Below are 56,687 nucleotides of genomic sequence, written 5' to 3'. Positions count from 1 at the left end.
ATATCTGCCAGTTGAGCGCCGCTTACCTCATCAGCTGTAAACTCGACGAACTCAAAGCCTGACGCATAAACGCGTTCCGGCAGGTCCGGGATGCCGAAGTCGGTTCCCGGCTCGGTCCGGGATACCTCATCCAGGAGGTTCACCAGCGATCTGTAACAGTCACGCGCCAGCGTTTGACCACCGGGTTGCGGCGCTGCTTCGTTGACGCGCGCAATGGACCAAGGCCCCTTGTACCCAGCACGGGACAACACCCGCACAAAGCCCGCAAGGTTCAGCGACCCAAGCCCTGGCAAAAGCCCGAAGTGCCGTTTGAGCCTGCGAATATCCATCTCAAGCCGGGGGGCGTCGGACAGTTGTACATGGAACAGCCGCTCTCCGGGGATGTCCCGAAGGCGGGCTGGTTTGGACCCGTCGGCAAGCGAGAAGAAAGAATTCAAAGCCAACCCCAGATGAGGGCTGTCGACAGCATCAACGACGCCTAACGCCTGTTCATCCGAGTGAATAAGATCCGACCATGGCAAGCCCATATAGGCCAGACGCATCCCCATTTCTTTAGCGATTTGGGCCGCCTCGCCAAGATCTGCGATTACCTGTTCTCCGGTCGCAGCGGCATCGACCTCGAATGCGGACCCAATAAGCAGCAGATCCGTACCCAACTCGCTCATCAGATCGAGTTTGCGCTTAAGCCGATCAAAGGCGCGCTCCCGTCCGGCGCCGGCCTGACCTTCAAGGTTATGGAAGGGTTGTAACAGGCAAATCTTCAGGCCGAGATCTGATGCAATTTTCCGAATTTGCGATGGCGGCCCGTCAAAAGCGGTCAAATCCGGTTCGTGTAATTCGACACCCCCGAATCCCGCGTCAGCGATAGCACTCAGCTTTACAGCCAGATCACCGGGGATCGACGTTGTCGAAACCGACAGGCACATTATCCCTGATATCCAAACATACGCGGCAACCACAGGACCAGATCCGGCATCAGCATCATGATCACCAAGGCGAAGATGAGAACCGCAAGGAAGGCCCAAATCTCCGAGATGATTTCACGCAGCGGAATGTCCGTCACAGCGTTGATCACAAAGAGTAGAATGCCATAGGGCGGCGTGATCAGACCGATCATCGAGTTCACTACGACCAACACCCCGAAATGCACCAGATCAATCCCAAGCGCTTCGCAGGTTGGAATGAACAGGGGCACAATCACGAGGATGATCGTTGTTGCGTCTAACACGCATCCCAACGCAAGGATCAGCAGGTTGACGAGGATCAGGAACACAATCGGGCTGACATCCGAACCCTCCAGCAGTGCCGAGATCGACTGAGGGATTTGCTCCTGAATAACGATGAAGTTCAGGATAAACGCACCACCAATAACCACCCCGACCGCTGCGGAAGAACGCGCGCTGTCGACGAACACTTGATAAAGGCCACGGAAGGTCAGCGCACGGTAGAACAACGCTGCCAACAGCAGGGCGTAGAATGCAGCCACGGCGGCAGCTTCGGTCGGAGTGGTGACGCCGCCATATATACCGTACAGCAGGATTGCGGGCATCAGTAGTGCCGGAAACGCGTTTGCGGTTTTAGCTGGCAATTCGCGCAGCGGAACAGGTTCTTCCAGTGCAAAGTTCCGCTTGCCGGCAAGATAGTAGTTCATCGCCATGAGGACGACGCCCATGATCAGGCCCGGCAGAATCCCTGCCAGGAACAGCGACCCGATAGAGGCTTTCGACACCAGCGCATAAAGGACCATCGGGATCGAGGGCGGAATGATCGGGCCAATCGTCGCCGACGCTGCCGTGATTGCGGCTGCGTAACCTCGGCTGTAGCGGCCATCCTTGGTCATCATTTCGATGATGATTTTGCCGATCCCCGCAGCATCCGCGACAGCCGACCCGGACATACCCGAAAAGATCAGAGACGCTACCACGTTGACGTGCCCAAGGCCGCCCTTGAATCGCCCGACCGCAGCGACGCAGAAGTTCAGCAAGCGGTCCGTGATCGACCCCGCATTCATGATATTGGCGGCGACGATGAACAAAGGCACGGCAAGCAAGATCGTGCTTTTGTAGAAGCCTTGCAGGATCTTCTCGCCCGCAAGCGCGACGTCCAGTCCGGCCACGCCCAGATACATCAACGAGGCCAGTAGGATGGAATAGCCGATAGGTGTCCCGATGCCTGCCAGTACAAAGAGTGTGAGCAGGCAAGAAAGAAGTTCGAAACTCATTTGCTTGCGTCCTCGTCGTCTTCCACGTCAACGCGGGGATGATCGTCGACCACGTTAAATCCCACGACCATTTCAAGTTCAGTTTTAGGTGGGCCGTTGCGCATGATGTCAAAGAACAGCCATCCATAGCGCGCGGCTACGACCAGCATGAACACCGCGTAGATCGAAAACACCGTGCGCAGCGGTACCTTCTCGCCCGAGAAGGGGTTTCGCACGGTCGCAGTCTTGCGGATTTTCATCCAATCGATGTAATCCCACGTCGGCAGGAAACTGTAGAGCATCCCAATGACGATGGCGGCGGCTGCGAGCATCGCAAAGACCTGACGGACACGTCGGGGTACCGACAGGTAAATGATGTCAAACTTCACGTGATCCCGCTCGCGCACGATGAAGGCGCAGCTAAAAAAGATCACCCAGACCCACAAAATGCCGATCAGTTCAAGCGTCCATCCAGCGGGGGTAAAGAAGTACCGCAGAAGAATTTGTAGAAGGAAGATCAGGAAGATTGCCGCCAGCATCCCGCCGGCAATCGCCTCGGTCAGTCGGGAGAACCCTTTGATAAAGGCTTTCATTATGGTTCTCCCTCCCTTGTCTTACTGGGCTCAGTTGCCCAGAGCGTTGATCTGATCCAGAACGCCTTCGGGCCATGAACCTGCAAACTCGCTGTCCAGATACATGGACTGTACCTGATCACGGAACGCTGCGAGATCGGGTTCGTAGATCTCCATCCCCTGCTCTTTCAGGAAGCTGACAAGGTCCTCTTCTTTCTGAAGCTGCTTCTGGCGGCCGGATTCAGCTGCAGCATCCGCAGCTTCCTGGACCTTGGCCTGCTGTTCCGGTGTCAGCCCGTCCCAAACCTCTTTGCCGATTGCGATATAGTTCAAGTCGACCAAGTGCGATGTTAGGATGATCTGATTGGTCACTTCGTAGAACTTGGCATCCACCACGGTCGGCAGCGGGTTGTCCTGACCATCTACGGCGCCGGTCGACAGAGCTGTGTAAACCTCTGAGAATGCCATTGGTGTCGGGGCGGCACCCAGCGCTTTGCCAAGGAACTGCCACGCATCTGTGCCCGGCATCCGCAGATTCACACCCTCCAGATCAGCTGGAGTGCTGACGGTCAGTTCATCCTTGGGCTGGCGCAGGTTCACCTGACGACGGCCCAGGTACATGACCGACAGCAGTTTGACGCCCAGTTCTTCCTCGGCCTTTTGCTTGAAGGCATCCATCAAGGGATCGTTGAAGACAGCCACCTGATGCGCGGCGTCCTGGTGGACATAGCCTGCGGTAAATATCGAAAACTCGGGGAAGAACTGTGCCAGCTCCTGCGCCGAGGTGATCGACATTTCCAGGTTGCCCCGGCTGATGGCGTCCAATTCGGTGCCTTGGGCGAAGATGGTTCCGTTATAGCTGGGCTCGTAGCTTGCGAAATCAGCGACCATGGGTGCGAAAACCTCGGCCATGGCGACCGAACGTTGGTCGGTCTCCGACCCGGACGTTGCGAGGCGAAGTTGCACTTTGTCGTCTGCAAGCGCACCACTTGTTGCGCTGAACAGAACACCGGTTGCAACCAGGGCTGATACAGCAGCCCGGCGGGTAAGTTTGGTAATCACTTTGCTCCTCCCTGAGACATCATGATGCTTTTTTCCGATTCTGAGTTTTGACCTATTTTGGACATTTTGCAAGATTTTTTACAAAATATCAGATATTTTTCATTACCTGCAATCTCTGTTGCTGCGTTTCCTGAAGGTTTCTTATCCTGACAGTCTCGCCAGTTCTGCAAGAATTCTGAATAGCTTCAATAACTTGAAGCGTTCTGAACCCTTCCCATCCAGACACAATCGGCACTGCTTCGTGCCGAGCTACTTCAACAAAGTGCCTGAGCTGATTGACCAGAGGGTCAGACGCACCCTTCTTCAGCGCGGTTGATGAGATTGGCGTCCACCAGTCCCTTTGCTCACCCTGGTAACTCCACAATCGAAGATCGGGAACGGACAACGAACCATGAGAGCCACCTATCATGTAGCTACTCTCAGTGGTCGACGGATAGATTGGATATTCCTGAGACGTCATCTCCCAGCTCCATGGAGCAACGATGCTATCGGACACACTTATGGTCCCGATCGCCCCACTTTCAAACGTCAACAGCGCGCCGGCGACATCTTCGTTGTCGTAACCCCGCTGCGATGAAGCCGACTGAGCCTGAACGGTCACGACTTCTCCGGCCAGGTACCGCAGCAAATCCACATCGTGGACAAGATTGACTGAGATGGGCCCTGCACCGGGATTCTTTCTCCAGGGCGCAGCATCAAAATACTCGTCTGGCTTATAGAACCAGCAATTCGCATGGACAGCGCGCACATCTCCAATCTTCCCATCGACAATGGCTTCCTTAGCCGACCGGATCAGAGGATTGTGCCGACGATGATGTCCGACCATCAGTGGCACATTGGCCTTCTCCGCTGCTTGAACAAGCTCAAGTGCAGCGGTGGCTTCCACGGCGATCGGCTTTTCGACGAGAACGGGACAACCATGTCGAACACACGTGAGACCTTGCTCGACATGAAGCGTGGTCGGAGTCGCCAGAACAGCTCCGTCTGGCGTCTGATTTGCTAACATTTCCTCGACGGTTTCGTAACATGCGACCCCATGCTCAACGGCGTAAGCACGGCCTTCATCGCTGGGGTCGACCACCGCGACGAGATCAACATGGCGCAACGCTCGGATAGCGTCTGCGTGGCGGCGTCCAACAAGGCCAATGCCGACAATGGCAATGCGAAAGTTCTTAGACACTTTGCTTCCTTCCGGAGGGTCAGGAAAATCCCGAAACCGATGATTGCGATCGGGCTGCTTTGCCCAACTTGGCCACGACCGTATTGGGGTTTTCGCGATTCCGCAATAATGTATGATATTTTTATTTTTACCATACATCGGTTTGGATTGCTGATGTCTCTGAAAAATGCTAATTGAACGAGGAAACTGATAATATCGGGTGAAACGCATGGTGAAACAGCCGTCTACGATAGGTGCAAGCACCTATCAGCGCATCAAGCGGGACATCATCTTCGGGGAACTGCAGCCCGGCTCCAAACTGAAGCTGGACGCCTTGAAGGAACGCTACTCAGCAAGCCTTTCGACACTTCGTGAAACGCTGAACAGGCTCGCTAGTGACGGATTTGTCGAAGCTCCCGAGCAACGAGGTTTCCTGGTCACGCCGGTTTCACGAGATGACCTAACCGAGATATCAGAGCTGCGCGTTCTGTTGGAATGCCACGCGTTGGAGTTGTCCATTGCGAACGGCGACACGGACTGGGAAGGCAACCTTGTTGCCGCACACCACAAACTGCACCTGATGGAACAGCAGCTTCTCAAGGGCGATGAGTCCGAGAAAGAAACCTGGAAACGATATGATTGGGAGTTTCATCAAGCAATGATCGCGGCCTGCAACTCCAAAAACCTTCTGTCTCTGCACTCGATCATATACGACAAGTACCTGCGGTATCAGATGCTCGTGTTGACTTATCGAGGTGAAGAAGCGGTCAAGGAGCACAAGGGCATGTTCGATGCCGCGCTGGCCAGAGACGCCGACACGGCGAAGAGGCTGTTGGAAGATCACATTCGAAATGGCCTCCAGCATACCTTGGAGGCTATGTAAGACGTTCCCCTTGCCGCAATAGCGACAGCCTTCAACGCAGAGCACCCCGGTGAAGGCCAATTTCTTTTGATCGAATTCGCCAGTCAGGGCACCGCTACGACAATTGACCTTTCGGCTTACCCCTTGAAGGTCACGGCACCCATATTTTACAGAGTGTTAATGTGTGGGGTTTGTGTCCAAGACGGACCTCCGCTACCAGTTCCCCAACAGGGTCGATCGATGAAGTAAAGATCCCTACGCGGTTGCGCGATTATACTGCTATCTACGTACCTTGTGTACCTTCAAACCATCCAGATAAGCCCGTTTTTCGATCTGAACCTCTTCATCGCCTAAACCTGACCGGTTGAGCTCAAGGAAATACGCAGCAGCCCCAGAGGGTTGGACATTCGCATTCTTGACAGGAATCAGATCATCCGACCGCACATTTACTACGGACAGCACCTTTGTAAGTGCCAGGAATCGGTCGTCAGTGTCTGAGACATTGATCCGTAAGACATGCGCTTGCGCAGAAACCGTCTGTTCAACCCTGCTCACAACTGCATCCAGATCGGACGCAGGTTTGAGCTGTTGGGTATAGTCTGAAAGGTGCTCCAGAATTCTGTTGGATTGAATGTTTTGCCAATAAACACTTTTGATCCAGTCAGACGGGTTTCTGGTTGTGTAGAAAAAGGTCACGCGGGCTTTGCCGCCGGCGAACAGCTGCACTTCTTCCAAGAGAACCTGAGCAAGGACATGTGTTTTTGTGTATGACCAGACATTCTTCCGCCCCGGGATCATGCCTGCGAATTCTTCGCTACTGATCAGCAGGGGTTTGTCTTCCTGATCTACAAAGGGTTCAAGCGCCGCACGCAGCTTCGTGCGAAAGCCCTGGAGTACTCGGTCTTGCGATAGAACGGCGTATCTACGCGCCGAAAACCCGGCCTCTTTCAGATCGCGCGGCAGAAGGATGTTAACGCGTTTTTTCAGAAGCTCCCGGTTTCTGAAAAGCATCGATTGAAAGGTTCTGGTTCCCGTTTTGTGAAAACCCTGATGAATAACCACCTTCATGTCAGAACCCTAGTCTACACCGCGCGACGGTCTGAAAAGCCAAACTCTACCGGGCAAAAACTTATTTGTGAGCGACTGATAAAGACCCCAAGCGATAACCAATTGCGAACAATGGCCAGCATATATCCATTAATGTTTCTAAAGACCGGTCAAATCGATCAATGGAGTCGCGCGCGTTACCTCAAACTCATGCGAGCTATCGGGCAGGGCAATGCTGATCTCAAGGCTTTGAGCACGTTCAAAGCGGCTGAAATAGGCAAACTCGATGGTCGTCAGCGCTGCGATGTCCTGACATTGGATTACATAATCAGCTCGAAACTCAGAATGTTCGGCATCTTCATCCGGCTCATTGCTGGATTCAACAACCTGCGTTTGATCAACGATCCCCTCTGATGTCAGCGCCACATTGGCCGATGCGGTAAAACAGCCCGCATCTTCGGCAAGGACAAATAACTCCAATGGCTTAGATAAATCCGAAATCGCGACCGCAACCTTAGCGCGATCCTCATCTGTCTCTGCTTGGCTTTCAAACCCGACAATATCCGCGCTGGGCACGGTTAGTGACAGTGAGAATTCCGCCCCTGAGAACACCATGCTCAACTGCCCAGTGCCATGTTTGTGCTGGTAGTCTTGCTGTGTTGCATGGGCCATCACGCCCGTCGACAACAAAGACAAGAAAAGAAACAGGCGCATCATCAACCACGTACCACCAAAAATAGAATCACAACGCCGAGTTTAGCCCGAATCGCAAGGTGCGCAACGCAGGTCGCTACGGCAAGTATCGCCAGATATGGGGATGTGCGGCAGTTTGCCCATACGTGAGCGTATATCCGACAATAAAACTCAGGTTGACATTTCCGACTCATTCACTCAACTTTTTGGGTGTAAAAAACAGTGTGGCCACTCAGCCCGCACCGCCCTTTATTGACAGGAAAGATCAAACCACATGTCCAAGTCTATTGCCGCTGCCAGCGCCCTAGCCTTCTGCGCCGCAACCACCGCATCGGCCGCCGATGCGCCTGCAAAAGCAGATGTCCTGAACACCTACGCGAATATTGCTGAAGCCAAGTATGACGATAGCCTGATCGCTGCCAAGTCACTGCAAGCGGCCGTGAACGCTCTGATCGCAGAGCCATCGGATGCCACCCTGAATGCGGCCCGTGCCGCCTGGCTTGCCGCGCGCGTACCTTATCAGCAAAGCGAGGTTTACCGTTTCGGCAATGCCATCGTCGATGACTGGGAGGGCAAGGTGAACGCCTGGCCGTTGGATGAAGGTCTGATCGACTATGTTGACGCGTCCTACGGTGGCCCGAGTGATGAGAATGAGTTTGCCGCTCTGAACGTCATCGCCAACCCCAGCTTTGAGCTGTCTGGCAATGCGATTGACGCCTCTGAAATCACCCCTAAACTGCTGGCAGAAACCCTGCACGAAGCTGATGGCATCGAAGCCAATGTAGCAACCGGCTACCATGCGGTCGAATTCTTGCTGTGGGGTCAGGACCTGAACGGCCACGGCGGCGGCGCTGGCAACCGCCCTTGGACTGACTTTGCACAAGCGGACGAATGTACCAACGGAAACTGCGACCGTCGTGCCCAGTATCTGAGCGCCGCAACAGACTTGTTGGTTAGCGATCTGGAATGGATAACTGCACAATGGGCCGAAGATGGTGAAGCCCGTGCTGCACTGACCCAGAACGAAGACGCGGGTATCAGTGCGATCCTGACAGGCATGGGGTCGCTGTCTTATGGCGAAACCGCAGGTGAGCGGATGCGTCTTGGCGTAATGCTGAACGACCCGGAAGAAGAGCATTCCTGTTTTGCCGACAACACACATAACGACCACTACTACAACGGTGTTGGCATCCAGAACGTCTATCTGGGCAGCTACACCCGGATTGATGGCACCCCGGTCAATGGTGCGTCATTGTCCGATCTGGTCATCGCAACCGACCCTGCGCTGGATACCGAGATGAAAGCCAAACTGGCGAATACCATGCTTGCCCTGGGCGTGATGAAATCCACCGCCGAAGCCGGGTTCGCCTATGACCAGATGTTGGAACGCGGCAATGCCGGTGGCGAAGCATTGATCATGGGGGGTGTGAACGGCCTGATAGACCAGACTAAAACGATCGAACGTATCGTTACCGCGCTTGAGTTGGAGAATATCGAATTCGAAGGTTCGGACAGCCTGGATAACCCGGATGCAGTGTTCCAATGAGCTAACCCTGGGACCAGAGACGCAAGGAGGCGTCTCTGGTCAAGTTGGCACTGCTACGCGCCAAGTCGTTGATCTTGATCTCGAACCCTACGCTGCGACCAAATGAGATCACCACAAGAACCTTATAGACGGATATGCAATTGGCGGACGAACGCAATCGAACCCATCTGTAAGGTGCTGATCAAACAATTGATCGCTGATGAAGAAAGTCACATCGATGCTTTGGAAACGCCAGCTGATCTGCCTGAGCGGCACAGCACAGCCATCTATGCATAGCTCAATACCGCAGAATTGGGCAAAGGCGTACACCGTTATCGTGCTGACGTTCTGCACACTTGTCGCCACCCCCGCAGTGCCAAACCAGCTGCAAGATCTGCACCTGAACGTCATTCCTCGCACCGCCGAAGAACAGGATCGCATTTCCAAAGTTACTGCGCCACCGCTGGACTTTTTCGCTCCGCAACGCTTTGAAGACCTGCCCGGAGGGGCGGCGACCGTCCGTGTGCGCAATGATGCCGACGCATTTTCCCAGCCTTCGCGCAATCTGAGCTTTGAACAGGAGCTGGACTTCAAAGTCGGAAACGGGTTGTTCAGGAAAATCTGGGTTTCATCACCATCCTCGACGCTCGCCTCGGATGGTTTGGGGCCGCTCTACAACGCACGCTCTTGCCAGCGCTGTCATATCAAGGACGGGCGCGGGCATACACCGAACGGGCCGGATGACACCGCGATTTCGATGTTTCTGCGGGTTTCCATCCCCGGCGCGGCGGAAGACGGCTATGCCGAGATCGCGGACCACATCGCCACCTTGCCTGAGCCTACCTATGGCGGTCAGATGCAGGACTTCGCAATGGCGGGACATCCGGCAGAATACCGGCTGGATATCACATATGAAGAGGTTCCCATCACCCTCTCAGAGGGCGAAACTGCGTCACTGCGCAGCCCAACCTACCAAGCCGCCGATCTGGGCTATGGCCCTTTGCACCCGGATGCCATGCTTAGCCCTCGCGTGGCGCCGCAGATGATCGGCCTAGGATTGCTGGAGGCGATCCCGGTCGCCGACCTGCTGGCCAAGGCCGATCCGGACGACACGGATGGGGATGGGATATCAGGCCGCCCGAACATCGTTTGGTCTGCGGAATATGACGCGCCGATGATGGGACGGTTTGGCCATAAGGCCGGGATGCCAACCGTCATGGAACAATCTGCAGCGGCCTTTGCGGGCGATATTGGCATCGCCAGCCCTCTGTTCCCTACGCCTTTTGGGGATTGCACCGATACGCAGATCGATTGCGTGCAAGCCCCCCATGGCGATGATGACCACAGAGGTTTCGAGATTGATCAGGTTGGGATGGATCTAGTGGCTTTCTACAGCCGTAACCTAGGCGTACCCGGTCGTCGTGATGTAGATGACCCAGAGGTATTGCGCGGAAAAGAAGTGTTTCATAGCTCGGGATGCGTTTCGTGCCACACGCCGTCCCATGTGACCCACCGTCTGGAAGACCGCGAAGAACACAGCTTTCAGCTGATCTGGCCTTACACCGACCTCCTGCTGCATGACATGGGCGAAGGTCTGGCCGACAATCGCCCCGAAGCGCGCGCAACAGGCCGCGAGTGGCGGACGCCCCCGTTGTGGGGTATTGGCCTGACCAAGCGTGTCTCGGGCCATACAGAATTCCTTCACGATGGCCGCGCGCGCAATTTTCTAGAGGCCATCCTTTGGCATGGCGGCGAAGCGCAGGGGGCCCGAGACCAGGTCGTTTCTATGCCCAAATCCGACCGGGATGCCCTTATCCGTTTTTTGGAGAGCCTGTGACACATGCATAAACTCGCCCTGATCGCAGCCTTGGTTTTTCCGTTGTCCGCAGCGGCGCAGGACCACACGCCCACGCTGATCGACGTGACCGAAAACCACATCCTGCCACGCTTCACTATGCTTGCCGAAGCGACAGAAGTTCTAAATGCGACCGCGCAGCAGGATTGTGCTCCAGAATCGCAAGACCTTCGGGCCGCTTACAGCACCGCATTCGACGCGTGGATATCGGCCAGCCACCTACGATTTGGGCCTACCGAAACCGATGATCGCGCCTTTGCGATGGCTTTCTGGCCGGACACCAAGGGCTTCACACCCAAGGCCCTATCAAAAAACATTGCAAGCGAAGATAGCGCCGTTGCGTCATCTGATGCCTATGCCGAAACCTCGATCGCCGGGCGCGGGTTCTTTGCACTGGAACGGATGCTATATGACACTGAGTTTGCCCAGCGAGGCAGCGCTGCATATCGATGCACTCTGATCCAGGCGATCAGTGCTGATATTGATGCAAATGCCGATGCTATGGCGGCCGACTGGCAAACTTTTGCGCCTGAACTGACGCAACCAGCGGCAGATGGCCCCTATCGCACGCAGGATGAGGCCTTGCAGGAATTGTTCAAGGCATTGTCGACCGGGCTGCAGTTCACATCCGAGACACGCTTGGGCCGTCCGCTGGGCACATATGACCGACCGCGCCCCAAACGGGCCGAGGCGCGCCGTTCCGAACGATCCTTACGCCATGTTGAGCTTTCGCTTTTCTCCACGCGCGGTCTTGCGGCGCGCCTGTCTGCCGAACACCCGGAAATCGCCGCGGATCTGGAAACAGCTTTCAACCGCGCGATCGAGAGCGCTCGGTCTATCGACGACCCGGCTCTGGCCGGTGTTGCGGATCCCCAAGGCCGCTTTCGGATCGAAGCGCTGCAACAGTCGATTAATGATATCCGCCAGATTGCAGCGACTGAGCTTGGCCCGACACTTGGAATCAGTGCCGGCTTCAACTCATTGGATGGAGACTGAGCCCTTGACCAGCCGCAGGCAATTCCTTGCCGGTCTCGCCGCCGCCAGCATCGCCCCGATCCGGGGATGGGCCGCGGCAGGTGCACCAGACTATCTGGCGGCAGGGCTGTTCCCGGATGGGTCATTCCGATTGGCGGGTCTGAGCGCCGAAGGCGATATCCTGTTCGCCGTGCCCCTACCTGCCCGCGGTCACGCTGCCGCCGCGCATCCTACGGAACCGCTGGCCGTGGCCTTCGCGCGCCGTCCCGGAACCTTTGCTATCGTGATCGATTGCGCCGGTGGTACAGAACGGATCCGGCTTCAGGCGCCTGAAGGCCATCATTTCTATGGGCATGGCACGTTCTCAGCAGATGGTTCCAAGTTCTTCGCAACCGAAAACAACTTCGAAACCGGAGAAGGCCGCTTCAGTGTCTGGGATACAAAAACCTTCGAACGACTCGGCGAGTTCTCATCAGGTGGCATTGGCCCTCACGACATACGCTTGATGCCAGATGGGCAGACCCTCGTGATTGCCAATGGCGGCATTGAAACCCGCCCCGAGACCGGTCGCACCAAGCTGAATCTGCCAGTGATGCGCCCGAACCTCAGCTATGTGACCCTAACGGGCGGGCTGGTAGAGCAGATGGAGTTGCCCAGCGCATTGCACAAGAATTCGATCCGGCATCTGGCCATACGCGGCGATGGGCTGGTCGGATTTGCTATGCAGTGGCAAGGCAGCCGGACCGAGCATCCGCCACTTCTGGGTCTGCACCGAATGGGCCAAGACCCGGTCTTGCTGTCCGCCCCGGCTGCAAACCAACGCCATCTACAGGGTTATGCAGGCAGCGTTGCCTTCTCGACCGATGGCGCAACGATCGCCATCACCTGCCCGCGTGGCAATGCACTGCACCGATTCGACGTGCAGACCGCCACATTCACAGACGCCTCAGCACTGCAAGACGTTTGCGGGCTTGGCGCGGGCCTCGATGGGTTGATCTTCACAACTGGATCCGGGCTATTTGGCGCATTAAATCAAGCAGAACCAAAGGTTCTGACGCGTTCGGATTGCCAATGGGACAACCATCTGATCCCGATCCGTACCTTCGCGTGAAATTCGGCAATCCCCTTCACATAGTTTACACTTGGAAGAATCAAACTGCTGCCGTATTGGCGGGCGCGAAACTGGCACGCTTATGTTAAGGATCGACCTGATTGAAACAGACGCCCGACGCACCGCATTCCATCTACGGGGTTGAGAAATGGGGCAAAGGCCTCATCGAGGTGACGGAGCAGGGCGAGGTCGGTCTGCGCAATCCGATGTCTCCGGACACGGCGGCGATCAGCCTGCCCGGTATCCTCAGCGATTTGGATGACCGGGGTATCAAAGCGCCGATGCTGCTGCGCGTGACGTCCTATCTGGAACATGAGATCGCGCATCTGAATGAAAGCTTCGCTGAAGCCATCGCGCGGGTAGGCTACAAAGGCCCCTATCGTGGCGTGTTTCCGATCAAGGTGAACCAACAGGCGCAGGTGGTCGACCGGATCGTCGAGTTCGGCAAGAAGTACAATTACGGGCTCGAGGCCGGGTCCAAGCCCGAACTGGTGGTGGCTTTGGCGCACCGGCTGGCGTCTGAGGCGTTGATTGTCTGCAATGGCGTCAAAGATGCCGAGTTCATCCAACTGGCGATCCTGTCACGTAAAATCGGGTTCAACACCGTCATCGTTCTGGAAAGCCCGAAAGAGGCCGACACGGTGATCGATGTCTACAACGAGTTGGGCATCGAACCCCTGATCGGCGTTCGGGTGAAACTGACCAACCAGATTAGTGGGAAGTGGGAGGAAAGCTCGGGCGACCGCTCGGCCTTTGGTATGAATACCGACCAGCTTGTGGCAACGGTGGACAAGTTGCGCGAGGCGGGACTGTTGCATTGTCTCAGGCTGCAGCACTCGCATCTGGGCAGCCAAGTGCAGGACGTCAACGATGTCCGCCGCGCCGTGGGTGAGGCCTGTCGTTATTATACCGAACTCACCCGCGAGGGCGTTCCGCTGACCCATCTGGACCTCGGCGGCGGTATGGGCGTGGATTATACCGGCGAAAAGAAGGCCGCAGAAAACTCGATCAACTACACGGTTGAGGAGTATTGCAGCAACGTGGTCGAAACCGTCGCTTATGCCATGGATGAGGCCGAGATTGCCCACCCGACATTGGTGACTGAAAGCGGGCGTGCAGTCGTTGCGACGTCTTCGATGCTCGTGTTCAATGTGCTGGAAACCACGCTCTACGATGCACCGGATGGCCCCGAAGTAGAACCAGACGACCACCACATGGTCTCGGACCTCGCTACGGTACACGGTTACCTCAGCAAAGATCGCCTGCAGGAATGCTGGAACGACGCCACATTCTATCGCAACGAATTGCGCGCCCTCTTCCGACGCGGCTATGTTGACCTGCGCCAAATGGCCCGCGCCGAACGCATCTACCTGTCGCTGATGGCCCGCCTCAAGGCACTGGCCGCCAGCGATGAACTGGACACGGATGTGGATGATCAGCTTGAGAAAGTGGCCGATATCTACCACTGCAACTTCTCGCTTTTCCAATCCCTACCCGATGTCTGGGCCATCGACCAACTGCACCCGATCGTGCCGCTGCAAGGGTTGAACCAAATGCCCGACCGCCGCGCCGTTCTGTCCGACATCACCTGCGACAGCGACGGCAAGATCGACCAGTTCATTCTGGCCGACGGTGTCTCACCCAGCCTGCCGGTGCATTCGCTACCAGATCAGGGCGAGTACTTCATGGGCGTCTTCTTTGTAGGTGCCTATCAGGAAACGCTCGGCGATCTGCACAACCTCTTCGGTGATACCAATGTCGTCACCATCGACCTGCGGGCAGATGGCGGCTTCGACCTGCTCCATGAACAAGAGGGCGACACAATCAGCCAGGTCCTGTCTTACGTTGAATTCGACCCCCAAGACTGCGTCGCCGCCTTCCGCAAAATGGTGGACGAGGCGATCTCGACCGGTACTCTGCAAGCCAAGGACCGCAAAACCCTGATGGGCGCCTATCGCGACTCGATCAACGGCTACACCTATTACGAATAAGAAGGAGACAGACCATGGGCAAAACACTGGTTGTCGGCGCGGGCGGCGTATCCCACGCAGCCGTGCATAAGATGGCGATGAATTCGAACATCTTCACCGAGATCACTCTGGCCAGCCGCACGAAATCGAAATGCGATGCCATCGCAGCAGCCGTTAAAGATCGCGTCGATGTGGACATCAAGACCGCCGAACTGGACGCCTACAAGGTCGAAGATACGGTGAAACTGATCAAGGAAACCGGCGCCGAGATCCTCGTGAACCTCGCCCTGCCCTATCAGGATCTGGTGTTGATGGACGCGTGCCTTAAGGCCGGTATCCACTACCTCGACACCGCGAATTATGAGCCCGAGGATGAGGCCAAGTTCGAATACCACTGGCAATGGGCCTATCAGGAACGGTTCAAAGAGGCTGGCCTGACCGCCATCCTCGGCTCGGGCTTCGATCCGGGCGTGACCTCCGTCTTTGCCACATGGCTCAAGAAACACAAGCTCGACACCATCCGCCAGATCGACGTGCTGGACGCCAATGGCGGCTCGAACGATCAGGAATTCGCCACCAACTTCAACCCGGAAATCAACCTGCGCGAAGTGCTGGCCGAAGTGCGCCACTGGGAAAATGGCGAATGGAAACACTCCCCCGCCATGAACCACAAGGTCGAATTCGATTTTCCCGCCATCGGCCCCAAGAATATGTACCTGATGTATCACGAGGAGTTGGAATCGCTCAGCACCCACTTCCCCGAGATCGAGCGGGCCCGCTTCTGGATGACCTTCGGCGACGCCTATATCACCCACGCCAAGGTGCTGGAAAATGTCGGCATGACCCGCATCGACCCGGTGATGCATGACGGCAAGGAAATCATCCCGATCCAGTTCCTGAAAACCCTGCTGCCCAATCCCGGCGATCTGGGCGCGGAAACAAAGGGCAAAGCCTGCATTGGTGACATCGCCACGGGTCAGGCCAAGGACGGCTCGGGCGAGAAGACCTTCTACATCTACAACATCTGCGACCACGAAGAATGCTATGCTGAGGTCGGCTCCCAGGCCGTCAGCTACACCACGGGCGTCCCCGCCATGATCGGCGCAGCACAGGTTCTGAAAGGCAATTGGACAGAGCCGGGAGTCTGGAACATGGAACAGCTCGACCCCGATGACTTCATGGACATGCTAAACACCCACGGCCTTCCATGGCAGGTCCACGAACTCGACGGCCCCGTAGAATTCTAGATCCAGAACTTCATCTGGCTATAAGTATCCTGGGGGTCCGGGGGCAGCGCCCCCGGCCTCTCTAACAATCGGAGACGCCGGACATGTCCGACATGATGACTACCCAGGCCGGAGACGCCGGTGCCTTCCGCAATTTCGACCTCAGCCGCGTCCCCACACCCTGCTTCGTGGTCGACGAAAAAGCGGTCGAGCGGAACCTGACTATCCTCTCCGAGATCGGCACCCGTTCCGGCGCGCATGTCCTCAGCGCGCTCAAGGCGTTTTCGATGTTCTCGCTGGCCCCTCTGGTGCGCCAGCACCTCGGCGGCACGTGCGCCAGCGGCATTTATGAGGCGCGACTGGGCCGTGAGGAATATGGCGGTGAGGTCGCCACCTTCTGCGCTGGATACAAAGACGCCGACATGGACGAAATCCTGTCGCTGTCCGACCACATCATCTTCAACTCGCCTGCTCAAAAAGTCCGCTTTCTCGCCAAAGTCCAAGCCGCCAATGTGCAGGCGGGCTTGCGCATCAACCCGGAACACTCCGAAGGCGAGATCCCCAAATACGATCCCTGCGCGCCCTGCTCGCGCCTCGGGACACCCGTCAGCCAACTGTCTGAAGATACTCTGATCGGCGTGGACGGTCTGCACATGCACACACTCTGCGAACAGGGTTTCGAACCGCTGCAGCGCACATGGGCTGCCGTTGAGCCGAAACTCAAACCCTTCCTCGGCCAGCTCAAATGGCTGAATTTCGGCGGCGGTCACCATATTACCCGCGATGACTACGACCGCGATAGTCTGGTAGAATTCATCAAATCCATCCGCGCGAAATACAATGTCGACATCTATCTCGAACCCGGCGAAGCCGTGGCACTGGACGCAGGCATTCTGGTCGGCGAAATCCTCGACTTGCCGACCAATGGCATGACCCTTGCGATCACCGATATCTCGGCCACCTGCCACATGCCCGACGTGATCGAAGCCCCCTATCGCCCCGCCCTGATGGACGAGGCCAAGGCGGGCCATACCTACCGTCTGGGCGGGCCGTCGTGCCTGGCAGGCGATGTGATCGGCGACTACACATGGGATCAGCCGCTGGAGATCGGGCAACGCTTTGCCTTCCTCGATCAGGCACATTACTCGATGGTCAAGACCAACACCTTCAACGGCGTACCTCTGCCAACCATCGCCCTATGGAACAGCGAAACGGACGAACTGAAGATCATCAGACAGTTCGGTTATGACGACTTTAAGGACCGCCTCTCATGAGCATTTTCCTCGACAGTGAACTGACTCCCGCTGAGCGCTCGGAAGACGCGCGCTTTCGCGTGATCCCGGTGCCGCTGGAACGCACTGTTTCATACGGATCAGGCACCGCCAAAGGCCCCGAGGCGATCATCGAGGCCAGCAGCGAGCTGGAACGCATCACCGGCAACGCCGAACCCTGCGTCGAGGGTATCTTTACCGAAGACCCTCTGGAGTGTGACGGCCCCTTACCCGAGGTGATGGAACGCCTCGCCCAACGGACCGAGGCCGCCGTTCGCGCGGGCAAAGTACCGGTGACGCTGGGCGGCGAGCATTCCCTCAGCTACGGCGCGGTGATGGGTGTGGCGCGGGCGCTGAACCAGCCCATCGGAATCGTCCAGATCGACGCCCATGCAGACTTGCGCAACGCCTATCAAGGCGAAAAACACTCCCACGCCTCGGTCATGCATCTGCTGGCCGAAAAGGGCGTCCGACTTGCGCAGTTCGGCGTGCGTGCATTCTCAACCGAAGAGGCCAAAAGCCGGCTGCAAAACCATGTCTTCCACGTCGACGCCGAGGAACTGGTGACCGGGAACATCCACTCAGTCGATCTGCCGCAAGATTTCCCGGAGCTGGTCTATGTCAGCTTTGATGTCGACGGCCTGGACCCTTCACAAATGCCCGCTACCGGCACACCCGTGCCGGGTGGCTTGGGCTATTATCAGGCACTGCACCTTGTTGAACATGCCTTGAAAGGCCGTAAATGCGTTGGCTTTGACGTGGTGGAACTGGCACCGGATGGCAACGCTGCATGGGATTTCACTGCCGCACAGATCGTCTATCGCCTGATGGCATCCTGCTAGATTTCGAGCGCCCCGCCGAGCTTAGACCCACGTGAAAAAGGCCTCAGGCCGGAGAGGCCAAAGCCCCCTCTGGTCTGACACGTTTCTTCAACACAGGTCGGCCTGCAACAAGCAAAAACAAGACCGAAATGACTATCCCGATCACCGCTGGCAGATAAAGCAATCCCCAAAGCCGTGGATCATCGATCACAACGGGCGACACAAAGCCTCTGACACCTTCCAGCAGGACCAGAATTGTGAAGGCCCCCAGAATCTGTGGCCATAGCCCAAAACGAGAGAAGCTGCCAAGCATGAGCGTTGCATACCCCGCCAGCGACACCGCGATACAGATCGCAACCCACGAGAAGCGCTGATGCAATTCTTCAATCAGGTGCCCACGGCTGTGGAATTCCGTTTCCTCGATGGTCTTCATGGAATAGAGCAGTTCTGCCGTTGAAATCGCTTCAAGGCTGCGCCGGGTCATGCCGCCTGTATTGGCCAGTTCCGAGATGTCGTAGGATGCGTCCTGAAACAGGGTCGACGACAGCGTCCGTCCCTCGGCATTCAGGCGCAAAGCCACGCCATCGACCATCACCAGATGAATACCGGTGCTGTTGTTCACGAGATAGGCCGTGGCGCTGGAATAGCTGACTGCATTCTCTGGATCACGCCGGTCGGACACAAACACCTCTTGCAGTGTTCCATCCAGATCAATGCCCCCGATATAGACCGTTACATTTTCGGCCGGGTGCATGAATTCACCTTCGTTTAACAGCTGTGCTGTCACATCCCCGGCAACCTCGGCCTGTCTGATCTCAAGCTGCTCGACCGAGGCCGGGCGCAGAAAAACACTGATGATCGCCATCATCAAACCCGTGATCAGGCCAAACAGAACCACAGCGCGCGCCAACCTCCAGGGGCTGGATCCGGTCGCCAGCATCACTGTCAACTCGCTTTCCCGGCTCAATCGGTTGGTGACGTAAACCGCCGCCGCAAAAACAGCCATGGGCATCACCGTGCGGATCAGGGTTGGCAGTGTCAGGGCAGTGAACTCCAGAAACACCATCGCCGATTGCCCGCCGCTGATGACCCGATCAAACAGGCTGACGGATCGGGTGATCCAGAACACCCCGACAAGGACCAAAGTGAAAAAGCCGAACAGAATCAGCAACTGCCGCAGGAAATATCCATCAAAGCGCGACATGGGTCCTCGTGTGTTTGTGTCTACCGGGGCTGACCATAGGCCATTCGATTGGCAGAGGAAACCTGTCGCCCTTGCTAATGCTTCGCCCACTCCAATCCTTGCGAGATTGCGTTTTGTGAACTCTTCGGTTCGTGCGACACTCAAAAGATTATGAATAACGGAGTTTAACAAATGGCCTTATTTTTCTCGCGCCGCACTTACAATGCACAGAAAAAGAAATTCACCCTGAAACCTGCCGCGAAAACGCGCTACGTCCATATCACTCAGAAAACCGCCGACGGGCGTATCCGCAAAGGTGGCATCATCAAAAAGGCAAAATGGCTGGACCTTGTGCAGCAGCAAGGCGGAAACTCTGCCGTTTTGATCTATGTTCACGGCTTCAATACCAGCCAGAAGGATATGCTGGATCGGTTGGACAAGATTGAGAAGGGTGTTCGGGCCAATGGATACAAGGGCGCGGTGGTCGCCTTTGACTGGCCCAGCGACGGGTCACTGCATACCTATGACAGCGACCGCGCAGATGCCAAAGCTGTGGCCCCGCATCTGGTTGGGGATGGCATGTTGCCACTTCTTGGCATGGCTCCCAAGCCCAAGGTGCACATTCTGGCGCACTCCATGGGGGCCTTGGTTGTCTTGCGCGCCTTCTCTGATTTCGGTGATTCCGCAGGACCCGGCAACAAAATCTGGTCGGCCGATCAGGTGACATTTGCCTCGGGCGATGTGGATGCGGAATGGCTGGAAAAAGGCGCCTGGGGCGATCTGGTGCTGAAAAAGCGCAGCAAACGGTTCACCAACTACTACAGCGGCAAGGACAAGGTTCTGGCGCTATCCGGCGGCCTTGTTAACGGTGGCAGGGAACGCGTCGGTCGCGTTGGAATGCCCAAGCTGACCTCTAAAGGGCATTGGGACATCTATTGCGAGGAACAATACAAGCGCGACGTGCCAAAAGGGCAGCGCAAAATGGCGAAATCTCATCGTTGGTGGTTCGACAGCAAGGGGTTCTACAAAGATTTGTCGCTAACCATCGACGGGCGGGATGCCAAAACGATGCCGACCCGGCACAAGACGAATATCGGCGACCAATTATTGTTGGCCTGAGTCCGCGTCCCTAAATATTTTAGGATGGCAGGGGCAGCAGGGTTCGAACCCGCGACCTACGGTTTTGGAGTTCGTGGGTCTTTCATTTCTACCGATACCTGCCCATATCTATCTGTATGTAATTGAACGGTTTGGGTATCGAGGTATACTCCTAGGCATCTCTGTCAAACGCACAAAACGCACAAAAAACGCACAAAAGAATGAAGATCCGACTGAACGAACGCAAGGCCGATGAACTCAAGCCCAAGGACAGGGGCTACGAGGTCCGGGATGAGATTGTGCGCGGCCTAGTCCTTCGTGTCGGAAAACGTGGACAGAAAGTTTGGGAGGTAATCATACAGCGCGGCAAACGCCGCCAGCGTGAACGTCTAGGAACATTCCCTGACATCAGCGTGAAGCAGGCCCGCAAGTTGGCTGAAGAGGCCAAAGAGCAGGCCCACGTAATTCGCACTGATAACAGTGCCAAGACTGTTTCTGACTTGTTCGACGCGTATAGAGCCGCACGTGAGCCTGAGTTGAGGACTTGGCACGACATACAGTCCGTTTGGGACATCTGGGCCAAGGACCGCATTGGGCACATTCGGGCAACCGACCTGTCCTTCTACCACGGTCAAGACCTGCGAACCTACGTCAGCAAGAAATCCTCCCCGATCCGGGCCGGTTCAGTTGTCAGCTACCTGCGCCCTTTCCTCGCCTGGTGCGCCGAGGAACAAATGATAAAGAGCAATCCTTGGGAAAAGCTCAAGGTTGGCGCAAAGGCTGGAAGTCGAGACCGTGTTCTTACGGACGATGAATGGGCGGCGATTTACGCGACCGCCTGCGAAATGCCCTACCCTTTCGGACCCTTCACCCAAGCTTTGATGCTAAGCGCCCAGCGTATCAGCAACGTCGCCCAGATGCGTTATGATGAGATACAGGGCGATGTGTGGGTAATACCCAAAGAAAAGGTGAAGGCCACGCGCACTGCCAGCGCCGCAGCCCATGAAGTTCCACTGTCTGAATCTTTGGCCGCACTAATAGCCAACATAAAGAAGCGCGGTGATTACGTTTTCACAACCACAGGCGACAAACCAATCGCGCCAGGATCGAAGCTGAAAGCTAAGCTGCAAAGCAACTCCGAAACGTCCGACTGGAGATATCACGATATCCGCCGCACCGCCGCAACCCTGATGACCACTGGCAATGAGGCTGGGAAGGCAAACAGGTTCATTGTTGAGCGCGTCTTAGGCCACGCGGACAGCAGCGTAACCGCTATCTATGACCGGGCCACCTACCGAGACGAAAAGCGCGAAGCCCTTGAGGTGCTGGCCGCAACTGTATCAGGCATTGAGGGCAGTGCTATGCCAGAACGTACGGTAGTGAGTATTTCGAAATGATGATTGATGCGGACCTCGGCACCCATGATGCCATAGTGGAGGTGTGCACGCATCATTTGGGCCGAGAATTCGTTGAAGACAATTCCGATGTTCTTATTCCAGGCTGGTTCCTTGACTTGGACTTTGTTCACGCAGTCGAAAAAGACAGTCAGAAAAAGGCCGTCAATGACATTCAAGACTGCCTCGCCAAGGCACTTAGGAAACTCTACTCGCTTCACCCCGACTTGAGACAAGCCATTGAATGGCAGGTTTCCGACAACCTTGCCGAAGACGACCCGGTAACGCGATTACAAACTTTTGCAAAGATGGAAGGGGAACTGACACCCTTCAAATCGCACGAAAACCTGGAAACCCTCATTCGGGCCGCACTATCCTCATTTATTGGCGTTTCAGCAGACACACCTGGCCTTGAAACCCATTACGGAACACCTGGGAAGTCGGCAAAATCGACCGCAAAGAATGTCCTTCACGATTTGAATATGAGGGATCTAACGCCCCAACAGCGGGAAGGTGAAACTTGGCAGAAAGCTCTGACGGTCAAGCGGTGCCGGGAATTCTGGCGCGTTGCAAAGGACATTGATGCACCCAAAACCTATTCAGGCCGGTTCGGTGAGTTTCTTAGTGATGTAATTGCAGCGTTAGGTAAGCACGACGCTTGGAGCAGTGGACCGGCGACCATGAGGGCTTGGGCCGGGTGTACCACAGAATACGAGTGGTTCCTCTAAGCCTAAGAGTTCACACCTAGGCGGTTGTTTTCGCGCCTAGCTGGTAATGTTTTACCTCAGAATATCTTCAAATTGCTCTGTATTCACGTCGCGCCTTGGCAAACGCCAAACAGCGGCACAGCCTCAAGGAGGTCGATATGAATACAGTTCATTCGCTTACCGAGCAGCCGTTCCGACCGGATGAGTATTATTCGCCGGATGACGTTGTGAGCAAAGGCTTCGCCGCCAAACAGACATTGGCGAAATGGCGTCACGAGAAAAAAGGCCCGGCTTACATCAAGTCCGGCAGTCGCGTGCTCTATAGCGGCAAAGACTTAATCGACTGGCTTAAGGCTCAGCGAGTTGAGCCAAAGGCCGCTGCCTAAAAGAAACCCCCACCCGAGGCACGGGCGGAGGCAAATTCTTTTAGGTGACGCTGAAAGAATAGCCGAAAACTCGATGTCTTTCAACAAAAGAAAGGCAATACAGAATGATTTTCGAGCAAAACCAAACAATCGACGAAGTGCTGCCTCAAGCAGAACGCGTGATGCGAGCACAGGATCTACAGGTCCATTGCCTACGGAGGAAACACGGTTTGTCGGAGGCCGCAGCGCGGTTGGTCGCCGCGCTGCACTTTGGCGAGGTGCGGTCATGAGCGTTACCATCCAAAAAAACACCCCGGAGGAAATTGTCGTCAGTCGCCAGGACTACATCGGGCGCGACGTGGTGAACCTCCGCGTCTGGTATCTGGCGAAAGACGGAGAGAAGTATGCAACGCGAAAGGGGCTGGCGTTCAACGCCACCCTCCTCCCCGACATTCAGCAAGCACTGGCTGAATTGGCTATGGAAGGGGGTGCGTCATGACTGCACTCGTTCAGTGCCCCAAGCCTCGGATCCCGGTCGAGGAGATTGCGCGCCTTCACGGGGCCGGGTTTAGCCTGTTGCCACTGGGTGGAGGGTCGGACGCAAAGGCCCCTCTGTGCAGCCTTCAGGGGGTTAACAGATACCCGCTAAGGCGCGTGCTTGGCCCAATGCATGGTAAAGCGAGCGCTTGCTACGGGGTTCGATTGTCTGGCCTAGCCGTGATTGACTGCGACGAAGACAACGCGGCTTTGATGAAGGACATGGAGGCGCGCTTTGGTGCGTCGCCGGTTCACGTGTCCACGCCGCGCGGTGTTCACCTGTACTACGCAGATAATGGCGGTCATGCACCCAATCTGCGCGCTCAAGGCTTTCCTGTGGACGTTAAACGGGGTTCTCACAGCTACGTTGTTGGACCACATTCAACTCGCCCTGATGGCGGTGTCTACGAACCCACCCAAGGCATCCTCGGTATCGATGGCTTGCCTACCATATCGCTGCAGACTGACGCGACGAAGTCCCGCGCGGGAACCATAGCTGCAGGAAATCGCAATCGGGAACTGAGCCTTGCCGCAATCGGAATGGTGGAGGCCGTAGACACGCCCGACGAGTTGTTCAGCAACCTAGCCTTCATCCGTGACGACGAATGCGAAGATCCCGCCACATTGCCCGATTCAGAACTGCGCAAAATCGCCGATTGGGCCTGGACTAAGAGGCTGGAGGGCAAAGTGTACCGAGACCGCGATAGCGAGTTTCGCATGAACCGCGCCGCGTTGGATAAGCTGTCAGAATACGACAACGCATCGGATGCCATCGCTTTGCTCGCAACGCTCCTTGCGAACCACGGCCACATCGCTGGAAAGACGTTTGCCCTGGACCACGCGGGAATGGCGAAAGCAGGACATACCAGTTTGGGTCGCCGCCGATTTTCAGATGCTATCAAGACGCTTCGCCATGCGGGTCTTCTCGGTATCGCCAAAGAGTACTCGGTCGGACGCAGTCATCGGACGTACCGTCTTCTGCGGATCACACCTGAAATGCCCAACGTGCATTCGCTGCTCTCGGCTAAGGAGGCGTCCTAATGCAAAGGGGGAGGGGTTTATTAATTACATATGTTGACCGCTTCCGGTCAAAAGGGGCTTTGCGTCCAATTCACCAACAATCCAACAAGCGAGGCATGTGCAATGACGGATGAGGCAAACCGCAATAGCGGAACCAATACGGAAGACAGAAACCCGGACGGCACGTTTGCCACCGGCAACCCAGGCAAACCACGTGGAACCCGTCACAGGGTCACACGAGCGGTTGAGGAGCTGCTTGAAGGCCAATCTGAGCAAATCACCCAGAAGGCGGTCGAAATGGCGCTTGAGGGCGACAGCACTGCCCTACGGTTGTGTCTGGAGAGAATTGCGCCCGCCCGAAAGGACTCTCCTGTGTCTTTCCCCCTTCCGCCCATCAAAACCGCACAGGACGCGTCAGAGGCAGCGCAAGGAGTCCTGCAGGCGGTTTCTCAGGGTGAGGTGACACCAATTGAGGGAGCGACGGTCATGGGCCTGGTGGAGCAGTTCCGGCGGGTGCTGGAGACGACAGAACTGGAACGAAGGATCACAGCATTGGAGGCAGCGAAATGAGCCTGAAATCACGTGTCGAAAAAGTTGAGCGCAAATCCGGTCTTCAAGACGGAGATCCGGTGGATAGCATCATCATCTGCTCACTGCCTCCGAGGCTTGGGGAAGATGGATCGGTCATTCCGCGAAAGCCTGGGGACAATGAGGGTCAGACACCGGGTTTTGCGCACATCATCAAAGGGCCTAGCGCGGGCCAGCAGGTTAATGCCTTTGAGGGGGAAACAGTCGCGGAGTTCCAAGCCCGCGTTGAGCGCATTGTGGAGGGTGCAGAATGAGCATTCGGTCGAGAGTAGGAAAGCTGGAGAAGGTGTCATTCAACGGTGAAGCAGATTGGTGCCCTGTGTTTGAAACTGACGCCTCGGGTTCATTAGTCGCGGGCGAGTTTCCGCAGGTTGGCCTGCCACGGCTGGTTCGCAACGAAAGTGAAACAAGCGAAGACTTTTGCAATCGGGTCTACTTGGAGACTTCCAGAGCTACTGCCACACTCTCAGGCGGGATTTATCAGAGGTTCACTACTGAAACTTTGGAGGGATGCCTAAGAGCGTTGGAGCGCGAAATAGCGAGGCCTGATCCGAACCTATTACTCAACTAAGAAAGGAACGTTCAATTTCTGAGGTTGTTATTCGCCAAGAGAACAGGCCCCGTCCTCCAAGACGCAATTCTCACTACAAATTTTTGCTGCAAGTCGAAACAGTACAAGGAAACAACTTTGCGAAGGTCGCGCTCAAAACAGAGTACTTGCAACTTTTGGTATGTCGATTTTCAGAAGTTACTGTCATAACCAAACTTCAAAAAGCCAGTAAGAAACGCGGCTGCATGATCCGCCGCCAGTTCTCGAAAGACATCGTCGGTCTTCTTGTTGCATAAATCAGAAACACCACGAACTGCGATCACTTCGGTTAACCTGTCTTGAAAGTGCTCTCGTGCTCTTCGAGCGGCATGTGTCATTCCGCCACTCTCCATTTCAACCGCGAAGTACTCCTTGTCATCATTCTTAATATCTTCGCGTATAGATTTTTTGTTGAGCACAAAGTCCCAGGACATGATTTTACCCAAACGGACAATTGGCTTTGTTCGGTCGAAATATTCATCCACTCTGAAATCCTCGATATCAGGGCGTAGATCCTCGTCAGCAATCGCAGTTTTTAGCCACTTGTCGCATTCGGTTCGAAATCCGGAGTCTTTGTGAGTTGCAAAGAGCCCCACTGCTGGTGCTTCATCATCAGGCGCTGAATTATTGTGTTTGATGAAGCTCGAGATGAGATTTTGGAGTCTGTCGTTCACATGCTGGTCACCGAGAGAAGTTTTTCTCATAGCATTGGAAACGCTTTCACCAGAAATCTTATCGTAGCCGCGCCAGTGTATACTGCTTGAAACTATAACGTTACCCAGTTGCGCTTTCTCGACATCCAGTGATCCCCCGATACCACAAAACGCAACGAGGCGCGGTCTATGCTGTGTATGGAGCAAATGAGAAAGCTCAATTCCAGCGTAGCCGTTACCGGCTCGTCGCAGACATCGTGTTAGAACAATTAGATCAGGCTGATCGCTCGAAAGCGGCAACTTCCAGCGCTCGAGATCCTTGAGTTTTTCTGCTTTAGTGGGTTGAACCCGCCTAGCACCAACTCTCTGCAGATGAGCATTTAGTGCAGCAGCTTCCAGTTCTTCAATAGCCGTAAAAATCAGGACATCACAGTCTTCAACATCATAGTTATCGTGCGCGGAAATATCGCGCGTACCAATTGCCATACTGAACTCCAAGCCCTTTTAACGAAAGAGACTATCCCGCTCGAAATGTACTTCGTCAAGCTTTGGTGCTGATAGAAAGCGAACAAACAAAATGCGGTAGCGGTACGCTATGCTATCAAATTTTCCCGCAGCAATTAGTTGCGACAAGCGTTCTGCAGCAGGGATGCCGCCTATCGCATAAGAGCACTCGAAACATCCATCCGTCATTGAAGTTAGTCTAGATGCTAGACCCAATTCGCGCAGCAGACTCCCTTGAAACGAGAGTGTTCGGTTTGTTGACGCTGGTCCAAGCGTACCAAAAAAACCGATGGTTACATCAGACACTTCTTCTCCCATACCTTGTTGAGAAACAAAGGCTGGGGATAACCTCGACGCGTGTGAAAAGGCTGCTTCTGCTGCTTCAGAGTACATGCCAATATGCCCCTCGTAGTGGTTTAACACCACATTTTGTGCTAGAGTACCACGATTGACATATATGTGAAGCTATTTTTGACACAACAACTGCGTTCGATAGCGTAAATAGCTCGAAAGGGCAACGTAAGTCAGTCTCGGATGTGTTCACCATACAAAAGGCTCACTCAATAAACTCAATACAAATTAGAATCCGATTACACCCAATAGAAAACGCTAAATCTTCTACAATGTCAAAATAGGGCAATATCGAGGAGGTTTTTGAGTTGTCGTCGCGCAATCATGATTGACCTTGTGAAACAGTCTTCAAACCTTTTGGATTTTAACAGTACCCCGCCCGTTTAAGCCGTGATTTGGCTGCCGGGGTTTCTAGTCCGATATATCTTCCGGTCGGGTCGTATCGGTTGCAGCGAAGCGCATGTCCTGCGGCGATTACAGCGGCCCCTACGTCCTCTCCGTTGGCATAGCAAACCCCCACCCATCTATCGTGAGTGCGTTCGCCGTTGAGGTCGCAGGATATCGACTTGCCGCGAAGATAATTCACCATCCAGCGCTTAGCGTTCTGCCCCGAACGTGTGTCCAGTTCTGGAGCATCAACGCCATTCAATCGTACTGGAGTGCCATTTACAACGATTGTGTCGGCGTCTCGCACGTGTAACTGAGCGTGGGCGGCGGAAGTGGAAAACAGTATGAAAAATAAGAAGCGTATCATGTGTTATACATATAGAAACCTGATGCGAAGTCTCCCAAAAAGAACGCCCAGCCAATGTGGCCGGGCTAGTCCGAGGAAAATCTTGGATTGGTTCGAGTATTCCGCAAATTGGTAAAGATTTACTTAGTGTCTCACGTCAAAAGAAAAGTACTTCCTAGCGCTTTACTCCATCACTGCTCAAGAAGGTTTGCAAACCCATCTTGAACCGCCCTGCGAATGGCCGCCGCAAGACGGGCCTTTTGGGTCGGCAACGAAATTGCGCGCAGCATCGATTACCTTTCAACCCACCTGAACGAGCAGGTCACCATCGACGACATGGCCGACCACGTCGGCATGAGCCGTGCGGTATTCCATCTCCGGTTCAAGGAAGCCACAACATTGTCGCCAATACAGTTCGTGAAATCCATGCGGCTGAACAACGCCGCCATGAAGATTGCGGAAGGAAAGGCTGTGTCGGAGGCAGCCTGGGACGTGGGCTATCAAAGCTCTTCTCAATTCAGCCGAGAGTTTAAACGTATGTACGGCCAGTCGCCCCGGCAATGGAGCCAAGACCTACAACCAACCAAAGGGTTGGCCTAGGGCCAAGAAAGCAGACCCTGAATGAGGCAAAACTAACTACGGCTTTGTCCGCATCGCTGACGTCTGCTTCTCAATCAAGACCTAAACTTCAGGGCTAGTCAGTTAGCAACGTCTTTTGCGATATCGCCTACCGCATCAATCTCACGAAGCTTCTGCAAATCGTCGCATGACTTCTGGTTACCGTCGAAGCAGTCCAGTTGCAGTTGCTGCTCGTTCATTTCCCTGTCCAGGTCATTGCTGATTTCGTCTGCGTCAGGAGTGTCTATGCTTGGAGGTGGGGAGGCACCTTGGTCCGATGGATCGTCGGGAAGGTCACAAGCTGCAAGGATCGGTAGTGCTATAAGGACAGTGAGTTTTTTCATTGTAAGCCCTCATCTGAAAGGTATCTTAAAATCGCCGGAATCTCCTGGCTGCAAGCCGCTTGGTGAAACAATTATAACAGAAATTGAAACCTATTGTGACACGTTAGGGATGTCTTCCGAAAATTGGTTTGATTGAAAGCGCTCAGCACTTTTCCTTTGGGTTTCAAGGCGAACATTGAGCCTAAAACGCTTCGTCTTTCTGTTCACTGCTTGAATTAAGGCCACCACTGAAAACAAAGGGAATTCAGTGCTTCCCAGTGGTGCCTGAATACCCCATTTGTTCACATTCGTTCTGCTCCTGTTCTTGCCCTGTATGGGGTAATATGTTACCGTATGTGCGGGTAGTACGGGGCAGAAAATGAGCACACCACAAGAGCAAAAGACACAGGCAGCGAAGGCAGTGCGCCTTTCACCTCAGGACCAGTTTTCCGAGGAAGAGTTTAACGCGATGCTGGGTGAGGATGCGGCATTGGTTCAAAGCGGCCATGTCCAATTCTGGCGGTTTAACGATTCGGTCGGACAGTTCAATGCCACGGCACCCGCCAACGTCTGGCACATGGAACTGCATATCCACAACGAGGACTGGCAGGCCGTCGCCGAGGACGCCAAGCTTATCCTAAACGCCTTCTGGGACGCCCAGAAACCCGAGTACATCACTGCAACCAGCCCCGCCTTTTGGCCGAGCGTCGTGTTGATGCAAACCATCGGTCTTCAACAGGTTGGCATCCTGCCTTTAGAAGACGGCCCCACAATTCTCTGGGGGTGGCGGCAATGTCACTGAGGCCCGGCAAAACCAAAAGAACATACAAGGAGGTAGGACATGGGCAAGGGCAGTGCACCAAAACCACCTGATCCTAAAGAGACGTCGCAGGCGCAAACAGGAACAAGTGTAGCCACGGCAATCGCGAATGCGCACTTAGGAAACGTCAATCAGGTAACGCCAGACGGTACTTTGACTTACGACCAGACGGGTACGCACGAATTCTATGACCCATACACGGGTCAGAGCTACGATATCCCGACATACACGGCGACACAGACGCTTTCCGATGCTCAACAGGCGATTAAGACCCAGGACGACGCTGCACAGCTCAATCTTGCGACGCTTGCAAACAATCAGTCGGGGTTTTTGAACGACTACATGGCACAACCCTTTGAGTATGGGGTGGGTGAGCATGAGGCATGGGCAGGCGGGCTGTATGACGACCTGAACACCGAAGGCAACGCACAGGCAGCGGAATCCCTAACTGCTCAGCTCGCCAATCGCGGCATCAACGTTGGTTCTGAAGCTTATAACCGGGAAATGGCAAACCTACGGGAAAGCCAGAACAACGCGCGCAACCGTTTTATGTTGGATTCTCATAGCACCGGCATGAACATGGCGATGGCTGAACGCAATCAACCAATCAACGAAATCACCGCGCTCTTGAGTGGGTCTCAGGTTTCACACCCGAACTTCGTCAATTCAAATACATCGCAGATCCCGACAACTGATGTCGCTGGAAACATTAATCAAAACTACAACCAGCAGCTAGGTATATGGCAGCAAGACCAGGCGAACTCCAACGCACTGCTTGGTGGGTTGTTCGGCCTCGGAGGGGCGGCCCTGATTGGGCAGCCGTGGAAGCCATGATGTATTGCGGGGCCAAACTGCCTGACGGGTCGCGCTGCATGGCTGAGCCTCTAGAGGGTAAGCGTCGGTGCCGGTTGCATGGCGGGCTGTCCACAGGTGCCAAGTCCTCCGAAGGACGGCGCAGACAATCCGAGGGAGCGAAAGCGCGATGGGCAGAAATCAATGAAGCACTAATACTGGCGCGAAGCATGCGCCAAACCAATGAGGCAAGGGCATGACTTCTTTCTTTTGGGGGCAAACTCCATCACTCACACCGCAAGGCGCGCAACGAAAGCGCGACTTGGCAAACTCTCTAACCATGGGGCTGGGGGCACCTAAGAACGTCCCTGAGGGCCTGAACTACCTTGGCAACGCCTATATCGTTAATCGCCTTCACAAGCGCGCTGACGACGCGGAGAAAGCCGGTAGGGAACAGGCTAGTTCTGAGGCAAGTAAGACGCGCGAAATGATTCTGGCGGCAATCACCGGGCGGGAACCGAAACCCTACAGTTCAGGCACCGGCCCGATGACTATCCACGGTATTCCGCCGACGATGACGCCTGAGCAAGAAATCGGTGACGCAACGATGGCCGCGCTAGGCAAAGACAATGCGATGTCAACGGAAGGCCGGATTGTTAAGGGACTGACTGACAGAGGTCTGCCGGAACATGTTGCCCATGGTTTCATTGATAACTTCCGTGATGAAAGCGGGCTGCGTAGCGATATCAACGAGGTGAACCCGATTGTACCCGGTTCGCGCGGCGGGTACGGCCTAGCACAGTGGACAGGCCCACGACGCAAGCAGCTTGAAGCCTTCGCAGCGCAACAGGGCAAGCAGGTATCGGACCTAGATACACAGCTTGATTTCTTGGTGACCGAATTGCAGGGATCGGAGGCCAAAGCAGGCCGCTCCATTCTCAGCACCCGCAACCGTCCCGAGGCGGCGGCGGCGATAGTGAATGACTTCCTGAGACCCGCAGAGGAACACCGGGCACGCCGTGAGGCAAACTATCTGGGCGCGCAGCAGGCTCCCCAGATTGACTTGAGCATGGCTTATGAAACCCTCTCGAACCCTTGGTTAGCACCAGCGGATCGGGCATCGCTTATGGGTCTGATCCAACAAGTCCAGCAGCAGAACGACCCGCTGCGCCAGATGCAGTTAGAGCGTGCCCAAATCGAACTAGACAATTTGCGCAACCCGCAGGCTGGTTTCTCAGTGCTAACGGATGCCCAAGAGATTGAGATGGGGCTTGACCCGTCTGGCAGCTATCAGCGCGGCGCAGATGGCAAGGTTTCCCAGATAGGTGGCGCGGGAACGAATATCAGTGTCAACACAGGAGGTGAGCTTGACCGCTTCTTGTACGGTTCTGACGCAGGGCTACCCGCCGGATGGCGGCTGGATCGTCAAACCGGGACAGCCAGCCAGATACCCGGTGGACCCGCCGCGCTTGAAGCCGCGCAGGGGGCGAGCAAAGAGGGCAACAAGGATCGTCAGGCCAAACTTAAGCTTGGCACCACGCTCACGTCACTTGGCCTCAACATGAATGAAATCGAGGATGGCGGACTGCCGGTAACCGGGGCGATGGGAGATTTCCGAAGAACTAACTTCGGACGCTTCCTGACTGGTTCGGACGCCGTGGACTTTGGCAACCGCACTGACCAAATCACGGACTCGGCGGCGTTCGCTGAAATCCAGAACATGCGCGATAACAGCCCCACAGGTGGCGCGGTTGGCCAGTTGACCGACAAGGAACGCGCCGCAATCGGTAACGCCGTGACGGGGCTGAACAACTCTACCAGCGCTGAGGAATACACCCGAGCCGCCAAAGCATATCAGAAACTGGCTCTTGATTTGTCCTACGGTGAAGGAAGCTGGCAGATGTTAGATGATGGTAGTGTGATCCCAGCCCAACAGGGCGCTGCGCCACAAAGTTACTCGCCTGCACAACCCGCACAAACGAGCGCCCCTCCGGTCGGCACGGTCGAGGATGGGTATCGCTTTCTAGGTGGTGACCCGCAAGACCCGAAAAACTGGCAGGAGGTGAACTGATGGCTGGACCTTGGGAAAAGTACAAAACCCCGGAGGCCACGCAAAAAGGCAAGCCTTGGGAAAAGTACGCCAATCAGGAGGCAAGCCAGCCCTTGGGGGACGGCTCAACAGTCGCCCCCTATGATCCGTCGCTCTTTGAACGGGCTATGACCAGCCTGCGTCAGAGCGGGATTGTCCCGCGCAGTAATATCCGGGACTTCGAAAGCATCGGGGCGGGTGTTCGCAGCGCTGTGGATACCGCAATGTTCGGCTTTGGCGATGAGGCCCGCGCACTGTCCGAAACACTGGGTCCAGTGGCCTACGGAATGCCGCCCGGTATCATCCCGCATGAGACAGATAGTTTCAGCGAAAACCTCGCCGAGGAACAGGCACGGTCACAGGCTGCACGGGTTCACAACCCAACCGCCTCAACCGTTGGTGATGTGGCAGGCCTCGCGACAGGTGTTGCCGGAATCGGCAAAGCTGGCCTGAGCATGGCGGCAAAAGCCAAGACACCGGGTAAGATGGTTGCTGGTTCAGCCATTGACGGATTCGGATACGGTGGATTGGCCGGGCTCGGCCACACAGACGGTGATTTAGTGGATCGCACCGCCGGTGCCGCAGAAGGTGCTGCTATCGGTGCATCGATAGGTGGCGCTGCATCAGGTTTAGCCGCAGCAGTACCCGCCGCACGGGGATACATGGCCCGTCGCGTCGGTAAGCCTGCCTCCCAGGCCAGAGAACGGATTGCACAGGCGATGACGCCTGAAACTGCCGCCAGACTGGATGACCTAGGCCCCGACGGGATGCTAATCGATGCCATGGGCGAACGTGGGCGCGCTCTGGGGCGTGCTGCGGCCAATTCCAGCCCAGAGGCCCGCGAAATGCTTGAAACCGCCTCACGCGCCCGTATGGCGGGTCAGAGCGACCGTCTGACAGATAGCCTCCTACAGGCATCACGGATGAAAGCGCCACAATCTACAACAGAAATGATTCAGGGTGTCCGCAACAAAGCCAGACCCAGCATTAACGCCGCATACGACGAGGCCCGGTCTCTCGGTCACGACATTGACATGAGCGCGTTTGATGACTTGTTCCAATCGGACATGGGGCGGAAAGCCTTGCAAGAGGGTCAGCGCCTCGCCCGAGACCGTATGGCGGCGGAAGGCATATCCGGCCAGCCTTCTACACTGGCGGTGTTGGATGAGGCCAAGAAAGCTCTAGATGACATGGCGCGGCCTGCTCTGGGCCAGGGTCAGACTAACCAACAGAGCATTGCGGGGATACTGTCACGCAGCTTGCGTCAGCGGATCGATGACCTGATGCCCGAATACGGGGGTGCCCGCGAACTGGCGGCAAGCGCCAAGACACGAGAGAACGCTGTTACCATCGGTGCAGAGGGTGCGAAGCCTCGTGTCCCGGCAGACTATGCCCGCCGCGCAGAGAAAGCGGCGATGGCCCACCCTGACGAAGTGGCGCAGGGATACGCAGGATCCAAGATAGACGCCATACAGAACCGCAGAGACACACCGGGCGTTGTAGACAGCCTGTTCGGCCCACGTCGACAGCAGGACGCCATGCAGGCCGCTCTGGGGCCTGAGGGGGCCGCTACGGTACGAAATCAGATTGCCAACGAGCGCACCTTTGCAGACACGCACCGTGCCCTGACAGGCAATTCCTCGACCGCTCGGCAATTGATAGAACAAAGCCTCTTAGGTGGTGTTGGGGGTGGAGCCGGTCTCGCCACTACAGGCGACTTGCAAGGTGCTGGGGCGGGTGCTGCGGCAATGCTGGCCGCACGTCACGGCGGCGGCGCACTGCTCAGGAAGGCCACAGCGGGCAATGAATCGCGGGTGTCCCCGGTCATTGCGGAAATGCTGACAAAGGCAGGTCTACCGGCCCAGCTCCGGCAAGTGACCTCTCAAGCCCCGAACAAGGTCAGGGAAATGATTGTACGAGCCTTGATGATGAATGCGACAGGCCCTCAGTTGAACCCTGAATAGAGTATCCAGGCCCCGTATAGCGCGGGGCCTATTACGCCACACAGAGCGGCCCATCCAATGAAGGCGTACCCAAGCAGAGATAGTTGCCGGTCTGTATCGGTCACAACGCTCCACACTGCCCAGCAGCCAAAGCCAAAAACAGCGGCGGTAGCCATAACGACGCAATAGAGTTGGAAAATGGATAGGTCAGCAACTGTCATACCCCAAAGATGGGCACCTAGGACTCGTGTGTAAACCCCAGTGACAAGTTGGCTTCGTTTCTCAAGCAAACCGTATTGGTTGAAATGCTAGATACAGGATGACCTGTGAAACCAAGGCTTGAGTCTCGGAAAGTTTGAGCTTCTGCTAGCACAGACTACTTCATTCCAAAGTTCTGAGGCGCGAAAATGTCTGGTTTTTTCATTACAAAGAGAATGAGAGTTGGGATTTCGAATGTTCACATCGACCTAGAAGAGGCAAATGGTGAAAATAGCTCTTCGTTTACCTTAAGTCTTGCTTACGACGCATGCTTGGCTTGGGCTGAAATTGCCCAAAACCACATGGAAGAGGCTTTGGCTGCTATGTCCGTCCGTAGGGATGTTTGGTCCAAAAACCATAGCGCAGCGGATCGGGCGGAGGCCCTTGTCAACGAATTCCAATCATCGATGCAGGCGGTGGTGGCAGCAGCTACGTGCATTGATGCACTGTATGACCACGTATCCCGACATGCGCCGGTCAACCCCAACATTCGAAAGGCCTGGTTCAAGAATGGCACCGCCCGATACTCTCAAGTCGCAGAAGCACTTCGTTTTGGGTTCCAGATCCAACAGAAGTATATGAGGTCGTTTACCGAAAACCTGAAAGCTACTTACACGTTGAGGGATTATTCGGTTCACCCGACCAGTGCTGTACTACCCGCGTATACTCATCCAGAGCTGGACGTTGTTACTGAGTGGAAGTTTACCGTTTTTCGTGGCGACGTTGCTGAAACCATCACTACCGGAGTACTTGGGGTGCTTTGGGAGACAACGCGAGCGAAGAGCTACCGCACACCTGAATTAAAGGCGTATATGACAGGTATTCGGGATGCGGTTGATGAGATTCTGCCAAATGGGAAACCAACAACGAGAAACGGAAACGTTTCTTTCACTCTGCCGGGACGTTCTCAATAAGCGAAACGCGCGCTGAGACTGCAAGGAAGGCTGTCGCAAGATGGCGGCGCTCGCGGCAAAGGCTTCGCGAACCATGGGGTTCTCACGCGTCCAAGCACAGCGGCCCCAAATACGCCCGCCAGGTTTCCCCGGATTTATTTAGATCCTCTTGTAGCTGCGGTTACTCAACTTGAAGGCAAGTAAAAACACTAGCTGCAACAAACGGCAGGTTTGCAGCATATACGCGTCCAAAAGTTGGGCCTATGTATACATCATGATATCTGTTTAAAATTCCTGTCACCCGAATTTTAACTCTAAAGTTATTATTATTAATCGCATAGACCTGTGAGCTAAATCCAGAGTTTACCACTTCCACATGTACAAAGACGTTTTCTCGCAAACCGGAACACCGCATTGTGCCTGAGCGCGCCTCATTTGGAACCAAAACAAGGAAAGAAAGAACCAATAGGATTTGGATGACTAATCTCAACGATTTCAGAATTCTTGTATCCCCGCTTTCGTGTCTTTCCGGCCTTTGCTGCGTTCGTACCTGCCTGTGCCGCACAAACTGTCGGCTTCGGCTTCCAGCATCGCATTCAATGCCTCTTCGACGGTTCCGTGAAACATCTCGCCCAGGTGGTGGCGTATCGCTTGCGCCATCGGTTTGAGCTTCTCATTGTTATCCATTCTCTGCTCATCTCAAGCAGTCTGAAAGGAGCCTCGGTCAAAGGTGCCAAAAAACTCTGTACGTTGTCCACTCTGTAAATGAGTTACTAAAACTGCTATGAACTTTGGGAGTCTAACTTATGCTGGTGTTTTGGCTCGATGACCACGCGCGTTTTTCTTATTATTCTTGCTAGTTTTCTATCCAACTGCGGGCTCAATAGCTCTCCGCAACCCGGAATCTCAGTGGCGGCTTCCCCGCTGCCATCACCCGTGTACGCTCCGACCTCTTCACAAAGACCAACCTATCAAAGAAGAGATGATGTCTACATTGAAGGTGAACCGCAGGGATACACGCGAATTCGTGGCCCCGAAGATAGAGACCCGGTTGATATTAACTCTGGGTTCAATTGGTGTCGAAATGTCGATGGATACGTAGTTCAGTGCTATACTGACTATTGAAGTTCGTCGCTGCAGTTTGTCCCGGCGAACTTGTCCTGAAACGTAAGTTTGCGCTCAAACTCCTTTTGGAGTGCGGGTTCCAAGCAAAACCAATCTGGTGCAGCCAATACGGGCTGGGCAGCCATCACCAACCCGAGCACAATACCTGAAATAAAATAGCGGCAGCCGCTCATTTCACATCACGCTTCACACGAACAACCCCAACCCCATTGGCGGTGTCGCCTTCGTCAAGGAACTGGGTAGGTCGGCTGTTTGTCTATGGCCGTACGGTGATGGACGCAGGCTTACCTTGCTCAATCAACGACTGTAGCTGGGAGGCCGTGTCAGCAATTGCTTGCCAATTTCTGAAGCATACGCTTATGGCATCTACGATGTTTGACGACCATTCTGGTCCAGCCAAAAGCAAATCCGTCTCGCTAACTCCGTACAAATAAGGGTCTTCCCAGCGTTCTGTGAGTTCCATCTGGATTGACCCAGGATCGGACACGCCTTCGATGACTATTTCGCTGATGACTCCTGCAAGTGCAATCAAAGGTTTTTTCTCGTCAGGTAGTGAATCGAAGTGCATTGTTCGGCCACGCCACGCTTTCTCATCGCTTGAAGCGCCAAAGTTCTCCCAAATAACGCATTCAGCGGGCATTCCACACTCGGACGCGATGACAACCGCGTGACCGGCTTCATGATACGTAACCGAACAGAGCTCGCGTGCGCTGATTTCTTTAAGTTTGGACTCCGTCATGACCTAACTTCCCGGATGCAAGCCAATAAGCTCCTGTGGCGACTTTCTAAGCCTGGCACCAGGTTCTCCACCGTTTAGGAACTCGATACCTTCGGCGCTGAGTGCGTTATACATCGCGACCTTTGTCGAAAGGTCCGCATTTCGCATTGCCTCTGGCTTGGCTTCCAGACGCTTTATTGTTGAGCCACCGATCCCGGCTCTTTCAGCCAAATCCCCCTGCGACCAACCTAGCAGCATACGCGCAGCCTTAGTGTGTTGAGGTGTGATGTCGGCGTAGTGCATGATACTTTTTGTTCCTTTATGGTACTTTTGGTATTGCAATAGGTGTGTTACTGCCCATATACTTTTAGTACCACGTACGATACCAAACGGCAACCGGAGGAAACGGCAATGGAAGAACAACGCGTTCGCGCGAACGGAGAATTCATGCTCGGGCCCGTCTACGAAGTCCCAGACCAACCCGACGCATACGACGTGGCATACAAGATTGTCGCTTTGGCCCGGATCGGCATCGCTGCCTCGGACAGCCCTTTAAACATCGACCTGACCAAGAAGGGCTACCTGGAGTTGCTTGAGGTGATTGCGCAGCTCGCGTCAGACATCTGCGAAATGATCCCTGATTTGGAAATGAAAGCGAAAGGAGAACTGCAATGAACGCTGAAATCAAATCAACTGAACTGAACGCAAATCCAGATATCTTTGTTGCAGATTCCTCGGACCTAGTCACTTGCCAACAGCGCGTGACGGCATTCTGCCGATGGTTCGACCTGCCCGACCCTGGACTGCGCTATGACGAAGACGGCGATATCCTGATAGACGATGTGTTTCTGAACTGGTGCAAAGACGAGGGTATCTCCATCGACTGGCTGGCCTGCGGCGATCCAAAGGGCATGGCGGTAGCATTCCGCAAGTCTCACAAAAGTGAACGGCAATTCGCAGCGAATCTGAAACTGATGGACGACCAAGAGATGCGAGCAATCGAGATTGGTATGAAAGCCTACATCGCGGGTTTGGTTCCTATGGAACAGGCAATCGAGGCGGCAAAACAAGCATTGAAGGAAGTCAAAGAAGAGGCCGCCTAGCAGGTTTTAAGAGCGGGCGCAGCACCACCTGCACCCGCATTCCTTTTTGAGTTTTGATATGAGTTATTACGACGTCAACCGGCATTGGTCCGACCAGTTCCTGCCAGAGATAAAGAGCATCATAGGCAGCCACATACTACAGGCCGCGCCAGATCCATTGGACCATTTCCAGGCCACCGACCTGTTGATGCTTGACGCCAAGGACATGCGGATTGCAGCCAGGGTGAGGCGTCACGGATATGCCGACCGATACCCACATCAGTTCACCATCCGCGCCCAACTACCTACGGGAGCCGAGACGGAGTTATCCAAAATAGTGAATGGCCACGGAGACTGGATGTTCTACGGCCATGCAGGGCCAGACGGGCACTCAATCCTGAACTGGTGGCTGATTGACCTCAAGGCGTTCAGAGCGGCGCTGATACGGCACAGGACCACCGGAGCGCACCTGTTGATGGGCGACAAGCGCAATGCCGACGGAACGTGCTTCAAGTGGTTCGACATCAGGTCGTTTCCGAAGGAGCCGCCGTTGGTGGTGGCGAGGGGCGGAGGGTAAAACCGTAACTTGGGCCGGGCGGCTTTTGCTTCGGAAGGCAGCTACGAGCCCCTACCAGACCTTCACCTCCATATCTTACTTTGCTTGCGCAGAGAGCCGCGAACGGCGTAGTCCGGACATTCAATTCCACCAAGTGAATTGGAAAGGCGCGGACAAAACCGCCGTTGATGTTGCCCAGATTGCTAACGCAGCATTCGTTCGCATCTGCGGCACGATTTGCCTTCGTAGCACGGCACAAGTCACCGAATTGATCTTTCACCGGTATCGATTTGGCTAGTTCCGAGACCACGCTTTCGCTGCAAGCTGGTCAGATCATCCTGAAGACGGCCACGGCACCTCGTCCGCGAAAGTGGTGTTTCCGCTTTAGGGAACTGAGCCCAAGTCCAAAGCACCAAGTTTGGCGCGCACGCCATTAAGGCGAGCTACTTGGAGTTGGGCGATAACGGCATGGTGTGATTGCGGCGGTCGCTCTCCGGCGGCGAACGAAGTGCGGTATGTTAGGCTCATGGATAAATGCCGTGATGAGAACGAGCTATGGTGTCCGGCGGCTTTGCCCCGGCATAGGATAAGACCATGGCGTTGCGAGCTTCGACGAAGCGGGCGGGGCTTATCCCGAAATGGCGGGAAAAATCGTGGGACATGTGGGCTTCATCGAAATACCCATTATCGGCAGCAATCTTTGCGAGCGTTAGCGACCCCGCAGTGCTTAACTGTCGTATCGTGTTGTTTAGTCGGGCGACGGTAGCATATCGCTTCGGGCCAAGGCCCACGATCTCTGTGAACTGCCGCGTAAGGGTCCGTTGCGAGATATCAAATCGTCGCGCCAGGTCCGCCACCCGGATCTGGCCGCGGTACCGGTCGATTTCAGCCGCCACGGCATCGACGATCGGCGACCTGTCCGGTTGGGTGGCCAGTTGCTCCAGCAGCATCGAAGAGAAAGCAGCGATGCGTAGGGCAGGTGTTCGAGCCCAAGCGACCCGATCAAGCATTCGGTCGACAGCGCGGCGGGGCAGAAAATCGCGAACATCGGCGGATAGTCCATTGATCTCGATTGCAGGAACTCCGAAAAGCCTCAAAAGCGCGGATGGCTTGAGTTCGGCCATGACATGCCCGATCTCACCTCTGTAGTGCACGTTGATGTCATCCTCTCCGACCTGACCGCAGAAATGGAATGCGCTGGCGCTTGTTCGACGCTCCGCACGCTGGGATGAAATCGGATCGCGAAAGACGAATCCGATAAAGCACCGGCCAGTCGGAAACGGCCGGATCTGGAAATCAACCGAATAGCCAATATCAGCGTAAAGGAAGCGTTCGACAAAGGGGGCGATCGTCGAAGGGGCGGGGTAGACGCGGTAGAGGTCAGGGGCTGACGTCATCGGCTCACCTTTTGTTTGTCGCCCATCGCTTCGATAGTGGCGAGCGCAAAACCCGCTCGTTCAATGGCCATTTTTTACAATTCTGGCGATTCTGACAAGGAGTAGAGTCGACGGTACAATGTGGACTTGGCTTTCCAATTCAAACTGTTCAGGCTTCGCTTGGACAAAGGAGCCTTGGACGTCATCAGCCAGGTATTAGAAAAGGAACCGATTATGCCTTCTTTGACCGATTATCAAGTGCTTCAGGACAAACCCATTTTTTTACAGGATCCGCCCCAATCGGAAGAGCCAGATCATATCAAGTGGAACTGGACACGTCCGGACGATCTCCACATCACCAGCCAGTTGGTGCGGTCCCCAATCCTCTCTTTCAAGGTCCGAGTGTTCGAGCTCGCGCATTTCTTTGTCAAGATGAACGGGTTGGTGATTATTGACCAAACCGAGCTTGCAGTCGACAACATAAAGGTCTGGTGGGAAGTGTTCTCCTGGCGGTCGGCTTTTCCAAGCGGCAGTACAATATCCAAGGTAGAACCGATCGAGCTATTTCTCGATGGCGGACGCATCAAAATCTCGGACGTCGTCATCTGGTTCCAGATCGACGTCTGACGCCCACAGGCACGGCTCTTGGTTCAGAGTGACATCTATTACTAGCGCACTGCCCCCAATCATTTGAAGGAAGCTTAGAAGCAGTGTTGGTGGGGTTTAAGCCTGACATCTGAGAGCCTTGAGGTCGATGTCTGGCACACTGACTTGTTGCCGACTGCTGGTCAGATTCCTTTCAATCGCTCTTTTTGAGAATAATCCAACGAAAGGAACCATCGGTTATGAAGCAATCATTCCTTAGCACCTTATTCGTGTTCATTCAAATTGGCGGAGTTGCTATGATTACCCCTACTCCCGGTAGCAGCCAGGTTCGAAATCAGCTCCAAAAAGAGAACTCGAATACTGACACGCCCCTGGATTTTCGCACTCTTGTACAACCGGCCGGACCATTGGCCGATACAGGTTCGGCGACGTGCTCACCTAGTGGTTCGGCGCTTTGCACGGCATTTGAAACTGGCTGCGGCTTTGCCGATGGAGGAATGTCCACAGAGCCCGACGGTAGCGTCACTTGCACCGTTTCTCGGGATGCCAAGATTGAAGAACGCATCTCCAGATCCTTCTCGACATCACCAGCGCCACTCAACGATGAGCCAGCCCATTGCACAAGTGACGGTACCAAAATCGGTGACAAGATTTGCGGCGGGTTTGGCGTCGCTTGCGGCGATCTCGGCTGCGGTGCCGCCACGGAACCTGACGGAAGCGTATCCTGCTCTTGCTAAAGCTTCAGCCATACTTATTGGCGCTTGATCTGAAAAGTGAACGACCGGTTTCCCATCCTCATTAAGGGCACCAAACCATGCATCAGCAGAAACTTTTGCACTGCGTGCGTGCGGAGCACTAAACCACAATGACTGTGTTGGGCTCACAGCCACCTTTCTCTGCGGATCGCAGGGACTGGCGGTCAGAGCCCTGACCTGCCTTTCCTGGTCTATTTGACCACTGCATTTGCATTCGTCAGGTTTCGTTGGCATTGCAGACCTTCGAGGTTTGATTGATGAACTCACAGGACGCGCCACTAAGCGGCCATTCAACCGGCTAACTTCATTGATCTCCTAGTGCCCACTTCTGCGATAGTCACATAGCTTGGACACTGCAAATGTATTAATCTGCACTTAGCCCTATTTGGTTGTTCGCCCCCAACGCTTCGCCATCATATGTTCTTCGAGCCAATGAGTGAGTTTTTCAGTTTCTCTGATGGCCTCAAGAAGATGGTCTCTCGAAACGTGGACCACAGGATCCAAAAACGAGACACTTGCTATCTCTGAATCACTGAACTTGGCTCTGTCCACGTCACTCATAAAAAATAGATGACCATATTTACTCCTGTCAGTCTTCGAGTGATTAACGCGCATGGTCGTTATATTCTCAGGATGCTGATCACGATTGCGAGCCAGCGTAATCTGCTCAATCACTCCCAGGTCGGCAGGGCAATTCCGACGGGATATGTCGAGGATCTGCTCAAAGCAGGTCATGTAGCCATCGATAAAGCCCTTCTTGAAAGCTTTCTTCCGCTCTCCCTCCTCCCATTGCACCCCTAGCTCCCGCTCCCAAGTTCTGAAGTAGAGTTGCAATGATGGTGAAACCATTGACAAGCATGTACGACCTAGTACTTCAAGGGCATCGGATGCCTCGATCCACTCAAGCAAATAGGCGGGTTCACCATCCTCACTATATGGTGGGTCGTCAAACGGCGGTAGCTCATCCTCGATAGCCCTAATGGTCGTTTCAAACGGCTTTGCAGCCGTATCGTAAAACCGTTGTATGAATTTAGTGCGCTCTTTGTAAAAGTACAGGACGTCCATTCTTGTCTCCGGTGTATTCATTTGCGGTCAGTGGAGTGAGACATAGCGTCTCGTGTATTGATCCACTAAGCGCTTTGAAAAATTTCGTCCCAACGCTTCGCGAGCGGCAAGCAGCAAATGTGCCAGATAAGCCAATATGCATAGATGGAGTCGGAGCCATAGGCGACACCGTCATGATGGAGGGCGTGAGCTACACCATGGCGAATATTTGGCCCGTGTTTTGAGAGAAATACCCGGCGAATGTCGTCTGTCAGGGCGACTCCGAAGATCGCCTTGAGCTCATCTCCGAGCGTGTCATAAAGCGCTGAAATAGTCCGGTCTTCTTGCGTGCCCGTCGCATCATCAAATTTTGACACGTCATGTCCGTGCGACTTGAGAACGTGCCTAAGAATTCCTTCAAGCATGGGGGTTAGAATGTACATCGCAGATACGTACTCGCCCCGGAAAAAATTTGCGAAACCTACTGATATCGTGTGGAAAAGGTTAGGCGGAACAGCAGGGCTATGCCGTAGTATATGCCCAATTTCTTGATCACTAACAAAGTGCTCCAACGCAATTGTGCTTCGCGCTACGTCCACAGCAGCTTTTGCAACACAGTTGCGCCGTATACCTTCGGCTTGTGCTATCTTGCCTTCCAGATCGGCAGGAGTAAGCTCATCCTCAGACAATGTGCCCTCTGACTTCGCGACAGTCTTACCGTCGCCATCTAAGAAAGCTGTGCCGAAAATCGACGAAAGCGGGAAATCGGCTACTTGCTTTTTGGCATCGGCCACAAGTTTGTCCGGATCAGGTGAGAAGGCCAGCAAAGTAAACATCCTAAATGCAGAGGATAGATCTTGGCCCTGGAACTTTTCTCTTACGCCCTCGGCAGTTTCTTTAACGTCCATGCTATATTCAAAGGACTGCATTTCGTCTTTGATACCGTCTTGAATGTCGATCAGACGATGGCGTAGTTCATTGCGCCGCTCACGGGACGATGGAAGGCCATGATACTCGGCGATTGCCTGTGACATCCAGTGCGCAGCTATCATGGCGGCTCCTTCTTTTGCCGCAAGCGTTTCAGCTTCAGCAGCAAGGCACTCTGCGGCCCTCCTTCTACAGTCATCGGCTTTGTCTTGTGCTCCAGCCCCGGCGTTAGCTCCGGACGCAAGTCTCCATAAATCAACTACGATGGTTGTACCTAGTTCAGAACCATGTGCCGATAGAAAGTCTTCCACGAACTGGGCAACATCTTCGGCAGACGATGCAGACCAATCTAAGTCCGTTTCCCCAAACTTCCGCAACAAGACAGCATGCTCGCTTTCACTTGGTCTTATTCTCAAGTCAGCAAGGATACTTAGAAGCTCAGCGTGGTATGGATCAGGGCGCCCCAACCCTCTAGAAACCTGAAGCGCGTGTGAGAGGATTTCATGGCCAGTCAAACCAAACGCGGACGTATCATAGGTGCAAGTCAGCTTTCCTTCATCGAGTCCACGAAGAACTTTTATGTACTCTGCAAGTGCAGCTCTTCCGAGCTGGTGCTTACTTCTTTCTAGGTACCATGCAAGATGCCCCAGCCGTGCCTTTACGACCGGGTTGTCACACATGTCGAAGCATTTTTCGATGATGTTGACAAAAGGGCCGTCGAAGTCTTCAGGCGCGGCTGACCTCGTTTCTGGGGAACGAAATATTGGGTGAAACGGTTGTTGGGGATTGTCGGTCGACGCTCCCATCCACATGATTGCACTCAGCATGTTGAACAGGTGTTTGTGTCCGTTGCTGTCGGAAAGCGTTTTTGCGGCATTGTTGAAGTGGTCGCCATATACCCTCGGTTCGCAGGAGGTTTCCCCGTGGATAACGGGCGCAATCTCGAAACCGGGAAAATGTTCTTCTGTTGCAAGCAGCCACATCGGCTTCGGTGGCTCTTGCGGGTCAATTTCTTGGGTCATTTAAGTCCAATCTAAATAATGGATTTTGGGAAATGCGGCACACCGATAGGTAGTACCCCTTATATATGTATATACTTGGAATTGCCCTGATTTGTCACAAACGGACTCAAAAAAACTGCCACAGAAACAATAGCCCGCCGCGATTGGAGGCTTAGATGCACTCTCTGATGGGTTTGAATACCTACTTTGCAAAATCTGCTTCTGCAGCATTGCTGCCTTTCGTAATGCTAGGTCCTGCACCAGCAGCGAACGACCGCTCTGTGGCCCGAGCAGCCGGTCCAGAAATGGGCCGGTTGTTACACTGAAAGCAGTGTAAGAAATCGCCCCATACGAGAACTATCAGTAAAAACCGGACCGTCGGGCAGGTTTGGGCTTCACGCTCGAATAGCAGGAGCAGCAAGAATAGCAGCCATGCTATTGGTCACACTTTCGCCCAGTCAATCACTTACACTCGCCCGATAGGTTAACATCGATTGAGTGATTCATGCGTATTCGGTTCAAACTTCTGTTCATTGGCATCCTGACTACCATTCTGGCTTTCTCAGCGTCAGCCGAAGAGATCCCGCCAAATGAGGCAATGCAGCACGTTGGTGACTGGGTGACAGTTGTTGGCGTCGTTAGTCAGGTTGCCGACAATGGCAAAGGCACCAGTTTTCTCAACTTTGGGGGCCGCTACCCTAATCACACTTTCTACGGCGTGGTTTTAAGGAAGTACGAACACAAATTCCCCGACGTTCATAGATACCAAGGCCAAGCCATCGCAATCAGTGGAAACATAACGCTCTACAAAGGCAAGCCGCAGATTGTCCTGTACTCACCGGAGCAGGTTCAGATTCGCTGACTCTTTCCACAATGATTGAAACAAACAGGGCTTGTTGCTGGTTTCTGCTGTGTGTCGGTTGGGTATCCTCAGTTTAAAGGCAGGCCATTTAATAATGGTGGAAAAAGGTGCGGGGAGCCCTTGAACCTCACTTCCGGCCCGGATCGGTGGAATTTGAACCTGACAAAACCTGACATATGAATCACCGGTTTCTACCGGGGAATAGCGGGCACAGGGTGAGAGTTCAGGCCCGATTCACACACTTTTTTCGCAAAACGCACAAAAAAACGCACAAAATTCTGCAGCAGGTGAGCGGAAAATGTGGCTAAGCGTTTGATTTTAATGGCAGGGGCAGCAGGGTTCGAACCCGCGACCTACGGTTTTGGAGACCGTCGCTCTACCAACTGAGCTATACCCCTGTGGTGCGCCACCAGATATGCTAGCCGCGCGGCGGACTCAAGAGGCTTTTTTTGCAATCCTCGTCAGTTCGTCACCTGACAAACAAGTTGCGCGGCGCGCGCAGTGCGGTAAGACAAGGGTCGGGCAACAAAAGGAACCCAGTTTGAGCCTCCGCACGAAAATCGCCGACAGCGAAGCTTTGTTGAATTGGACTGCGCGGCGGATCGCCAGCTATATCCGGATGGTCAACCGCAACACGCGTTGGCAGCGCATCGGATATAAAGAGCTGGATCAACTGGCCGAACAGGGTGAACCGGTCATCGTTGTGCTTTGGCACCAAAGACTGGCCCAATCGCCCTATTTTTTCCCACTGGACAAGGGAGATATCTGTTCGATCACATCCTCGGCACGCGCGGGCAGCATGGTTGGACGCGTGCAGAAACTGTTTGGCATGGACACGATCGCCATGACCAGTAAGAATGCGAACAATATCGCGGTGTCGCGCGAAGTGATTGGCAAGATCAAACGGGGAATATCGATCGGGATTGCTGCTGACGGCCCACGAGGCCCTGAACGGGTGTTGTCGACCGTCCCTTTGGTTTGGGCGCGCACTTCGCGCAAGCGGGTTTTTGGCATTACCTTTTCCGCCAAACACGGGCGAGAGGCAGGCACCTGGGACCGCCTTCTGATGCCGCGCCCCTGGTGCAATGAGGGCGTGTTTCTGTGCCGCGAGTGGACCGAAACGGTGCCGCGCAAGGCCAGCGAAGAAGAGATTGAGGCGCTGCGGCTCAGCCTTGAGCAACACATGAACGACATCACGGCCGAGGCCGACCGGATGGTCGGGCGCGAACCGTGGTCGCCCGAGGCCTAACCGCCCCTTAAGCGTTGCATCAGGTAGATTTCGCTGCCTTCGGGGATGGGTTCGGTTAGCCCCGTGGCAATGACGCGCCCGTCGACAGCAATAGAAACGCCTGCATCAATCGGGGCCTGCAACTGAGGGTATGTATCGACCAAAGCTTGCAGAAGCTCTCCGGTGGTCTTGGCCTCAACCTCTACCACCTGTCGGCCCCCGGTCAGTGACCGGAGGCCGGACCAAAGATGGACCTCAACCATTGTCCTTAAGCGCCGCCAGAATGCGCGGCGGAGACATTGGCAATTGCTTCATCCGAACACCAGCCGCGTTTGACACCGCGTTGGCGATGGCCGCTAGGGGCGGAACGATGCCGGTTTCACCCACACCACGCACTCCAAACGGGTGGCCGGGGTTGGGCACTTCGACAATCACCGTGTCGATCATCGGCAGGTCGCTGGCCACCGGGATGCGATAGTCGAGGAAGATCGAGTTCTGCAACCGGCCATCCTCGCCATAGATATATTCCTCGTTCAGCGCCCAGCCGATGCCTTGCGCGGCGCCGCCCTGATATTGACCTTCCACATAGGTCGGGTGGATCGCCTTACCGGCGTCCTGAATGACCGTGTAGCGAGTGATCGATGTTTTTCCGGTTTCCGGGTCGACCTCAGCATCGACGATATGGGTACCGAAGGACACACCCGCACCTTCCGGAGTCGCCTCGAAATGGCCTGAGATCGGACCGCCGGTGCGCCCCATATCCGCCGTGATGTCGGACAGGGCCAGCGGATCGAAATCGCCAGCATTGGGTCCAGAGGGCACGGCACAGCCGTCTTCCCATTTCACAGCCTCAACCGGGATACCCCACTTGGCCGCCGCACGTTCGCATAGTTTTTCGACCGCGTGTTTGGCCGCCTTGATGGTCGCCAAACCCGACGCGTAGGTCACGCGCGAGCCGTGGCTGACGTCGTTGTAGCCTAGCGTTGCGGTGTCTGCGATGGTCACGCGGATGTTTTCATAGGGAATACCCAAAACCTCAGCCGCCATCAGCGCCATCGACGCGCGTGAGCCACCGATATCGGGCGTTCCCACCATCAACTGCGCCGAGCCATCCTCGGACAGTGCGAGCGACACCGAAGTTTCACCGCCATGGTTGAACCAGAAGCCACAGGAAATCCCGCGCCCCTGCCCCGGCTTCAGCGGGGCCGAATAGTGCGGGTGCGCCTTTGCGGCCTCCAGCGTTTCGACCAGACCAATGCGTTCGTAGGTCGGGCCATAGCTGGCTTTGGTCCCCTCGTGGGCGGCGTTCTTTAGGCGCACATCAACAGGATCGAGGCCCAGCTTGTTACACAGCTCATCAATCACCGATTCGACGGCAAAGGCCCCCATTGGGGCGCCCGGCGCGCGATAGGCCGCCTGTTTCGGGCGGTTGGCCATCACGTCATATCCGATCTGTTTAACGTTGGTCAGATTGTAAGGGGCAAAGGCGCACATGGCGGTCATATCACCCGGCGCGCCGGGGAAAGCCCCACCTTGCAGACGGAATACGCCCTGCGCTGCCGAAATCGTGCCGTCCTTCTTCATCCCAATCTTGATATCCATAGACGCCGAGGCCGTTGGCCCCGTGGCGCGGAACACCTCTGACCGGGTCATCACGATCTTGACTGGGCGGTTCGCCTTGCGGCTCAGTGCGAGCGAGACAGGTTCAATGAAGACGGTGGTCTTACCACCAAAGCCGCCGCCGATTTCGGATGCGGTGACACGCAGTTGGGAGGTCTCAATCCCCAGCAGAGCCGCACAGGTTTTCTGAGCGATCCAGTGGCCTTGCGTTGTGCACCACAACTCACCTTTGCCATCATTGCCCAGCATGCCCAGACAGGCGTGCGGTTCGATATAGCCCTGATGGGTGGCCTCGGTGACAAAGCTGTCTTCGATGACCAGATCAGCCTCGGCAAAACCCGCTTCGACATCGCCATGGCCGCTCTCGTGGTAGCGTACAACGTTGGGATGCATCCCCTCGGGTACTGAATAGTCCGCCGCCCCTTCACGAATGACCGGTGCGTCGGGTGCCATCGCCTTGTCCACATCGGTGACATGGGGCAGGACCTCGTATTCAACCTCGATCAGTTTCAACGCATCGCGCGCCGCGAGGGCAGAGGTCGCCGCGACAGCTGCCACCGCGTGACCATCATAGAGCGCTTTTTCACCCGCCATGACGTTTTCCAGCACGTTCCAAAATTCGCCTTCCAGACCGGGCTTGAACGGGACATCGGCGAAATCGGCGCGGGTGATGACGGCTTTGACGTCCTTATGCGCTTCGGCTTTGGATGCATCGATCTTGATGATCCGCGCATGGGCATGGGGAGAACGCAGGATCGCGCCGTGCAGCATGCCGGGCGCGGTGATATCCGCACCAAACTTGGCGCGGCCTGTCACCTTGTCCAGACCGTCCGGGCGATCTGGGCGGGTGCCAACAAAAGTGAAATCAGTTTTGCGATCGTCCAGAGCCATTATGACGCCTCCCGCATCTCAGCCGCCGTGTCCATCACAGCGCGAATGATTTTGTCATAGCCCGTGCAGCGGCAGAGGTTTCCTGCCAGCCAGTACCGGGTTTCCTCTTCGGTCGGGTTGGGGTTCTTTTCCAGCAGCGATTTGGCCGCGACCAGAATGCCCGGAGTGCAGATGCCGCATTGCAGGGCGGCGTATTCGATCATCTTTTTCTGCAACGGGTGCAGAACATCCCCGTCCGCGATGCCTTCGACCGTCTCGATCTGTTTGCCTTCAGCTTCGACACCCAGCATCAGGCACGAGCACACCAGACGGCCATCTACGGTGACCGAGCAGGCGCCGCAATCGCCGGTGCCGCAGCCTTCTTTCGCGCCGGTCAGGTTCAGCTTGTCGCGCAGGCAATCCAGCAGGGTTTCGCGCGGGTCGCAGAGGTATTCGAACGCGTCGCCGTTAACAGTGGTGGATACTTGGAGCTTGCTCATGCTTGGTCTCCCTTCGCGCGGGCATAGGCGATTTTTGCGGCGCGTTTGGCCAGCACTCCGGCCACTTCGGTGCGGAAGGCGATGGTGCCGCGTTTGTCATCGATCGGGTTGCAGGCTGCCGAGGCCGCAGTGGCCAGCGCATCCAGTGCGGCGTCATCCAGCGTTGAGCCGATGATGGCCTTGGCACAGTCTTCGACCAGCAGGACGGTCGGGGCCACAGCGCCCAACGACACGCGCGCCTCGGTGATGGTATCGCCGTCCAGCCGCAGGCTGACGCCGACGCCGACGACGGCAATGTCCATCTCGGTCCGTGGGATAAAGCGCAGATAGGCGTCGCCGCCGTTTTCGCCGCGGGCAGGAATGTTGACGGCCGAGATCACCTCGCCCTTGGCCAAGGCGGTCTTGCCGGGGCCTGTCGGGATATCTTCGACCGCGACCGTCCGATCCCCGTCGGGGCCGGTTACGGTGACGGTCACACCCGCCGCAATCATCGCAGGCACCGAATCCGCTGCCGGAGAGCCATTGCACAGGTTGCCTGTCAGCGTTGCGCGCCCCTGCACCTGAGTCGATCCGATCAAGTCCATCGCCTCGACCACACCGGGCCAATCACGGCCAAGCTCGGGATGCTCGCTCATCTCGGCACCCGTAGTGGCCACGCCAAGCGTCCAACTGCCATCAGCGTTGCGGGTGATGTCATTTACACCGTTGATTTTCTTTATGTCGATCAGCGTATCGGGCGTCACCAGTTCCGAGCGCAGCTGCACCAAGACATCGGTGCCGCCGGCCAGAAACCGTATGATGCCCGTCGCTTTTGCGGCCAGAGCCGAAGCTTCGGCAAAGCTGGCAGGGCTGTGATAATCCATGATTTTACCTCGCGCCTGTGGGTCAGGATTCACTGGGGTTCGGATGGACGTTAGTTCAGCCATCCTCCGGCGTCCATGGCCCGCACGACCTATTTTGATGTCAAATCATGTCGCTTTCAGACCGTAGTCAAAGGTCGATCTCGATCACGCCGTCGGGATCTGCCGCGCGGCTTTGGCACAAGATCATTGCTTTTTCGCGTTGTTTCGCTGACAGAACGAAATCGCGGTGGTCAACTTCGCCCGCCAAAACACCGCATTTGCAGACACCGCAGATTCCATCTGAACATTTCACATCCACGTGAAACCCAGCCTCATTCAGGACCTGAGCCGCATCCTTGTCTGAGGGGACAGACAAAACCTGACCCGAACGCGCAAGCTTGAGGTGAAAGGGGTGATTTTCATATTCAGGCACTTCCGGAGCCGAGAAATACTCCAGATGCCGTGCGTCATCAGGGAAACCTTGTCGAGCGGCCGCTTGCATCACCCCGTCCATGTAGCGATCCGGACCACAGGTATAGACGTGCCATCCCTCGTGATAGTCCGAAAGGATAGCATCCAGATCGGCACGGGTTCCTTCGTCAGAGAAATGATAGTGAACGCGATCTGCCCAAGGGGCAGCGGCCAGGTCTTCAATGTAACCGGCACTGTCGCGTGCGCTGGCAGAGTAGTGCAACTCGAACGCACGACCCAGCGCATGCAGACGGTGAGCAAAGGCAATCATCGGCGTGATCCCGATGCCGCCACCCATCAGGAAGGTCTTGGTCGCGGTCTCGTCCAGTTCGAAATGATTGATCGGATTTGAGATGAAAACCTTGCGCCCTTCGTTGAAGATCCGGTGCAACAGGGCGGACCCGCCGCGCCCCTCATCCTCGCGCAGCACGCCGATCTGATAGGTTGCCCGATCCGATGGATTACCCGACATCGAGTATTGCCTCAGGAATTCGGGCGCGACCAGCACGTCCAGATGTGCGCCCGCTGTCCATCCCGGCAGGGGCGCACCGTCCAGCGATGCAAACTCGTATTTCGTGACATCCGCTGTCATCTTTTCGACCTTGGTCACGGCAACCCGCATCACAGGTGCGTGGCCAGCGATCTGATAGCGATGTACAACAGAGAGATCCCCTGCAACCTTGCGGGATTTGTATTCGTCCGCCGAAACCATCGCCTGATACGCGGCGATCCCGGCCTCTCGGTCCATTGCAAAGGGATAAGGCCACGGGTGTGGGGCCAGATTGGCGGGGTACACCGCCAAAGTCTGATCCTCGTACTTTAGGTCAAGGTCCCGTTGCAGATCACGCCGGTTGAGTGGATGGGTTGAGGGTCGATAGGACCCATCGCCCTGCAATTCGATGTCCCACCACCATTTCTTGGTGTCATTCAGCCCGCCATTTCCAACTGCGTCATCCAGTCTGGCCAATGCGGGGGCCGCTTGCGGAATGTTCATCGCAGCCCAGCGAAAGGGGCGTTCCTTGAAGATGCCTTCTAGGTTCCAGGGGCAGGTTTTCATACAGCGTCCGCACATTGATCCGCCGGGTGTGGTGATCCGGTAGGTCGCACATTTCTGGCTGTCGGACTTCCAGATTTCATAGCCGTTGAACATCAGCTTGGGTCCAGCCGTGATCGCGCCCGAGGGGCATTCGCGCGCGCATTTGTTGCAGGACTCGCAAAAGGACTGCAGGCCAAAATCGATGGGCTTGTCGTGATCAACCGGCATATCGGTCGTCACCACACCTGATTTCAGACGTGGGCCCAGATAGGGGTTCAGAATGACCTCTCCAATGCGGCTGACCTCACCCATTCCCGACAGCAGCAGCAATGGCGGTTGCAGCACTTCGCCATCCATCACCGTATGCGCTTTGGCCTTGTAGCCCATGTTCCTGATCTGCTGCGCGATCACCCCGCCAAGCAGTGAAAACCGCAGATAGGCCCGCATAGATTGTGCGACGCTGATCCAGTCATCGCCGCTTGCGCCTTCCATCGTTTCATAGCCCTGGTCGATGATCATGCTGACGGCCTGATCATGGGGCGGTACGATTTCTTCTCCTGTCGCGTCGTGGGAATACCAGCTCCAGTCCGGGCATCGGCTGAGGCCAACCGCATCGACGCCCAGAAAGTAACTTGTCGCCTTGATGTTGGCGGCGTTGCGTGCGGCGTCCGAGGGTTTGGGCACGTCCGCACTCTCGCCATCCTGCAAAAGTACAAACGCACCAAGAGCCCGACGTTGAGCAAAACTCGGGGCGGATTTGCGCACGTAATATCCACCCTTTGCGGCATCTTGCAGATGTTTGCCCATATCCCCGAACTGGGCGCGGGCGAACATGTCCGCGCGTTTGGGGACGCGGGCGACATTTTCTTCGTCGATATAGGTGGTCGGCGTTTCGACCCGTTTCAGCGTCTCAAACGGATGAGCGCCATCCACATAGCGCCGCTTGGCATATGGATCGCGGTTCAGTGCGTTCTTGGCATACCCCGCCCCCAGCCACCAGGCAGGACCCTGCGTGCGAAACCAGGGTTGTTCTGCCATTGGGACCAAGGGCAGATCATGGGCAATCTCCATCTCTGTCGTGACCGCGGCCAGCCCAAAACGCCGCCCCAGCCACGGGGCCACCAGCGCCGAGTTTTCAACCGTCGCCAATCCTGCGGCTACTGCCAGCTTGCGCAAATCAACCTCAGACGACATGGCTGAATGTGCCCGTGCATCAAAGCCAAGCAATCGGATGTAGTTCGCAATAACGGTCGCGTTTTCAGTCGCCAGAAGGCAAGCACGGTGGTCCTGCGCATCCATGATCCAATCCGCACCGGGCTCATCCGGCTGAGGATCGCGGTTGTATTCGTACAGAAAGACGATGGCGTGACGATGGCTACCTATCGGACCGGGTGTTGCTTCGACGCTTTCCTTCAGATCCGCCATGATCACATCAATGCCCGAGGCAAGCGTCTTTGTCTGACGACTGCGCAGAGCTTGCGCCAACCGGTGGATATCCGGGTTACGGCGGGGCTGTTCCAAGAAAGCGTCGCGCGGCAAAGGTCCGCAACCCATCATCGACGCGTCATTAAAATATCCAAACGCTTTCAGATGGTTCGCGCGGATCATGGGATCAGCTGGGATATCCGATATAGTCGGGTTCACCAGACCATCGCGGATCGTGTCCAGCATCGCCTGAAACTCACCCATCGCATTGACGATGCTTTCGGGCTGTTCATTCCGGTGAAAGCTCAGTAGCGGCATTTCGGGCAGCGCCGACAGGTCCGGCATGGCGCTTTGGCGCGCCAGACGTTCCAACGGATATGGACCCAAATGCACCGGTCGGTTTTTATCCGAGAAAAAGCGAATGCCCATTGAGCCTCCTTGCCTGAGAAGTGTCTAGCGCCCGGTGGACAGCAAATCCATTCATGCCTAATCATATATCATATGAAGAAAATCGATTTTTCTGACCTTGATGGTAAGGTTCTCCGCGCGTTTCTGACGATCCTCGAGGAGAGTTCCGTCTCGAAAGCTGCCGACCGATTGGGCGTAACCCAATCCGCGATCAGCCACACATTGGGCAAGCTACGCCATGTGCTTGGTGACCCGCTCTTTGTGCGATCGGGACAGGGGCTGACGCCGACAGAACGCGCTTTGTCACTGAAAGAACCGGTACAGACCGTCCTCGACGGCATGCGTGCGCTGACCGATGAACGCCCATTTGATCCTCAGTCAGAAGAGATCGAGATTTCCATCGCAACCAATGATCTGCCGCGCGAGTTGATCTTTCCCGACCTCCTGCGCGAAACCCGCACCGAGGGGGTTCAGCTAAGGATCGACTTCATCGCGTCAGGCGTGCCAGACCCAGACGTGCTGCGCAGTGACAGGTGCCAATTGATGCTGACCCCGCTGCCCCCGGACGGGCCGGATATTCTGCAGAAACGCCTGCTGCACAGCCCTTTGATGGTATTTTTTGATAAAACCCAGCGCGATGCGCCCGACAGTTGGGAAGGCTACTGCGAAAGCGACCATATCGAAGTGCGATTCCCCGATGGCCGCAGCGCGCGCGCCGTGATGCGTGGGGTCGACCAGAACCAAATCCGACCACCCGTCGTGACCCTGCCCCATTTCAACGCCATTCCCTCATTCGTAAAGGGCAGCCCCCTGATATCGACCGATACGGCGTTGATGAAACAAGGCCCACTATCCGAGCTGGATTGCGCGCCCCTCCCCTTTGAGTGCGAGCCTGTGTCGATCTACATGGTTTGGCATCAGCGGATGGCCAACGACCCTGCCCATCGTTGGCTGCGCAAACGGATTGAAGAGATCGCGGCTCGGCTGCGAAGCTAACTGTCAATCAACCAGTTAAAACCGCGCTTTAACTAGATGTGTCAGTGCAGCACCCGTTTCAAAATAGACCCGGCGCAGGCGAGGCCATCGCTCGTGGTGCTCGGGTACCACTGGAACAGGCAGGCAGGAAGGATCACCGGTCAGAAGGCTTTGCGCCATCAGGCGTCCAAACACCGTACCGGGTCCGATGCCCCGACCGGAAAACCCATGCGCCGACAAGGCATTGGGGCCAATTTGAGTGATCTTCGGGATATGGTCAGACGTCATGGCAATGCGACCATGCCACCCTTCGACAAGGGGCTGATCTGTGAGTTGCGGATAAATCTGGTCCAGTTTTCGTCTCACCCAGGCCAAGTGTATTCCGTGCCCGGCATGACCCAAATCACCCATGCCACCGATGATCATCCGTCCGTCGCCATCCAGACGGAACGATGTCATGATCAGACCCGTATCCCAGCATCCCTCACCTGCTGGTAAAATGCTGGCGCGCAGATTGTGTGACAGGGGGGCGGTCGCATACTGGAAGTAATAGACAGGGACATAGTCAGGTGCAGATTCTTCAGAGCCCTGATGATACGCATTGGTGGCCTGAATGACAGCCCGCGCCCGCACATTCCCTTGAGGTGTCTCAAGTAACCATTCCTTGCCTTCGCGGCGCAGGCTTTGGACCGGAGTTTCCGAATAGATATGCGCTCCTGACTCTGCGGCCGACCGCGCCAGACCTGTGACATATGCCATCGGCTGGATAGTTCCCGCTCGCGGATCACATAGCGCTCCATGGAACGCTGTACTGCCGGTTCTTTGTGATGCATCCTGCGCTGTTAGCAGCTCAACTGGCGCACCGCTGGCAACCAACTGCGCATATCGTTTCTGCAGATCGCGGCGCCCTGCCCCGGAATGCGCACAGTGAAGCGTGCCCTGCCGTACCGGTTCACAATCGATCCCATTTTGATCTATTAGATCGAAGACATCCGCAGGTGCCTGCGCCAACAGATCGATCAGCCGGTCACCGGTTTCCTGACCCAGATGATTGCGGATATCGTCAGGCGGTAGCCAAAGGCCCGCATTGACCAACCCCACATTGCGCCCAGAGCCGCCATGACCGATGCTCTTTGCTTCGAGCAGACAAACAGACGCACCCTGCTGCGCCGCATATAAGGCCGCCGAACAGCCCGTATAGCCACCTCCTACGATCGCAAGGTCCACACTTATGTCAGACAACAACGGTGCCACCGCGACAGTTTCACGGCAGGTGGTTCGCCAAAGAGGTTCATCGGGATTAGTCATGGCGCGCTTTCAATCATTCTGCGCAGCCTTAGCGCGTCCATGCGACTGTTACCAATCAAAGATCAAACCTGATCGAAAATCTGCGCGGTCTTCGACCTTGCGTCCTGCGGACGGCATGGGCCGGGTCGGCGCGGGCACTGCCCGG

General features: G+C 55.5%; 54 protein-coding genes, 1 tRNA gene and 1 pseudogene (1 of these 56 running past the window's edge). 31 read left to right on the top strand and 25 right to left on the bottom strand.

The window, feature by feature from the left end; all coding sequences use genetic code 11:
• The 5 genes from ACR0DH_RS17995 to ACR0DH_RS17975 form a co-directional block, all read right to left on the bottom strand.
• A protein-coding gene (locus ACR0DH_RS17995) for a bifunctional sugar phosphate isomerase/epimerase/4-hydroxyphenylpyruvate dioxygenase family protein (protein ID WP_480551253.1) crosses the window boundary here: on the bottom strand, window positions 1-926 show its beginning. 967 nt of this gene lie to the left of the window's left edge; the window shows 926 of its 1,893 coding nt (coding positions 1-926); the start codon lies at window positions 924-926; the stop codon falls past the left edge of the window.
• Complete coding sequence (locus tag ACR0DH_RS17990) at window positions 926-2,221, bottom strand: TRAP transporter large permease (protein ID WP_074736095.1); 1,296 nt, start codon at window positions 2,219-2,221, stop codon at window positions 926-928. Before ACR0DH_RS17990 ends, ACR0DH_RS17995 begins: the two co-directional genes overlap by 1 nt.
• Window positions 2,218-2,793 (bottom strand): TRAP transporter small permease, encoded by a 576-nt coding sequence (locus tag ACR0DH_RS17985; RefSeq protein WP_480551251.1) that lies wholly within the window; start codon window positions 2,791-2,793, stop codon window positions 2,218-2,220. The genes ACR0DH_RS17990 and ACR0DH_RS17985 overlap by 4 nt, the downstream gene beginning before the upstream one ends.
• 30 nt (window positions 2,794-2,823) lie before the next feature.
• Window positions 2,824-3,834 carry a TRAP transporter substrate-binding protein DctP gene (gene dctP / locus ACR0DH_RS17980; RefSeq protein WP_170787610.1) on the bottom strand — a complete coding sequence of 337 codons (1,011 nt, stop codon included), beginning with the start codon at window positions 3,832-3,834 and terminating at the stop codon, window positions 2,824-2,826.
• An 88-nt stretch (window positions 3,835-3,922) separates the two neighbouring features.
• A complete protein-coding gene (locus ACR0DH_RS17975; protein ID WP_480551249.1) occupies window positions 3,923-5,224 on the bottom strand; it encodes a Gfo/Idh/MocA family protein in 1,302 nt (433 codons plus the stop codon).
• On the opposite strand from ACR0DH_RS17975, the gene ACR0DH_RS17970 reads away from it, so the two are divergent.
• Window positions 5,223-5,876 carry a GntR family transcriptional regulator gene (locus tag ACR0DH_RS17970; RefSeq protein ID WP_480545050.1) on the top strand — a complete coding sequence of 218 codons (654 nt, stop codon included), beginning with the start codon at window positions 5,223-5,225 and terminating at the stop codon, window positions 5,874-5,876. The two genes, ACR0DH_RS17975 and ACR0DH_RS17970, sit on opposite strands and share 2 nt — an antisense overlap.
• 258 nt (window positions 5,877-6,134) lie before the next feature.
• Here ACR0DH_RS17970 and ACR0DH_RS17965 read toward each other — a convergent pair whose 3' ends face one another.
• Together ACR0DH_RS17965 and ACR0DH_RS17960 are read right to left on the bottom strand one after the other, a co-directional pair.
• The gene (locus ACR0DH_RS17965; RefSeq protein ID WP_480551247.1) at window positions 6,135-6,866 is read right to left on the bottom strand and encodes a hypothetical protein; all 732 of its coding nucleotides are present in this window, start codon (window positions 6,864-6,866) and stop codon (window positions 6,135-6,137) included.
• A 195-nt stretch (window positions 6,867-7,061) separates the two neighbouring features.
• On the bottom strand, window positions 7,062-7,616 hold the full coding sequence (locus ACR0DH_RS17960; protein WP_480545048.1) for a ZrgA family zinc uptake protein: 555 nt from the start codon (window positions 7,614-7,616) through the stop codon (window positions 7,062-7,064).
• Between the two features lie 253 nt (window positions 7,617-7,869).
• Here ACR0DH_RS17960 and ACR0DH_RS17955 point away from each other — a divergent pair, with 253 nt between their 5' ends.
• The 8 genes from ACR0DH_RS17955 to speB all read left to right on the top strand — a co-directional run bounded on the left by ACR0DH_RS17955 (window position 7,870) and on the right by speB (window position 18,370).
• Window positions 7,870-9,141: an imelysin family protein gene (locus ACR0DH_RS17955; protein ID WP_480545047.1), complete on the top strand. Its 1,272-nt coding sequence runs from the start codon at window positions 7,870-7,872 to the stop codon at window positions 9,139-9,141.
• A 199-nt stretch (window positions 9,142-9,340) separates the two neighbouring features.
• Window positions 9,341-10,957 carry a di-heme oxidoreductase family protein gene (locus tag ACR0DH_RS17950; protein WP_480551245.1) on the top strand — a complete coding sequence of 539 codons (1,617 nt, stop codon included), beginning with the start codon at window positions 9,341-9,343 and terminating at the stop codon, window positions 10,955-10,957.
• A gap of 3 nt (window positions 10,958-10,960) precedes the next feature.
• Window positions 10,961-11,971, top strand: a complete 1,011-nt coding sequence (locus tag ACR0DH_RS17945; protein WP_480551243.1) for an imelysin family protein — start codon at window positions 10,961-10,963, stop codon at window positions 11,969-11,971.
• 4 nt (window positions 11,972-11,975) lie between these two features.
• Entirely contained in the window at window positions 11,976-13,061 is a 1,086-nt protein-coding gene (locus ACR0DH_RS17940; protein WP_480551241.1) for a DUF1513 domain-containing protein, read from the top strand.
• Window positions 13,062-13,162: 101 nt separating this feature from the next.
• Entirely contained in the window at window positions 13,163-15,052 is a 1,890-nt protein-coding gene (speA, locus tag ACR0DH_RS17935; RefSeq protein ID WP_480551239.1) for a biosynthetic arginine decarboxylase, read from the top strand.
• Window positions 15,053-15,066: 14 nt separating this feature from the next.
• The gene (locus tag ACR0DH_RS17930) at window positions 15,067-16,278 is read left to right on the top strand and encodes a saccharopine dehydrogenase family protein (RefSeq protein ID WP_480551237.1); all 1,212 of its coding nucleotides are present in this window, start codon (window positions 15,067-15,069) and stop codon (window positions 16,276-16,278) included.
• A gap of 83 nt (window positions 16,279-16,361) precedes the next feature.
• A complete protein-coding gene (gene nspC, locus ACR0DH_RS17925) occupies window positions 16,362-17,531 on the top strand; it encodes a carboxynorspermidine decarboxylase (RefSeq protein WP_480551235.1) in 1,170 nt (389 codons plus the stop codon).
• Complete coding sequence (speB, locus tag ACR0DH_RS17920) at window positions 17,528-18,370, top strand: agmatinase (RefSeq protein WP_480551233.1); 843 nt, start codon at window positions 17,528-17,530, stop codon at window positions 18,368-18,370. Before nspC ends, speB begins: the two co-directional genes overlap by 4 nt.
• Window positions 18,371-18,413: 43 nt before the next feature.
• Here speB and lptF read toward each other — a convergent pair whose 3' ends face one another.
• Window positions 18,414-19,553, bottom strand: coding sequence for an LPS export ABC transporter permease LptF (lptF, locus tag ACR0DH_RS17915; RefSeq protein WP_480551231.1), 1,140 nt, complete (start codon window positions 19,551-19,553; stop codon window positions 18,414-18,416).
• A 171-nt stretch (window positions 19,554-19,724) separates the two neighbouring features.
• Here lptF and ACR0DH_RS17910 point away from each other — a divergent pair, with 171 nt between their 5' ends.
• The 8 genes from ACR0DH_RS17910 (at window position 19,725) to ACR0DH_RS17875 (ending at window position 25,495) form a co-directional block, all read left to right on the top strand.
• Complete coding sequence (locus ACR0DH_RS17910; protein ID WP_480551229.1) at window positions 19,725-20,651, top strand: alpha/beta fold hydrolase; 927 nt, start codon at window positions 19,725-19,727, stop codon at window positions 20,649-20,651.
• A 200-nt stretch (window positions 20,652-20,851) separates the two neighbouring features.
• Window positions 20,852-22,027 (top strand): tyrosine-type recombinase/integrase, encoded by a 1,176-nt coding sequence (locus ACR0DH_RS17905; protein WP_480551227.1) that lies wholly within the window; start codon window positions 20,852-20,854, stop codon window positions 22,025-22,027.
• The gene (locus ACR0DH_RS17900; protein WP_480551225.1) at window positions 22,024-22,752 is read left to right on the top strand and encodes a hypothetical protein; all 729 of its coding nucleotides are present in this window, start codon (window positions 22,024-22,026) and stop codon (window positions 22,750-22,752) included. Before ACR0DH_RS17905 ends, ACR0DH_RS17900 begins: the two co-directional genes overlap by 4 nt.
• 137 nt (window positions 22,753-22,889) lie before the next feature.
• The gene (locus ACR0DH_RS17895; RefSeq protein WP_480551223.1) at window positions 22,890-23,117 is read left to right on the top strand and encodes a helix-turn-helix domain-containing protein; all 228 of its coding nucleotides are present in this window, start codon (window positions 22,890-22,892) and stop codon (window positions 23,115-23,117) included.
• 265 nt (window positions 23,118-23,382) lie between these two features.
• Entirely contained in the window at window positions 23,383-23,595 is a 213-nt protein-coding gene (locus ACR0DH_RS17890; RefSeq protein WP_480551221.1) for a PC4/YdbC family ssDNA-binding protein, read from the top strand.
• Window positions 23,592-24,674 carry a bifunctional DNA primase/polymerase gene (locus ACR0DH_RS17885; protein WP_480551219.1) on the top strand — a complete coding sequence of 361 codons (1,083 nt, stop codon included), beginning with the start codon at window positions 23,592-23,594 and terminating at the stop codon, window positions 24,672-24,674. Before ACR0DH_RS17890 ends, ACR0DH_RS17885 begins: the two co-directional genes overlap by 4 nt.
• A gap of 102 nt (window positions 24,675-24,776) precedes the next feature.
• Window positions 24,777-25,223, top strand: coding sequence for a DUF5681 domain-containing protein (locus ACR0DH_RS17880; protein WP_480551218.1), 447 nt, complete (start codon window positions 24,777-24,779; stop codon window positions 25,221-25,223).
• Complete coding sequence (locus ACR0DH_RS17875) at window positions 25,220-25,495, top strand: hypothetical protein (RefSeq protein ID WP_480551216.1); 276 nt, start codon at window positions 25,220-25,222, stop codon at window positions 25,493-25,495. Before ACR0DH_RS17880 ends, ACR0DH_RS17875 begins: the two co-directional genes overlap by 4 nt.
• A gap of 487 nt (window positions 25,496-25,982) precedes the next feature.
• On the opposite strand, the gene ACR0DH_RS17870 is transcribed toward ACR0DH_RS17875, so the two are convergent.
• From ACR0DH_RS17870 to ACR0DH_RS17860, 3 genes are all read right to left on the bottom strand, one after another.
• Window positions 25,983-26,969: a hypothetical protein gene (locus ACR0DH_RS17870; RefSeq protein ID WP_480551215.1), complete on the bottom strand. Its 987-nt coding sequence runs from the start codon at window positions 26,967-26,969 to the stop codon at window positions 25,983-25,985.
• 18 nt (window positions 26,970-26,987) lie between these two features.
• Window positions 26,988-27,380, bottom strand: a complete 393-nt coding sequence (locus ACR0DH_RS17865; protein ID WP_480551213.1) for a hypothetical protein — start codon at window positions 27,378-27,380, stop codon at window positions 26,988-26,990.
• 322 nt (window positions 27,381-27,702) lie between these two features.
• On the bottom strand, window positions 27,703-28,092 hold the full coding sequence (locus tag ACR0DH_RS17860; RefSeq protein ID WP_480551211.1) for a thermonuclease family protein: 390 nt from the start codon (window positions 28,090-28,092) through the stop codon (window positions 27,703-27,705).
• A 216-nt stretch (window positions 28,093-28,308) separates the two neighbouring features.
• On the opposite strand from ACR0DH_RS17860, the gene ACR0DH_RS17855 reads away from it, so the two are divergent.
• The gene (locus ACR0DH_RS17855; RefSeq protein ID WP_480551209.1) at window positions 28,309-28,671 is read left to right on the top strand and encodes a helix-turn-helix transcriptional regulator; all 363 of its coding nucleotides are present in this window, start codon (window positions 28,309-28,311) and stop codon (window positions 28,669-28,671) included.
• Window positions 28,672-28,769: 98 nt separating this feature from the next.
• On the opposite strand, the gene ACR0DH_RS17850 is transcribed toward ACR0DH_RS17855, so the two are convergent.
• Window positions 28,770-29,033: a hypothetical protein gene (locus ACR0DH_RS17850; RefSeq protein WP_480551207.1), complete on the bottom strand. Its 264-nt coding sequence runs from the start codon at window positions 29,031-29,033 to the stop codon at window positions 28,770-28,772.
• A gap of 358 nt (window positions 29,034-29,391) precedes the next feature.
• On the opposite strand from ACR0DH_RS17850, the gene ACR0DH_RS17845 reads away from it, so the two are divergent.
• The 6 genes from ACR0DH_RS17845 to ACR0DH_RS17820 all read left to right on the top strand — a co-directional run bounded on the left by ACR0DH_RS17845 (window position 29,392) and on the right by ACR0DH_RS17820 (window position 35,828).
• Window positions 29,392-29,814 (top strand): hypothetical protein, encoded by a 423-nt coding sequence (locus ACR0DH_RS17845; RefSeq protein WP_480551205.1) that lies wholly within the window; start codon window positions 29,392-29,394, stop codon window positions 29,812-29,814.
• Window positions 29,815-29,853: 39 nt separating this feature from the next.
• The gene (locus tag ACR0DH_RS17840; RefSeq protein WP_480551203.1) at window positions 29,854-30,666 is read left to right on the top strand and encodes a hypothetical protein; all 813 of its coding nucleotides are present in this window, start codon (window positions 29,854-29,856) and stop codon (window positions 30,664-30,666) included.
• Window positions 30,573-30,884, top strand: a complete 312-nt coding sequence (locus ACR0DH_RS17835) for an HGGxSTG domain-containing protein (protein WP_480551201.1) — start codon at window positions 30,573-30,575, stop codon at window positions 30,882-30,884. The genes ACR0DH_RS17840 and ACR0DH_RS17835 overlap by 94 nt, the downstream gene beginning before the upstream one ends.
• Window positions 30,881-32,695, top strand: a complete 1,815-nt coding sequence (locus ACR0DH_RS17830) for a phage tail tip lysozyme (RefSeq protein ID WP_480551199.1) — start codon at window positions 30,881-30,883, stop codon at window positions 32,693-32,695. Before ACR0DH_RS17835 ends, ACR0DH_RS17830 begins: the two co-directional genes overlap by 4 nt.
• A complete protein-coding gene (locus ACR0DH_RS17825; RefSeq protein WP_480551197.1) occupies window positions 32,695-34,677 on the top strand; it encodes a hypothetical protein in 1,983 nt (660 codons plus the stop codon). The genes ACR0DH_RS17830 and ACR0DH_RS17825 overlap by 1 nt, the downstream gene beginning before the upstream one ends.
• 386 nt (window positions 34,678-35,063) lie before the next feature.
• Entirely contained in the window at window positions 35,064-35,828 is a 765-nt protein-coding gene (locus ACR0DH_RS17820; RefSeq protein ID WP_480551196.1) for a hypothetical protein, read from the top strand.
• Between the two features lie 480 nt (window positions 35,829-36,308).
• Here the strand turns inward: ACR0DH_RS17820 and ACR0DH_RS17815 are convergent.
• The 3 genes and pseudogenes from ACR0DH_RS17815 to ACR0DH_RS17805 form a co-directional block, all read right to left on the bottom strand.
• Window positions 36,309-36,467: pseudogene (locus ACR0DH_RS17815) on the bottom strand (IS256 family transposase); the annotation flags it as partial.
• Window positions 36,468-37,188: 721 nt separating this feature from the next.
• Window positions 37,189-37,671 carry a hypothetical protein gene (locus ACR0DH_RS17810; RefSeq protein WP_480551194.1) on the bottom strand — a complete coding sequence of 161 codons (483 nt, stop codon included), beginning with the start codon at window positions 37,669-37,671 and terminating at the stop codon, window positions 37,189-37,191.
• A 3-nt stretch (window positions 37,672-37,674) separates the two neighbouring features.
• Window positions 37,675-37,953: a helix-turn-helix domain-containing protein gene (locus ACR0DH_RS17805; protein WP_480551192.1), complete on the bottom strand. Its 279-nt coding sequence runs from the start codon at window positions 37,951-37,953 to the stop codon at window positions 37,675-37,677.
• A 108-nt stretch (window positions 37,954-38,061) separates the two neighbouring features.
• On the opposite strand from ACR0DH_RS17805, the gene ACR0DH_RS17800 reads away from it, so the two are divergent.
• Genes ACR0DH_RS17800 through ACR0DH_RS17790 form a run of 3 tightly spaced genes read left to right on the top strand, consistent with a single transcriptional unit; the run spans window position 38,062 to window position 39,309 of the window.
• The gene (locus ACR0DH_RS17800) at window positions 38,062-38,325 is read left to right on the top strand and encodes a hypothetical protein (RefSeq protein WP_480551190.1); all 264 of its coding nucleotides are present in this window, start codon (window positions 38,062-38,064) and stop codon (window positions 38,323-38,325) included.
• Window positions 38,322-38,753 (top strand): hypothetical protein, encoded by a 432-nt coding sequence (locus tag ACR0DH_RS17795; protein ID WP_480551188.1) that lies wholly within the window; start codon window positions 38,322-38,324, stop codon window positions 38,751-38,753. Before ACR0DH_RS17800 ends, ACR0DH_RS17795 begins: the two co-directional genes overlap by 4 nt.
• Before the next feature lie 58 nt (window positions 38,754-38,811).
• The gene (locus ACR0DH_RS17790; protein WP_480551186.1) at window positions 38,812-39,309 is read left to right on the top strand and encodes a hypothetical protein; all 498 of its coding nucleotides are present in this window, start codon (window positions 38,812-38,814) and stop codon (window positions 39,307-39,309) included.
• A gap of 503 nt (window positions 39,310-39,812) precedes the next feature.
• Here the strand turns inward: ACR0DH_RS17790 and ACR0DH_RS17785 are convergent.
• On the bottom strand, window positions 39,813-40,685 hold the full coding sequence (locus ACR0DH_RS17785; protein ID WP_480551184.1) for an AraC family transcriptional regulator: 873 nt from the start codon (window positions 40,683-40,685) through the stop codon (window positions 39,813-39,815).
• Window positions 40,686-40,859: 174 nt separating this feature from the next.
• On the opposite strand from ACR0DH_RS17785, the gene ACR0DH_RS17780 reads away from it, so the two are divergent.
• Window positions 40,860-41,291 carry a hypothetical protein gene (locus tag ACR0DH_RS17780; RefSeq protein WP_480551182.1) on the top strand — a complete coding sequence of 144 codons (432 nt, stop codon included), beginning with the start codon at window positions 40,860-40,862 and terminating at the stop codon, window positions 41,289-41,291.
• Window positions 41,292-42,406: 1,115 nt separating this feature from the next.
• On the opposite strand, the gene ACR0DH_RS17775 is transcribed toward ACR0DH_RS17780, so the two are convergent.
• Both ACR0DH_RS17775 and ACR0DH_RS17770 read right to left on the bottom strand, forming a co-directional pair.
• Entirely contained in the window at window positions 42,407-43,090 is a 684-nt protein-coding gene (locus ACR0DH_RS17775) for a hypothetical protein (protein WP_480551180.1), read from the bottom strand.
• 65 nt (window positions 43,091-43,155) lie between these two features.
• Window positions 43,156-45,018, bottom strand: coding sequence for a DUF7380 domain-containing protein (locus ACR0DH_RS17770; RefSeq protein ID WP_480551178.1), 1,863 nt, complete (start codon window positions 45,016-45,018; stop codon window positions 43,156-43,158).
• Window positions 45,019-45,502: 484 nt separating this feature from the next.
• Between ACR0DH_RS17770 and ACR0DH_RS17765 the strand changes: the two genes are divergently transcribed.
• Window positions 45,503-45,859 carry a nucleotide-binding protein gene (locus ACR0DH_RS17765; protein ID WP_480551176.1) on the top strand — a complete coding sequence of 119 codons (357 nt, stop codon included), beginning with the start codon at window positions 45,503-45,505 and terminating at the stop codon, window positions 45,857-45,859.
• A 322-nt stretch (window positions 45,860-46,181) separates the two neighbouring features.
• Here the strand turns inward: ACR0DH_RS17765 and ACR0DH_RS17760 are convergent.
• Window positions 46,182-46,257 (bottom strand) — tRNA-Trp (locus ACR0DH_RS17760).
• A gap of 143 nt (window positions 46,258-46,400) precedes the next feature.
• Here ACR0DH_RS17760 and ACR0DH_RS17755 point away from each other — a divergent pair.
• Window positions 46,401-47,108 (top strand): lysophospholipid acyltransferase family protein, encoded by a 708-nt coding sequence (locus tag ACR0DH_RS17755; protein ID WP_480551174.1) that lies wholly within the window; start codon window positions 46,401-46,403, stop codon window positions 47,106-47,108.
• Here ACR0DH_RS17755 and ACR0DH_RS17750 read toward each other — a convergent pair.
• The 5 genes from ACR0DH_RS17750 to ACR0DH_RS17730 all read right to left on the bottom strand — a co-directional run bounded on the left by ACR0DH_RS17750 (window position 47,105) and on the right by ACR0DH_RS17730 (window position 54,280).
• Window positions 47,105-47,350 (bottom strand): MoaD/ThiS family protein, encoded by a 246-nt coding sequence (locus ACR0DH_RS17750; RefSeq protein WP_480551172.1) that lies wholly within the window; start codon window positions 47,348-47,350, stop codon window positions 47,105-47,107. The genes ACR0DH_RS17755 and ACR0DH_RS17750 overlap by 4 nt on opposite strands.
• Window positions 47,343-49,598 (bottom strand): xanthine dehydrogenase family protein molybdopterin-binding subunit, encoded by a 2,256-nt coding sequence (locus ACR0DH_RS17745; protein ID WP_480551171.1) that lies wholly within the window; start codon window positions 49,596-49,598, stop codon window positions 47,343-47,345. The genes ACR0DH_RS17750 and ACR0DH_RS17745 overlap by 8 nt, the downstream gene beginning before the upstream one ends.
• Window positions 49,598-50,077 (bottom strand): (2Fe-2S)-binding protein, encoded by a 480-nt coding sequence (locus tag ACR0DH_RS17740; RefSeq protein WP_480551169.1) that lies wholly within the window; start codon window positions 50,075-50,077, stop codon window positions 49,598-49,600. Before ACR0DH_RS17740 ends, ACR0DH_RS17745 begins: the two co-directional genes overlap by 1 nt.
• Window positions 50,074-50,940, bottom strand: coding sequence for an FAD binding domain-containing protein (locus tag ACR0DH_RS17735; RefSeq protein ID WP_480551371.1), 867 nt, complete (start codon window positions 50,938-50,940; stop codon window positions 50,074-50,076). Before ACR0DH_RS17735 ends, ACR0DH_RS17740 begins: the two co-directional genes overlap by 4 nt.
• A gap of 127 nt (window positions 50,941-51,067) precedes the next feature.
• Window positions 51,068-54,280 carry a reductive dehalogenase gene (locus tag ACR0DH_RS17730; RefSeq protein WP_480828159.1) on the bottom strand — a complete coding sequence of 1,071 codons (3,213 nt, stop codon included), beginning with the start codon at window positions 54,278-54,280 and terminating at the stop codon, window positions 51,068-51,070.
• A gap of 72 nt (window positions 54,281-54,352) precedes the next feature.
• On the opposite strand from ACR0DH_RS17730, the gene ACR0DH_RS17725 reads away from it, so the two are divergent.
• Complete coding sequence (locus ACR0DH_RS17725) at window positions 54,353-55,255, top strand: LysR family transcriptional regulator (RefSeq protein WP_480545031.1); 903 nt, start codon at window positions 54,353-54,355, stop codon at window positions 55,253-55,255.
• 15 nt (window positions 55,256-55,270) lie between these two features.
• Here the strand turns inward: ACR0DH_RS17725 and ACR0DH_RS17720 are convergent, their stop codons facing one another.
• A complete protein-coding gene (locus ACR0DH_RS17720; RefSeq protein WP_480551165.1) occupies window positions 55,271-56,542 on the bottom strand; it encodes an NAD(P)/FAD-dependent oxidoreductase in 1,272 nt (423 codons plus the stop codon).
• Window positions 56,543-56,687 lie beyond the last annotated feature (145 nt).

This window comes from Ruegeria sp. I1 (assembly GCF_056532675.1).
Note: the sequence above shows the minus strand (reverse complement) of the source record. Positions and strands in the feature narration are given on the sequence as shown.

Bases quoted from the DNA above. Each gene is read 5' to 3' on its own strand.
- ACR0DH_RS17720 (WP_480551165.1), bottom strand. From the start codon at position 56,542: ATGACTAATCCCGATGAACCTCTTTGGCGAACCACCTGCCGTGAAACT.
- ACR0DH_RS17955 (WP_480545047.1), top strand. From the start codon at position 7,870: ATGTCCAAGTCTATTGCCGCTGCCAGCGCCCTAGCCTTCTGCGCCGCA.
- ACR0DH_RS17895 (WP_480551223.1), top strand. From the start codon at position 22,890: ATGAATACAGTTCATTCGCTTACCGAGCAGCCGTTCCGACCGGATGAG.
- ACR0DH_RS17910 (WP_480551229.1), top strand. From the start codon at position 19,725: ATGGCCTTATTTTTCTCGCGCCGCACTTACAATGCACAGAAAAAGAAA.
- ACR0DH_RS17860 (WP_480551211.1), bottom strand. From the start codon at position 28,092: ATGATACGCTTCTTATTTTTCATACTGTTTTCCACTTCCGCCGCCCAC.
- ACR0DH_RS17880 (WP_480551218.1), top strand. From the start codon at position 24,777: ATGACGGATGAGGCAAACCGCAATAGCGGAACCAATACGGAAGACAGA.
- ACR0DH_RS17805 (WP_480551192.1), bottom strand. From the start codon at position 37,953: ATGCACTACGCCGACATCACACCTCAACACACTAAGGCTGCGCGTATG.
- ACR0DH_RS17990 (WP_074736095.1), bottom strand. From the start codon at position 2,221: ATGAGTTTCGAACTTCTTTCTTGCCTGCTCACACTCTTTGTACTGGCA.
- ACR0DH_RS17790 (WP_480551186.1), top strand. From the start codon at position 38,812: ATGAGTTATTACGACGTCAACCGGCATTGGTCCGACCAGTTCCTGCCA.
- ACR0DH_RS17750 (WP_480551172.1), bottom strand. From the start codon at position 47,350: ATGGTTGAGGTCCATCTTTGGTCCGGCCTCCGGTCACTGACCGGGGGC.
- ACR0DH_RS17890 (WP_480551221.1), top strand. From the start codon at position 23,383: ATGAGCGTTACCATCCAAAAAAACACCCCGGAGGAAATTGTCGTCAGT.
- ACR0DH_RS17950 (WP_480551245.1), top strand. From the start codon at position 9,341: ATGAAGAAAGTCACATCGATGCTTTGGAAACGCCAGCTGATCTGCCTG.
- ACR0DH_RS17985 (WP_480551251.1), bottom strand. From the start codon at position 2,793: ATGAAAGCCTTTATCAAAGGGTTCTCCCGACTGACCGAGGCGATTGCC.
- ACR0DH_RS17965 (WP_480551247.1), bottom strand. From the start codon at position 6,866: ATGCTTTTCAGAAACCGGGAGCTTCTGAAAAAACGCGTTAACATCCTT.
- lptF (WP_480551231.1), bottom strand. From the start codon at position 19,553: ATGTCGCGCTTTGATGGATATTTCCTGCGGCAGTTGCTGATTCTGTTC.
- ACR0DH_RS17730 (WP_480828159.1), bottom strand. From the start codon at position 54,280: ATGGGCATTCGCTTTTTCTCGGATAAAAACCGACCGGTGCATTTGGGT.
- ACR0DH_RS17830 (WP_480551199.1), top strand. From the start codon at position 30,881: ATGACTTCTTTCTTTTGGGGGCAAACTCCATCACTCACACCGCAAGGC.
- ACR0DH_RS17770 (WP_480551178.1), bottom strand. From the start codon at position 45,018: ATGACCCAAGAAATTGACCCGCAAGAGCCACCGAAGCCGATGTGGCTG.
- ACR0DH_RS17725 (WP_480545031.1), top strand. From the start codon at position 54,353: ATGAAGAAAATCGATTTTTCTGACCTTGATGGTAAGGTTCTCCGCGCG.
- ACR0DH_RS17795 (WP_480551188.1), top strand. From the start codon at position 38,322: ATGAACGCTGAAATCAAATCAACTGAACTGAACGCAAATCCAGATATC.
- ACR0DH_RS17840 (WP_480551203.1), top strand. From the start codon at position 29,854: ATGGGCAAGGGCAGTGCACCAAAACCACCTGATCCTAAAGAGACGTCG.
- ACR0DH_RS17775 (WP_480551180.1), bottom strand. From the start codon at position 43,090: ATGGACGTCCTGTACTTTTACAAAGAGCGCACTAAATTCATACAACGG.
- ACR0DH_RS17975 (WP_480551249.1), bottom strand. From the start codon at position 5,224: ATGCGTTTCACCCGATATTATCAGTTTCCTCGTTCAATTAGCATTTTT.
- ACR0DH_RS17785 (WP_480551184.1), bottom strand. From the start codon at position 40,685: ATGACGTCAGCCCCTGACCTCTACCGCGTCTACCCCGCCCCTTCGACG.
- ACR0DH_RS17970 (WP_480545050.1), top strand. From the start codon at position 5,223: ATGGTGAAACAGCCGTCTACGATAGGTGCAAGCACCTATCAGCGCATC.
- ACR0DH_RS17825 (WP_480551197.1), top strand. From the start codon at position 32,695: ATGGCTGGACCTTGGGAAAAGTACAAAACCCCGGAGGCCACGCAAAAA.
- ACR0DH_RS17885 (WP_480551219.1), top strand. From the start codon at position 23,592: ATGACTGCACTCGTTCAGTGCCCCAAGCCTCGGATCCCGGTCGAGGAG.
- ACR0DH_RS17810 (WP_480551194.1), bottom strand. From the start codon at position 37,671: ATGACGGAGTCCAAACTTAAAGAAATCAGCGCACGCGAGCTCTGTTCG.
- ACR0DH_RS17905 (WP_480551227.1), top strand. From the start codon at position 20,852: ATGAAGATCCGACTGAACGAACGCAAGGCCGATGAACTCAAGCCCAAG.
- ACR0DH_RS17820 (WP_480551196.1), top strand. From the start codon at position 35,064: ATGTCTGGTTTTTTCATTACAAAGAGAATGAGAGTTGGGATTTCGAAT.
- ACR0DH_RS17960 (WP_480545048.1), bottom strand. From the start codon at position 7,616: ATGCGCCTGTTTCTTTTCTTGTCTTTGTTGTCGACGGGCGTGATGGCC.
- ACR0DH_RS17845 (WP_480551205.1), top strand. From the start codon at position 29,392: ATGAGCACACCACAAGAGCAAAAGACACAGGCAGCGAAGGCAGTGCGC.
- ACR0DH_RS17835 (WP_480551201.1), top strand. From the start codon at position 30,573: ATGGCAGCAAGACCAGGCGAACTCCAACGCACTGCTTGGTGGGTTGTT.
- ACR0DH_RS17740 (WP_480551169.1), bottom strand. From the start codon at position 50,077: ATGAGCAAGCTCCAAGTATCCACCACTGTTAACGGCGACGCGTTCGAA.
- ACR0DH_RS17875 (WP_480551216.1), top strand. From the start codon at position 25,220: ATGAGCCTGAAATCACGTGTCGAAAAAGTTGAGCGCAAATCCGGTCTT.
- ACR0DH_RS17800 (WP_480551190.1), top strand. From the start codon at position 38,062: ATGGAAGAACAACGCGTTCGCGCGAACGGAGAATTCATGCTCGGGCCC.
- ACR0DH_RS17870 (WP_480551215.1), bottom strand. From the start codon at position 26,969: ATGGCAATTGGTACGCGCGATATTTCCGCGCACGATAACTATGATGTT.
- ACR0DH_RS17900 (WP_480551225.1), top strand. From the start codon at position 22,024: ATGATGATTGATGCGGACCTCGGCACCCATGATGCCATAGTGGAGGTG.
- ACR0DH_RS17745 (WP_480551171.1), bottom strand. From the start codon at position 49,598: ATGGCTCTGGACGATCGCAAAACTGATTTCACTTTTGTTGGCACCCGC.
- ACR0DH_RS17735 (WP_480551371.1), bottom strand. From the start codon at position 50,940: ATGGATTATCACAGCCCTGCCAGCTTTGCCGAAGCTTCGGCTCTGGCC.
- ACR0DH_RS17765 (WP_480551176.1), top strand. From the start codon at position 45,503: ATGCGTATTCGGTTCAAACTTCTGTTCATTGGCATCCTGACTACCATT.
- speB (WP_480551233.1), top strand. From the start codon at position 17,528: ATGAGCATTTTCCTCGACAGTGAACTGACTCCCGCTGAGCGCTCGGAA.
- ACR0DH_RS17855 (WP_480551209.1), top strand. From the start codon at position 28,309: ATGGCCGCCGCAAGACGGGCCTTTTGGGTCGGCAACGAAATTGCGCGC.
- ACR0DH_RS17930 (WP_480551237.1), top strand. From the start codon at position 15,067: ATGGGCAAAACACTGGTTGTCGGCGCGGGCGGCGTATCCCACGCAGCC.
- ACR0DH_RS17850 (WP_480551207.1), bottom strand. From the start codon at position 29,033: ATGAAAAAACTCACTGTCCTTATAGCACTACCGATCCTTGCAGCTTGT.
- nspC (WP_480551235.1), top strand. From the start codon at position 16,362: ATGTCCGACATGATGACTACCCAGGCCGGAGACGCCGGTGCCTTCCGC.
- ACR0DH_RS17945 (WP_480551243.1), top strand. From the start codon at position 10,961: ATGCATAAACTCGCCCTGATCGCAGCCTTGGTTTTTCCGTTGTCCGCA.
- ACR0DH_RS17865 (WP_480551213.1), bottom strand. From the start codon at position 27,380: ATGTACTCTGAAGCAGCAGAAGCAGCCTTTTCACACGCGTCGAGGTTA.